Source organism: Pseudomonas sp. MIL19, from assembly GCF_028680365.1.
GTDB classification, from domain to species: domain Bacteria; phylum Pseudomonadota; class Gammaproteobacteria; order Pseudomonadales; family Pseudomonadaceae; genus Aquipseudomonas; species Aquipseudomonas spirodelae.
The window spans coordinates 57,672-115,342 of sequence record NZ_JAPPVG010000002.1 but is presented as its reverse complement, the minus strand read 5'-3'; the positions used below and the strand labels follow the sequence as shown (position 1 = coordinate 115,342).

At 59.1% G+C, this 57,671-nt stretch carries 44 protein-coding genes (2 of these 44 cut by a window edge); 24 read left to right on the top strand and 20 right to left on the bottom strand.

The genetic code is table 11. From position 1 onward, the window contains the following. The 6 genes from N1078_RS02320 to N1078_RS02295 all read left to right on the top strand — a co-directional run. A protein-coding gene (locus N1078_RS02320) for an alanine/glycine:cation symporter family protein (protein ID WP_274086594.1) crosses the window boundary here: on the top strand, positions 1–804 show its 3' portion. It extends 540 nt beyond the left edge of the window; only the last 804 of its 1,344 coding nucleotides appear in the window; its start codon lies off the left edge, out of view; it ends in the stop codon at positions 802–804. Positions 805–947: 143 nt separating this feature from the next. After that, on the top strand, positions 948–1,448 hold the full coding sequence (gene tpx / locus N1078_RS02315) for a thiol peroxidase (protein WP_274086593.1): 501 nt from the start codon (positions 948–950) through the stop codon (positions 1,446–1,448). Between the two features lie 224 nt (positions 1,449–1,672). Then, positions 1,673–2,902, top strand: coding sequence for an MdtA/MuxA family multidrug efflux RND transporter periplasmic adaptor subunit (locus N1078_RS02310; RefSeq protein ID WP_274086592.1), 1,230 nt, complete (start codon positions 1,673–1,675; stop codon positions 2,900–2,902). Further along, positions 2,899–5,997 carry an MdtB/MuxB family multidrug efflux RND transporter permease subunit gene (locus N1078_RS02305; RefSeq protein ID WP_274086591.1) on the top strand — a complete coding sequence of 1,033 codons (3,099 nt, stop codon included), beginning with the start codon at positions 2,899–2,901 and terminating at the stop codon, positions 5,995–5,997. The genes N1078_RS02310 and N1078_RS02305 overlap by 4 nt, the downstream gene beginning before the upstream one ends. After that, positions 5,994–9,101, top strand: a complete 3,108-nt coding sequence (locus N1078_RS02300) for an efflux RND transporter permease subunit (RefSeq protein WP_274086590.1) — start codon at positions 5,994–5,996, stop codon at positions 9,099–9,101. Before N1078_RS02305 ends, N1078_RS02300 begins: the two co-directional genes overlap by 4 nt. Beyond that, positions 9,098–10,597 (top strand): efflux transporter outer membrane subunit, encoded by a 1,500-nt coding sequence (locus tag N1078_RS02295; RefSeq protein WP_274086589.1) that lies wholly within the window; start codon positions 9,098–9,100, stop codon positions 10,595–10,597. The genes N1078_RS02300 and N1078_RS02295 overlap by 4 nt, the downstream gene beginning before the upstream one ends. On the opposite strand, the gene N1078_RS02290 is transcribed toward N1078_RS02295, so the two are convergent. Further along, positions 10,545–11,396: a LysR family transcriptional regulator gene (locus N1078_RS02290; protein ID WP_274086588.1), complete on the bottom strand. Its 852-nt coding sequence runs from the start codon at positions 11,394–11,396 to the stop codon at positions 10,545–10,547. The genes N1078_RS02295 and N1078_RS02290 overlap by 53 nt on opposite strands. 106 nt (positions 11,397–11,502) lie before the next feature. Here N1078_RS02290 and N1078_RS02285 point away from each other — a divergent pair, with 106 nt between their 5' ends. Together N1078_RS02285 and N1078_RS02280 are read left to right on the top strand one after the other, a co-directional pair. Next, complete coding sequence (locus N1078_RS02285; RefSeq protein WP_274086587.1) at positions 11,503–11,961, top strand: nucleoside deaminase; 459 nt, start codon at positions 11,503–11,505, stop codon at positions 11,959–11,961. Beyond that, on the top strand, positions 11,954–13,186 hold the full coding sequence (locus N1078_RS02280; RefSeq protein ID WP_274086586.1) for a CynX/NimT family MFS transporter: 1,233 nt from the start codon (positions 11,954–11,956) through the stop codon (positions 13,184–13,186). Before N1078_RS02285 ends, N1078_RS02280 begins: the two co-directional genes overlap by 8 nt. A 35-nt stretch (positions 13,187–13,221) precedes the next feature. Here the strand turns inward: N1078_RS02280 and N1078_RS02275 are convergent, their stop codons facing one another. Beyond that, positions 13,222–13,722, bottom strand: a complete 501-nt coding sequence (locus N1078_RS02275; protein ID WP_274086585.1) for a disulfide bond formation protein B — start codon at positions 13,720–13,722, stop codon at positions 13,222–13,224. Between the two features lie 182 nt (positions 13,723–13,904). Next, positions 13,905–14,093, bottom strand: coding sequence for a hypothetical protein (locus tag N1078_RS02270; protein ID WP_274086584.1), 189 nt, complete (start codon positions 14,091–14,093; stop codon positions 13,905–13,907). Positions 14,094–14,326: 233 nt separating this feature from the next. Here N1078_RS02270 and katG point away from each other — a divergent pair, with 233 nt between their 5' ends. Next, positions 14,327–16,537: a catalase/peroxidase HPI gene (gene katG / locus N1078_RS02265; RefSeq protein WP_274086583.1), complete on the top strand. Its 2,211-nt coding sequence runs from the start codon at positions 14,327–14,329 to the stop codon at positions 16,535–16,537. A gap of 98 nt (positions 16,538–16,635) precedes the next feature. Here the strand turns inward: katG and N1078_RS02260 are convergent, their stop codons facing one another. From N1078_RS02260 to N1078_RS02245, 4 genes are read right to left on the bottom strand one after another with little or no spacing between them, the layout of a single operon-like run. Continuing rightward, the gene (locus N1078_RS02260) at positions 16,636–17,562 is read right to left on the bottom strand and encodes a PleD family two-component system response regulator (RefSeq protein ID WP_274086582.1); all 927 of its coding nucleotides are present in this window, start codon (positions 17,560–17,562) and stop codon (positions 16,636–16,638) included. Position 17,563: 1 nt separating this feature from the next. After that, the gene (locus N1078_RS02255; RefSeq protein WP_274086581.1) at positions 17,564–17,860 is read right to left on the bottom strand and encodes a hypothetical protein; all 297 of its coding nucleotides are present in this window, start codon (positions 17,858–17,860) and stop codon (positions 17,564–17,566) included. A gap of 59 nt (positions 17,861–17,919) precedes the next feature. Further along, positions 17,920–22,434 carry a PAS domain S-box protein gene (locus tag N1078_RS02250; RefSeq protein WP_274086580.1) on the bottom strand — a complete coding sequence of 1,505 codons (4,515 nt, stop codon included), beginning with the start codon at positions 22,432–22,434 and terminating at the stop codon, positions 17,920–17,922. Positions 22,435–22,488: 54 nt separating this feature from the next. Continuing rightward, positions 22,489–24,198 (bottom strand): putative bifunctional diguanylate cyclase/phosphodiesterase, encoded by a 1,710-nt coding sequence (locus N1078_RS02245; RefSeq protein WP_274086579.1) that lies wholly within the window; start codon positions 24,196–24,198, stop codon positions 22,489–22,491. Positions 24,199–24,437: 239 nt separating this feature from the next. Here N1078_RS02245 and N1078_RS02240 point away from each other — a divergent pair, with 239 nt between their 5' ends. The 3 genes from N1078_RS02240 to N1078_RS02230 all read left to right on the top strand — a co-directional run bounded on the left by N1078_RS02240 (position 24,438) and on the right by N1078_RS02230 (position 28,268). Next, positions 24,438–25,367, top strand: coding sequence for an esterase/lipase family protein (locus tag N1078_RS02240; protein WP_274086578.1), 930 nt, complete (start codon positions 24,438–24,440; stop codon positions 25,365–25,367). Between the two features lie 264 nt (positions 25,368–25,631). Next, positions 25,632–26,486: a lipase secretion chaperone gene (locus tag N1078_RS02235; RefSeq protein ID WP_274086577.1), complete on the top strand. Its 855-nt coding sequence runs from the start codon at positions 25,632–25,634 to the stop codon at positions 26,484–26,486. A 3-nt stretch (positions 26,487–26,489) separates the two neighbouring features. Continuing rightward, positions 26,490–28,268 (top strand): hybrid sensor histidine kinase/response regulator, encoded by a 1,779-nt coding sequence (locus tag N1078_RS02230; RefSeq protein WP_274086576.1) that lies wholly within the window; start codon positions 26,490–26,492, stop codon positions 28,266–28,268. Here the strand turns inward: N1078_RS02230 and N1078_RS02225 are convergent. From N1078_RS02225 to N1078_RS02210, 4 genes are all read right to left on the bottom strand, one after another. Then, positions 28,237–28,854 (bottom strand): response regulator transcription factor, encoded by a 618-nt coding sequence (locus N1078_RS02225; protein ID WP_274086575.1) that lies wholly within the window; start codon positions 28,852–28,854, stop codon positions 28,237–28,239. The genes N1078_RS02230 and N1078_RS02225 overlap by 32 nt on opposite strands. A gap of 68 nt (positions 28,855–28,922) precedes the next feature. Next, the gene (locus tag N1078_RS02220) at positions 28,923–30,191 is read right to left on the bottom strand and encodes an OmpP1/FadL family transporter (RefSeq protein ID WP_274086574.1); all 1,269 of its coding nucleotides are present in this window, start codon (positions 30,189–30,191) and stop codon (positions 28,923–28,925) included. Between the two features lie 164 nt (positions 30,192–30,355). After that, entirely contained in the window at positions 30,356–30,835 is a 480-nt protein-coding gene (locus N1078_RS02215) for a hypothetical protein (RefSeq protein WP_274086573.1), read from the bottom strand. A 230-nt stretch (positions 30,836–31,065) separates the two neighbouring features. Continuing rightward, positions 31,066–31,920: a sulfurtransferase gene (locus tag N1078_RS02210; protein ID WP_274086572.1), complete on the bottom strand. Its 855-nt coding sequence runs from the start codon at positions 31,918–31,920 to the stop codon at positions 31,066–31,068. A gap of 162 nt (positions 31,921–32,082) precedes the next feature. On the opposite strand from N1078_RS02210, the gene N1078_RS02205 reads away from it, so the two are divergent. After that, positions 32,083–32,766, top strand: coding sequence for a spermidine synthase (locus tag N1078_RS02205; protein ID WP_274086571.1), 684 nt, complete (start codon positions 32,083–32,085; stop codon positions 32,764–32,766). Between the two features lie 66 nt (positions 32,767–32,832). Here N1078_RS02205 and N1078_RS02200 read toward each other — a convergent pair whose 3' ends face one another. Next, a complete protein-coding gene (locus tag N1078_RS02200) occupies positions 32,833–33,894 on the bottom strand; it encodes an SMP-30/gluconolactonase/LRE family protein (RefSeq protein WP_274086570.1) in 1,062 nt (353 codons plus the stop codon). A 140-nt stretch (positions 33,895–34,034) separates the two neighbouring features. On the opposite strand from N1078_RS02200, the gene rnd reads away from it, so the two are divergent. From rnd to N1078_RS02175, 5 genes are all read left to right on the top strand, one after another. Continuing rightward, positions 34,035–35,168, top strand: coding sequence for a ribonuclease D (gene rnd, locus N1078_RS02195; protein ID WP_274086569.1), 1,134 nt, complete (start codon positions 34,035–34,037; stop codon positions 35,166–35,168). Continuing rightward, on the top strand, positions 35,165–35,458 hold the full coding sequence (locus N1078_RS02190; protein WP_090253148.1) for a YcgL domain-containing protein: 294 nt from the start codon (positions 35,165–35,167) through the stop codon (positions 35,456–35,458). Before rnd ends, N1078_RS02190 begins: the two co-directional genes overlap by 4 nt. A gap of 5 nt (positions 35,459–35,463) precedes the next feature. Beyond that, on the top strand, positions 35,464–36,420 hold the full coding sequence (locus N1078_RS02185; RefSeq protein ID WP_274086568.1) for a D-2-hydroxyacid dehydrogenase: 957 nt from the start codon (positions 35,464–35,466) through the stop codon (positions 36,418–36,420). A gap of 87 nt (positions 36,421–36,507) precedes the next feature. Then, positions 36,508–36,957 (top strand): YcgN family cysteine cluster protein, encoded by a 450-nt coding sequence (locus tag N1078_RS02180; RefSeq protein WP_274086567.1) that lies wholly within the window; start codon positions 36,508–36,510, stop codon positions 36,955–36,957. Positions 36,958–37,020: 63 nt separating this feature from the next. Next, entirely contained in the window at positions 37,021–38,247 is a 1,227-nt protein-coding gene (locus N1078_RS02175; RefSeq protein ID WP_274086566.1) for a hypothetical protein, read from the top strand. Here N1078_RS02175 and N1078_RS02170 read toward each other — a convergent pair whose 3' ends face one another. Together N1078_RS02170 and N1078_RS02165 are read right to left on the bottom strand one after the other, a co-directional pair. Beyond that, the gene (locus N1078_RS02170) at positions 38,248–38,718 is read right to left on the bottom strand and encodes an RNA methyltransferase (RefSeq protein WP_090241884.1); all 471 of its coding nucleotides are present in this window, start codon (positions 38,716–38,718) and stop codon (positions 38,248–38,250) included. A 75-nt stretch (positions 38,719–38,793) separates the two neighbouring features. Further along, positions 38,794–39,165 (bottom strand): YajD family HNH nuclease, encoded by a 372-nt coding sequence (locus N1078_RS02165; protein WP_090241885.1) that lies wholly within the window; start codon positions 39,163–39,165, stop codon positions 38,794–38,796. A 125-nt stretch (positions 39,166–39,290) separates the two neighbouring features. Between N1078_RS02165 and N1078_RS02160 the strand changes: the two genes are divergently transcribed. Next, positions 39,291–39,593, top strand: coding sequence for a hypothetical protein (locus tag N1078_RS02160; RefSeq protein ID WP_274086565.1), 303 nt, complete (start codon positions 39,291–39,293; stop codon positions 39,591–39,593). A 34-nt stretch (positions 39,594–39,627) separates the two neighbouring features. Here the strand turns inward: N1078_RS02160 and N1078_RS02155 are convergent, their stop codons facing one another. Next, on the bottom strand, positions 39,628–41,658 hold the full coding sequence (locus N1078_RS02155) for a S9 family peptidase (RefSeq protein WP_274086564.1): 2,031 nt from the start codon (positions 41,656–41,658) through the stop codon (positions 39,628–39,630). 153 nt (positions 41,659–41,811) lie between these two features. Between N1078_RS02155 and N1078_RS02150 the strand changes: the two genes are divergently transcribed. From N1078_RS02150 to N1078_RS02140, 3 genes are all read left to right on the top strand, one after another. Next, the gene (locus N1078_RS02150; protein ID WP_274086733.1) at positions 41,812–42,285 is read left to right on the top strand and encodes an MFS transporter; all 474 of its coding nucleotides are present in this window, start codon (positions 41,812–41,814) and stop codon (positions 42,283–42,285) included. A 193-nt stretch (positions 42,286–42,478) separates the two neighbouring features. Beyond that, positions 42,479–43,255: a class II glutamine amidotransferase gene (locus tag N1078_RS02145; RefSeq protein ID WP_274086563.1), complete on the top strand. Its 777-nt coding sequence runs from the start codon at positions 42,479–42,481 to the stop codon at positions 43,253–43,255. Between the two features lie 42 nt (positions 43,256–43,297). Then, on the top strand, positions 43,298–43,822 hold the full coding sequence (locus tag N1078_RS02140; protein ID WP_274086562.1) for a DUF2937 family protein: 525 nt from the start codon (positions 43,298–43,300) through the stop codon (positions 43,820–43,822). A 5-nt stretch (positions 43,823–43,827) separates the two neighbouring features. On the opposite strand, the gene N1078_RS02135 is transcribed toward N1078_RS02140, so the two are convergent. The 3 genes from N1078_RS02135 to N1078_RS02125 are packed head-to-tail and all read right to left on the bottom strand — an operon-like array spanning position 43,828 to position 48,262. Further along, positions 43,828–45,168 (bottom strand): TolC family outer membrane protein, encoded by a 1,341-nt coding sequence (locus N1078_RS02135; RefSeq protein ID WP_274086561.1) that lies wholly within the window; start codon positions 45,166–45,168, stop codon positions 43,828–43,830. Between the two features lies 1 nt (position 45,169). Further along, on the bottom strand, positions 45,170–46,516 hold the full coding sequence (locus tag N1078_RS02130) for an HlyD family type I secretion periplasmic adaptor subunit (RefSeq protein WP_274086560.1): 1,347 nt from the start codon (positions 46,514–46,516) through the stop codon (positions 45,170–45,172). Between the two features lie 6 nt (positions 46,517–46,522). Further along, positions 46,523–48,262 (bottom strand): type I secretion system permease/ATPase, encoded by a 1,740-nt coding sequence (locus tag N1078_RS02125; RefSeq protein WP_274086559.1) that lies wholly within the window; start codon positions 48,260–48,262, stop codon positions 46,523–46,525. Positions 48,263–48,909: 647 nt separating this feature from the next. Between N1078_RS02125 and N1078_RS02120 the strand changes: the two genes are divergently transcribed. Continuing rightward, entirely contained in the window at positions 48,910–54,861 is a 5,952-nt protein-coding gene (locus N1078_RS02120; RefSeq protein WP_274086558.1) for a peroxidase family protein, read from the top strand. A 97-nt stretch (positions 54,862–54,958) separates the two neighbouring features. Here N1078_RS02120 and N1078_RS02115 read toward each other — a convergent pair whose 3' ends face one another. Both N1078_RS02115 and N1078_RS02110 read right to left on the bottom strand, forming a co-directional pair. After that, a complete protein-coding gene (locus tag N1078_RS02115) occupies positions 54,959–56,137 on the bottom strand; it encodes a vWA domain-containing protein (RefSeq protein WP_274086557.1) in 1,179 nt (392 codons plus the stop codon). Between the two features lie 250 nt (positions 56,138–56,387). Continuing rightward, positions 56,388–57,233 carry an AAA family ATPase gene (locus N1078_RS02110; protein WP_274086556.1) on the bottom strand — a complete coding sequence of 282 codons (846 nt, stop codon included), beginning with the start codon at positions 57,231–57,233 and terminating at the stop codon, positions 56,388–56,390. 215 nt (positions 57,234–57,448) lie between these two features. On the opposite strand from N1078_RS02110, the gene cysK reads away from it, so the two are divergent. After that, positions 57,449–57,671, top strand: partial view of a cysteine synthase A gene (gene cysK / locus N1078_RS02105; RefSeq protein ID WP_274086555.1) — the beginning only. The gene runs 752 nt beyond the window's last position; only the first 223 of its 975 coding nucleotides appear in the window; it begins with the start codon at positions 57,449–57,451; its stop codon lies off the right edge, out of view.

Below are 57,671 nucleotides of genomic sequence, written 5' to 3'. Positions count from 1 at the left end.
ACCTTCAACGTACCGTTGTGGGCCACCGGTTTGGTCACCATGGTCTTTGTTGGCCTGGTGATCCTTGGCGGTATCAAGCGCATCGGTAAGGTCGCTGCGACCCTGGTGCCGTTTATGTGCGTGGCCTACATCATTGCCGCGTTCGTGGTGCTTGTGGTGAACGCCTCTGAGATTCCAGCAGCCTTCGAAATGATCTTCACCTATGCCTTTAGCCCAGCCGCTGCCACCGGTGGTTTTGCCGGTGCAGCAGTTATGGCGGCGATTCGCTTCGGTGTGGCACGCGGTATCTTCTCCAACGAAGCGGGCCTGGGTACTGCTGGTATCGCGCAGGCGGCCGGTACCACCAACAGCCCGGTGCGTTCGGGGATGATCGGCATGCTCGGGACCTTTATCGACACCATCATCATCTGCTCGATGACCGGTCTGGCGATCATCACCTCCGGTGTATGGACCAGCGGTGAAAGCGGTGCGGCACTCTCGGCGGCGGCCTTTGAATCGGCCATGCCGGGCGTCGGTGGCTACATTCTGACCATTGCTCTGGTGGTGTTTGCCTTTACCACCATTCTCGGTTGGAGCTACTTCGGCGAGAAGTGCTGGGAATACATGGTTGGCACCAAGTCGATCATGCCGTTTCGCATTCTCTGGGTGCTGGCGGTGCCGTTCGGTGCGATTGCCCAGCTGGATTTCGCCTGGTTGGTGGCCGATACCCTCAACGGCCTGATGGCGATTCCTAACCTGTTGTCGCTGATACTGCTGAGCCCGATCGTGGTCAAACTGACCAAGGATTATTTCGCTAAAAATTGATGTGCCGTATGACTGAGCAGGGTAGTCTGACTTTCTGGTCAGTTCTCCCTGCCCGTCTTCAAGAGGGCGCGGGCTTGCCATTTGGTGGGTTCGCGCCCTTACTTGTTAACCGTCTCCAATTTCGCTGAAAAAGGATTGTTCCAATGGCACAAGTCACCCTTAAAGGTTCCCCGGTTGAAGTCGCTGGTCAACTGCCACAGGTGGGCCAGCAAGCCCCCGCTTTCAGCCTGGTCGCCGGCGACCTGAGCGATGTGAGCCTGGCCAGTCTGGCCGGTAAGCGCAAAGTGCTGAATATTTTCCCAAGCGTCGATACCCCGACCTGCGCCACGTCCGTGCGTACGTTCAACGCCAATGCCAGCAAGCTGGCCAACACCGTGGTGTTGTGCATCTCCACCGACCTGCCGTTCGCCCAGGCGCGTTTCTGCGGTGCTGAAGGTCTGGAAAACGTGATCAACCTGTCGACCATGCGCGGCGCTGAGTTCCTCAAGGACTACGGCGTGGCCATTGCCAGCGGTCCACTGGTGGGCGTTGCTGCCCGTGCGGTCGTAGTGCTGGATGAAAACGACAAAGTGCTGCACAGCGAGCTGGTTGCTGAAATTGCTGACGAGCCGAACTACGAAGCTGCAATGGCTGTACTCAAGTAAGCGCACACTTCGCATCATCGACGGCCTGCTTTGCAGGCCGTTTTTATTTATGGCTTGTTATCCCGGCGGGTCGTTGCGATGCGAGGCTGAACGCCAATCCGACGATTTTCTATTCGGATCAGATATTTAGTTACGTAAGAGAAAGGTAAATAGGCGGTAAAGAACCTTTGCACGGGAGCTGATAGTCAATATCGTTCAGGCTCCCCAAGGAAGTGATCGTCGCCATGCCTGATACACAGCTCAGCAACCGTACCCGTAACCTGTCGCGCCAATGGCTGATTGGCCTGCTTGCGCTCGCCGCGCTGAGCCTGCTGCTCTGGTGGTTTTGGCCCAGTGCAGAACAAGGCCCGGAAATGGGCCGTGGCCGTTTTGGCGATATGGGCCCGGTACCGGTGCGCGTGGCCAGTGTGAGCCAGGGTGATTTCCCGGTTGAGCTCAAAGCCCTGGGCACGGTCACGGCCTATAACACGGTGAATGTGCGCGGCCGGGTAGATGGCCAATTGGTCAAACTGCTGTTTAAGGATGGTCAGCAGGTCAAGGCGGGTGAGCTGCTCGCGGTGATTGACCCGCGGCCCTATGAAATCGCCCTGCAGCAGGCGCAGGGCGCACTGCAAGAGCGCCAGGCGCAGCTGCGTAATGCCGAGCTGGACCTTAAGCGCTACCGCGGGCTATACGCCGAAGACTCAATAGCCAAGCAGGCGCTCGACACCCAGGAAGCGCTGGTTAACCAGTACCGCGGCAACCTCAAGAGCTTGCAGGCGGATGTCGCCACCGCGCGGCTTAACCTCGATTTCACTCAGGTGCGCGCACCGATCAGCGGCCGCCTGGGTATGCGTCAGGCGGATGTCGGTAACTTGGTTGGTTCCGGCGATACCCTGCCATTGGTAGTCATCACCCAGACCCTGCCCATTGCCGTGATGTTCACCCTGCCGGAAGCCGAACTGCCAGCGGTGGTGCAACAAATGCGTACCGGCAATACCTTGGCTGTCGAGGCCTGGGATCGCAGTGAAAAACTCAAACTGGCCGAAGGCGAGCTGGAAAGCCTCGACAACCTTATCGACACCGCCACCGGCACGATCAAACTCAAGGCGCGCTTCGCCAATGCCGAAGAGCAGCTCTTCCCCAATCAATTCGTCAACGTTCGCTTGCGGGTGAAAACCCTGCAAAACGTCACGCTGATGCCCGCCGCCGCGCTGCAGTTCGGCGCCAGTGGCACCTTCGCCTATGTTGTGGACGAAGAAGACAAGGTGCAGCTGACGCCAATCAGCGTCGGCCCCAGCGATGGTCAACTCAGCGTGGTGGAGCAGGGCCTCAAACCGGGCGATCGCCTGGTGCTGGAAGGCACTGACCGCCTGCGCTCCGGCAACAAGGTCGAGGTAATCGGCGATAAACCGGTTACTGCCCAGAAGGACGTGGCTACGCCTGAGCGCATGGGAGCGCCGCGCGCCCAATGAACGCCTCTCGCCTGTTTATCCTGCGCCCGGTCGCCACCACGCTGATCATGCTGGCGATATTCCTCAGCGGCCTGATCGCTTACCGGATGCTGCCTGTCTCGGCGCTGCCGGAAGTGGATTACCCGACCATTCGGGTGCTGACCCTGTATCCAGGCGCCAGCCCCGATGTGATGACCAGTGCGGTCACCGCGCCGCTTGAGCGCCAGTTCGGCCAGATGGCCGGGCTAAAGCAGATGTCCTCGACCAGCTCCGGCGGCGCCTCGGTGATCAGCCTGCGCTTCAACCTGGAGGTGAAGCTGGATGTCGCTGAGCAGGACGTGCAGGCCGCGATCAACGGCGCGAGTAACCTGCTGCCCAGCGATCTGCCGGCGCCGCCGGTGTACAACAAGGTCAACCCGGCTGACACCCCGGTGCTGACCCTGGCCATCAGCTCGAAAACCCTGCCGCTGCCGCAGGTGTTTGACCTGGTCGACACCCGCCTGGCGCAAAAGCTTGCGCAAACCAGCGGCGTTGGTCTGGTCACCTTGGCGGGTGGGCAGCGACCGGCGGTGCGCCTGCGGGTCAACCCTGAGGCCTTGGCGTCCTACGGTTTGAACCTCAGCGATGTGCGCACGCTGATCACCGCCAGTAACGTCAACCAGCCCAAAGGCAACTTCGACGGGCCGACCCGGGTGTCGCAACTGGATGCCAACGACCAGCTGAAATCTGTCGATGAATACCGCGAGCTGATACTGGGCTACAAGGACGGCGCCACGCTGCGCCTGAAAGACGTCGCAGACATCATCGATGGCGCCGAGAACCAGCGCCTAGCCGCCTGGGCCAATCGCAACGAGGCCGTATTGGTTAACGTGCAGCGCCAGCCCGGCGCCAACGTGATTGATGTGGTTGACCGTATCCAAACGCTGCTGCCCCACCTGACCCAGGGCTTGCCGGCCAGTGTTGAGGTCAGCGTGCTGACCGACCGCACCGAGACCATCCGCGCCGCAGTCAAGGGCGTGCAGCATGAACTGCTGCTGGCCATCGCCCTGGTGGTGCTGGTGACCTTTCTGTTTCTGCGCAAGCTCTCGGCCACGCTGATTCCGTCCATTGTCGTGCCGCTGTCGCTGATTGGCACCTTCGGCGTGATGTACCTAGCGGGTTTCACCATCAACAACCTGACGCTGATGGCCCTGACCATCGCCACCGGCTTTGTGGTGGACGATGCCATCGTCATGCTGGAGAACATCGCCCGCCATCTGGAGGAGGGCGAAACGCCGCTGAATGCCGCGTTAAAAGGCGCCAAGCAAATCGGCTTTACCCTGGTGTCGCTGACCATCTCGCTGATTGCAGTGCTGATTCCACTGCTGTTTATGGCCGATGTGGTCGGGCGGCTGTTCCGTGAGTTCGCCATCACCCTGGCGGTGGCCATCCTGATCTCGCTGGTGATTTCCCTGACCCTGACGCCGATGATGTGCGCGCGCTTGCTTAAGGCCGAAAAGCCTGAGGAAGAAGGGCGCTTCTACCGTGCGGCCGGCGCCGTGATTGACCGCATGATCGCGCAATATGGCGTGTGGCTAACCTGGGTGCTCAAGCATCAACCGCTGACGCTTTTAGTCGCCATTGGCACGATGGCGTTGACCGTGCTGTTGTACCTGGCAGTGCCGAAGGGCTTCTTTCCGGTGCAGGACACGGGCGTTATCCAGGGCATTTCCGAGGCGCCGCAGTCGATTTCCTTCAAGGCCATGAGCGAGCGCCAACAGCGCCTGGCCGAGGTGGTTTTGCAGGATCCGGCCGTCGCCAGCCTGTCGTCCTACATCGGCGTAGATGGCGATAACCCCACGCTCAATAGCGGCCGCCTGTTAATCAACCTGACGCCACGGGCCGAGCGCGATGTCAGCGCCAGTCAGATCATCGAACGCCTGCGCCCCGAGTTGGCGCGGATTCCCGGTATCGAGCTGTATCTGCAGCCGGTGCAAGACCTGTCCATCGAGGATCGGGTCAGTCGCACGCAGTTCCAGTTCAGCATGGAGTCGCCGGATATCAGCCTGCTCGAAGAGTGGGTGCCCAAGCTGGTCAGCGCGCTGCGTGAGCAGCCGGAGCTGACTGACGTGGCCAGCGACCTGCAAAACCGTGGCCTGCAGATGTTTCTGCAGATCGATCGCGACATGGCCGGGCGCCTCGGGGTGAGTGTGGCGGACATCGATAACGCCCTGTACGACGCTTTCGGCCAGCGGCAGATCTCGACCATCTACACCCAGGCCAGCCAGTACCGCGTGGTGCTGGAAAGCGAAAACGCCGGCAGCATCGGCCCGGCGGCGCTGCGGCAGATTCACGTCAAGGCTGCTGATGGCCAACAGGTCGCTTTGTCGAGCCTGGCCCAGGTCGAGGAACGTGCGGCCAGCCTGCTGATCAACCATATCGGTCAATTCCCCGCGGCCACCCTGTCATTCAACCTGGCGAGTGGCGTATCGCTGGGTGAGGCGGTGGCGGTGATTGAGCGCATCAAGCAGGAGATCGGCATTCCAGCGGCGGTGCAGACGCGCTTTCAGGGCGCCGCCGAAGCCTTCCGCGCCTCGCTGTCGAGCACCTTGCTGCTGATTCTCGCGGCCATCATCACCATGTACATCGTGCTCGGTGTGCTCTACGAGAGCTATATCCACCCGATCACCATTCTCTCCACCTTGCCCTCGGCGGGAGTCGGCGCGCTGCTGGCGTTGCTGATCAGCGGTAACGAGCTGGGGTTGATTGCGATTATTGGCATCATCTTGCTGATCGGCATCGTCAAGAAGAACGCGATCATGATGATCGACTTCGCCCTCGACGCCGAACGCAACCAGGGCATGCAGCCGGAAGCGGCGATTTACCAGGCGGCGTTGCTGCGTTTCCGGCCGATTCTGATGACCACTCTGGCGGCGCTGTTTGGCGCGATCCCGCTGATGCTGGCGACCGGCTCCGGGGCGGAGCTGCGCCAGCCGCTGGGCTTGGTGATGGTCGGTGGGTTAATGCTGAGCCAGGTACTGACGCTGTTCACCACGCCAGTGATCTACCTGTATTTTGATCGGCTTTCGCGGCGTATCAGTGGTCGCAGCGCGGCCGGGCTTGTGGTCAGCCGATGAACCTTTCTGCGCCCTTTATCCGCCGGCCAGTCGCCACCTTGCTGCTGAGCCTGGCAATTCTGCTGCTCGGCGGCGTCAGCTTCGGCCTGCTGTCGGTAGCGCCGTTGCCGCAGATGGATTTCCCGACCATCACCGTGCAGGCCAGCCTGCCGGGCGCTAGCCCGCAAATCATGGCCTCCAGTGTGGCCACACCGTTGGAACGCTCACTCGGCACCATCGCCGGCATCAGCCAGATGAACAGCCGCAGCAGCCAGGGCAGCACGCGGATCATGATCCAGTTCGATCTGGATCGCGATATCAACGCCGCCGCCCGTGAGGTGCAGGCCGCCATCAACGCCTCGCGCGAGCTGTTGCCCAGCGGTATGCGCAGCATGCCCACCTACGCCAAGGTCAACCCGTCGCAAGCACCGATCATGGTGCTGTCGCTGTCCAGCGATGTACTCGATAAGGGCCAACTGTATGACGTGGCCTCGACCATCCTGGCGCAGAAACTCGCGCAGGTAACCGGCGTGGGTGAAGTGCAAATCGGCGGCAGCTCCTTGCCCGCCGTGCGCGTGGCCCTGGAGCCACGCCTGCTCGATCACTACGGCATTGCCCTGGATGAAGTACGCCAGAGCATCAGCGCGGCCAACGCCAAACGGCCGAAAGGTGCAGTGGAGGATGCCGAGCGGCACTGGCAGGTGCAGGCCAGTGATCAGCTGGAAAAAGCCGCCGATTACCTGCCGCTGATTATTCGCTACCAGGACGGCGCCGCGGTGCGCCTGGGCGATGTGGCGACCGTTACCGATGGCGTAGAGAACCGCTATAACAGCGGCTTTTTCAACGATGAGCAGGCGGTGCTGCTGGTGATTAACCGGCAGACCGGCGCCAATATCATTGAAACCATCGCCGGCATCCGCGAGCAGTTACCGGCGCTGCAAGCGGTGATCCCCGCCAGTATCACCTTGCAGGTGGCCATGGATCGCTCGCCGGTGATCACCGCGACCCTGCATGAGGCCGAGCAAACCCTGCTGATCGCCGTGGTGCTGGTGATTCTGGTGGTGTTCGCCTTCCTCGGGCGTTGGCGCGCCGCACTCATTCCCGCCCTGGCTGTGCCGGTGTCATTGGTCGGCACCTTTGCTGTGATGTACCTGCTGGATTTCTCCCTGAATAACCTGTCGCTGATGGCGCTGATCATCGCCACCGGGTTGGTGGTGGACGATGCCATCGTCGTGCTGGAGAACATCTCGCGGCATATCGAAGCTGGTGAAACGCCCATGGCTGCAGCCTTCAAGGGCTCACGCGAAGTGGGCTTTACCTTGCTGGCGATGAACCTCTCCTTGGTCGCGGTGTTTATCTCGATCCTGTTTATGGGCGGCATCGTCGAGCGTTTGTTCCGCGAGTTTTCCATCACCTTGGCGGTAGCTATCGTGATTTCCCTGTTGGTGTCGCTGACCCTGACGCCGATGCTCTGCGCACGCTGGCTCAAGGCCGAAACCGCCGAACACCAGCCCAGCGCCATGCAGCGTTTGGGTGGAGCCGTGCAGGCGCGCGTGTTGGCGTTCTACCAACGCAGCCTGGACTGGGCGCTGCGCCACTCGCTGCTGATGCTGTTCAGCCTGCTGGCGACCATTGCGCTGAACATCTTCCTGTTTGTCAGCGTGCCAAAAACCTTTATGCCGCAGCAGGACACTGGCCAGCTGATCGGCTTTATTCGTGGCGATGACGGCCTGTCATTCCAAGTCATGCAGCCGAAAATGGAAATCTACCGCCGCGCCGTGCTGGCAGACCCGGCGGTGGACAGCGTGGCCGGCTTTATTGGCGGCAGCGGCGGGATTAATAACGCCTTTATGATCGTGCGCCTCAAACCCATCGCAGAGCGCAAGATCGGCGCCCAGGCGGTGATCAATCGTCTGCGCAAAGAGGTGCCGAAAGTGCCGGGTGGGCGGTTGTTCCTGATGCCCGACCAAGATTTGCAGATCGGTGGCCGGGAAGGGCGCAGCTCGGAAAACGAGTTCATGCTGATGTCCGGTGATCTGGATGAGTTACGCAAGTGGCTGCCGCCCGTGCGCGAGGCGCTGCGTGCCTTGCCAGAGCTGACCGACATTGACGCCACGGAGGTTGAAGGCACGCAGCAGATTCGTCTGGTGGTCGAGCGCGATGTGGCCAAGCGCCTGGGCGTGGACATGAACATGATCACCGCCGTACTCAACAATGCGTTTAGCCAGCGGCAGATTTCGACCATCTATGACAGCCTCAATCAGTACAGCGTGGTCATGGAGATCAATCCGCAGTTTGCCCAGTCCCCGGAAACCCTCGAGCAGATTCAGCTGATTACCGCCGACGGTGCGCGGGTGCCGCTGTCCAGTTTCGCCCGCTGGGAGCGCAGCCTGGAAGAAGACCGGGTGAGCCACCAAGGGCAGTTTGCCGTGGAAAACATTGGCTTTTCCCTGGCCGAAGGCGTCAGCCTGGATCAAGCCAGCCAGGCCATTGAACGTGCCATCGCGCGCATCGGGTTACCCACTGACGTACAAGGCGTGCTCGGCGGCACTGGCGGGGCCTTCCAGCAGACCCAGCAAAACCAGCCGTGGATGATTCTGCTGGCCTTGGTGGTGGTGTATATCGTCCTCGGCGTGCTCTACGAGAGCTATGTGCACCCGCTGACCATCCTCTCCACCTTGCCCTCGGCCGGGGTGGGCGCACTGCTGGCGTTGCAGCTGATGAGCATCGAGTTCAGCCTGATTTCGCTGCTCGGGTTATTCCTGCTGATCGGCATCGTTAAGAAGAATGCGATTCTGATGATCGACCTGGCCCTGCAGCTGGAGCGCCAGCAGCACCTGAGCCCGGCGGAGTCGATTCGCCAGGCCTGCCTGCTGCGTTTTCGCCCAATCATGATGACCACCCTGGCGGCGATCCTTGGCGCACTGCCGCTGATGCTCAGCAGCGCCGAAGGCTCGGAAATGCGCCAGCCGCTGGGCATCACCATCGTTGGTGGCTTGGTACTGAGCCAACTGCTGACCCTGTACACCACGCCGGTGATTTACCTGTATTTCGACCGCCTGCGCCACCGGGTTAACCGCTGGCGCGGTGTGCGCACTGACGCTGCTTTGGAAACCCCGTTATGAATGTGTTGACTGCCTACCGCTTACCCGCCTTGTTGGCATTAAGTTTGGCCCTGAGTGCCTGCGCCATCGGCCCGGACTACCAGCGCCCACAGCTGCAAACCCCGGCGCAGTTCAAACAGATTGAAGGCTGGACCCAGGCCCAGCCCCGCGATGTGCTGGCGCGCGGCAGTTGGTGGCAGCTGTATGGCGATGCCGAGCTGAATGCCCTGGTTGAGCGGCTGAATATTTCTAACCAGAACCTGGCCGCCAGCGAACCGCAGTACCGGCAGGCCCGCGCCCTGGTGCGTGGCGCGCGTGCAGCGTTCTACCCGAGCCTGTCGAGCAGCGCCGGGGCCAGCCGCAGCGGGCAGGGCACTGGCAGCCAGAATGCATCCAGCGGCACCAGTTCGAGCAGCAGCGGTGTATCCACCAACTATGACCTCAGCCTGAATGCGGCCTGGGAGCTGGACATTTGGGGCAAGCTGCGCCGCTCGCTGGAATCCAGTCGCGCCGGTTTTGAAGCCAGCGCTGCCGATCTGGCCGCGCTGAAACTCAGCCTGCAATCGGAGTTGGTGCAGAATTACCTGCAACTGCGTGTGCTGGATGATCAGCAGCGCCTGCTCGATGCCACTGTCGCGGCCTATGCGCGCTCGCTGAAGCTTACGGAGAACCAGTACAACGCCGGCATCGTGCCGAAATCCGATGTCAGCCAGGCGCTGACCCAGTTGAAAAGCACCCAGGCCCAGGCGATTGATCTGCAATGGCAGCGCGCCCAGCTGGAACACGCGATTGCTGTACTGATCGGCGTGCCGCCCAGTGAGCTGAGCATCGTTGTGCGCGAGCAATTGCCGGTGTTGCCAACAATCCCCGTGGCGCTGCCATCGCAACTGCTGGAACGCCGCCCAGATGTGGCCGCCGCCGAACGCCGGGTAATGGCCGCCAACGCCGATATCGGCGTGGCTGAAGCGGCGTGGTACCCGGACCTGACTATTTCCGCCAGCGGCGGCTACCGGGGCAGCAGCTTTGCCGACTGGATAGATTTGCCCAACCGCTTCTGGTCGCTCGGCCCACAACTGGCGCTGACGTTGTTTGATGGTGGCGCGCGCAGCGCCGAACTGGAACGCACGGAGGCGGCTTACGATCAGACCGTGGCGCAATACCGTCAGTCCGTGCTCGATAGCTTCCGCGAAGTGGAGGACTACCTAGTGCAATTGCGTGTGCTGCAGCAGGAAGCCTTAGTGCAGCAAGAAGCGCTGGACGCCGCCCGTGAATCCCTGCGCCTGATCGAAAACCAGTACCGCGCTGGCACTGTCGACTTCAACAGCGTGGTTAACGTGCAGGCCACGGCGCTGAATAACGAGCGCAGCAACCTGACGCTGCTAGGCAGCCGCTTAACTGCCAGCGTGCAGCTGATTGCCGCGCTCGGCGGCGGCTGGCAGCAACAGCAGTTGTTGGACGAGCACCCTACGGCTGCGCAGCAGACTGATCCTGGCACAGCTGATACAGACGCTCCTTGAGCAGGCTGCCGGCCTGGCCCAGGTTAGGCCGGGCATACAGCACCAGGTGCATGCCCTCGATAGCCGGCAGGCTGTCGATGATCTGGTGGTCAGCCTGTAGGACGCGGCGTGGCAGCAAACTGATGCCCAGGCCTGCCGCCACCGCTGCACAAACGCTGGCCAGGCTGGTACTGGAATAGCCAATACGCCAGTTACGGGCCTGCATCTCCAGCGTCTGAATCATTTCCTGGCGATACAAACCACCGGGAGCAAAGACCGCCAGCGCTAACGGCTCACGTTCCCAGGCCGGGCGCTGCCGGCTGTCTACCCAACACAACGGCTCCGGCCAGGCGGCTAGGCAATCACTGCCGGGGTTCATTTGCTTGCTCAGGAGCAGGTCAAACTGGCCATCGCGGTATTGCCGCAGCAGCTCCGGGCTGAGCCCGCTGCTGACCTCTAAACGCACACTGGTTTGCGTGTCGGCAAAGTCGGCGAGCAGGGGCATCAGGCGTTCGGCGGCAAAATCCTCCGGAACGCCGAGGCGCAGTACACCCTCACTTTGCTGGTTGCGCAGCACATCGTCGGCCTCATCGTGCAGCGCCAGAATGCGCCGGGCATAGCTGCACAGTTGCTCGCCTTCGGCGGTCATCAGTATCTGCCGGGCGCTGCGATCAAGCAGACGGCAGCCAAGGTTGTCCTCCAGGCGACGTATTTTCTGGCTAACGGTCGACTGGGTGAGGTGCAGGCGTTCAGCCGCGCGGGTGAAATTACCGCAGTCGGCCACGGCAACAAAACTGCGCAAGAGCAGGTGATCAAGCATCAAAGTATTCCTGAGCCAACTGATAGGCATGCTTATATTTAATTTCAGCATACTTTGCCGGCTCGGGATAATCCCCGTTATTGATTAGCCCAACGATGAGTGCGCCATGAGTAGTGATCGCGATTTTCTTGAACAGGCCATCCGCCTCGCCGAAGCCAACGTGGCGCAAGGCGGCCGACCGTTTGGCGCGGTGTTGGTCCGTGAAGGCCAGCAGCTGACCGCAGCCAGTAACCAGATGCACGTGAGCTTTGATCCCTCGGCGCATGCCGAGTTGTTGTGTATCCGTCAGGCCAGTCAGCTGCTGGCCTGCAACCGCCTGGAGGGCTGTGTGATTTATGCCAGCGGCCAACCGTGCCCCATGTGCCTGAGCGCCATGCACCTGTGCGGCATCAGCCGGGTGGTGTTTGCCGCCACCAATGCCGAGGGTGAGCCTTTTGGTTTGTCCACGGCGGGGGTTTATCAGCAGTTGAGCTTGCCGTTGGCGCAACAGCGTCTGCGCATCGAGCATGCCGCACACAGCGCGATGACGCCGCTGTATCAACGCTGGTATGCCGAGCATGCTTAAGCAACTGTCGCGACATGCGGGCCCAGGACTGCGTACCTGCGCTTGGGTGGGGGTGTTGGTGATCTTGGCGCTTAACCTGCGACCGAGCCTGACGTCGATCAGCCCGCTGTTGAATGACATTCGCAGCAGCGTCGGCATGGGTTTTCAGATGGCCGGCCTGCTCACCACCTTGCCGGTGGTGTGCATGGGCTTGGTGGCGCTGCTCAGTGCTCAGGTCGAGGCTCGTCTGGGTGAGGGCAGGGGCATTGCCCTGGGTTTGCTGTGCATTTTGCTGGCCTGTGCGGTTCGCGGGCTCATCGATCACAGCGTGCTGCTGGTGTGCTCGGCCTTGTTGGGCGGCTTGGGTATTGCGCTGATTCAGGTGCTGGTACCGGGCTTGATCAAACGTCGGTTTGTCGGCCGCGTGGCCCTGGCGATGGGCATTTATTCGGCGGCATTGATGAGCGGCGGCGGTCTTGCCGCCTGGTTTAGCCCGCGCCTGGCGAATAATTTTGGCCATTGGCATGCCGGGCTGGCGCTATGGGCGTTACCCGCGTTACTCGCCTTGCTGCTCTGGCTGCAAACACCTTGGCGCGCTGCGCAAAGCCTGTCTGTCGAGCAACGGCTTAGTCGGTTTGTCCGCAATAAGCGCGCCTGGACCCTGGCGTTGTATTTCGGTTTCAGCAACTGCGGCTATATGGCCGTCGTGGCCTGGCTACCGGCCTATTACCAGCACTTGGGCTGGAGCAGTCAGAACAGTGGCGCGCTATTGGCCTGGATGACAGTGTTTCAGGTGCTGGCCGCGCTAGGCATGCCAGCGCTTGCCCAGCGCACGCGTGAGCGCCGTGGTTTGCTGAGCATTAGCCTGATGGCGCAATTACTCGGTTTTGCCGGGCTGCTGCTCGCGCCGCAACAAGCTGCGCTGCTGTGGGTAGCACTGATCGGTTTCGGTTTGGGCGCCTGCTTTGCCTTGAGCCTGATCCTCACCCTTGACCATTTGCAGGAGCCAAGTGCCGCCGGTCAGCTAGCGGCCTTTGTGCAGGGTTTTGGTTTTTTGATCAATGCGCTTGCGCCCGCCGCCGGTGGTTTGCTGCGCGAAATAACGGGCGGTTTTTCCACGACCTGGCTGTTGATGGTGGTGTGCATTGCATTGATGTTGGCGTTGACGCCGCGCTTTAGCCCATCCAGCTACTGGCGTATTACCACCAACGCGCAGCAACCACCCGCGATAGCCGCTTGCGGGTAAGCGGCTGCGGGTCGCCGCTCAGTGCGCAACCGCGATTAGCGGCGAATGGCGCGCCAGGCCGTATACAGGCAAAGTGCCAATAGCAGGGCGACGCCAGCCAAGGTCCAGTAGGTGAACGAGAGGCCGAGAATGCTGTAGTCGTTCTCGCCACACACGCCTGCGCTCATAAAGACGCTGGGCAGCCACTCATGCAGCGGCAAGTAGAAGGCATAGAAGGGGAAGGGCGAGCAGCTGGAGCTTTCCAGTACGCCGATTTCGATCAGCAGCAGATGCGTGTTGTCATACACCGCCATGCCGCTTGCAGCCAGTAGCAGCGGCCATAGCAGTAGGCTCAACCAACGCACGCCAAGGGCCTCGAGCGCCAGAATCAGCAAGCTGATAACCCCACCACAGAGCAGCCATAACCGAATCTGAATGCACAGGGTGCAAGGCTCCCAACCAAGCAGGTGTTGCAGCAGCAGCGCGGCACCAAGCATGGCGAAGCAGGCGAGAGCAATCAGGGTGAGCAGAGGGGTGATTGACGTGGGGCGGGACATCGTAATCTCCGAAGGGAACGGGTGTGTCGGCTAACGCAGAGACGGCGCCGACAGCTCAAATAGTGTGCGCGTGCCCTAGATTGTCTTTCCAGGTACACCGCCAGCAGCGCAAGGATGATCGTCAGCGAATAGGCAAACAAGCCTAGATTGATGCCCAGGGTCATATTTCCCCTTCACCGAGTTCAGCGTTTGAGCAGTGATGAGTGCAACTGGTTAAAACACTGAACGATGCGCGTATGGCTGACATCGCTAAAGGTCTGCTGCGTGAGGCTGACCAGCACGCTGGATTTAACCCGACCAGAACCCAACTGACGGTTCATATAAGCCAGCAGTTCCTCGTCGCTGACGTTGTTGGGAGGCAACTGTTCCATAGATCTACGGCCTTTGGTGGGTGAACGCACAGGCTGCGTGGGCATCTTACATTTCATCCTATTGAGCTGACGCTCGCGACACATCCGCTTGCTGTTTGGTGAGCGCGACTATTCAGCGGGCGATGCCATACTCACTGAGGACTATAACGCTCATACCGAAATCCTATTGGCTCGTTGACTGCCCAGCCACGAAGCTATGTGCATCCGGTAGGTGAATACAACAGGAGTGAATCATGTCAAACGAAGCGAAGTGCCCATTCTCCAGTGGCGCAGGCAAAAATAGCGTATCTGGCGGCGCACCGAAGAACGCCGATTGGTGGCCGAACCAGCTCAACCTGAAAATTTTGCAGCAGCACTCTTCCAAGTCCGACCCTATGGGGGCTGACTTCAACTATGCCGAAGAATTCAAGAGCCTTGATCTGGATGCCGTGATCAAGGACCTGCACGCGTTTATGACCGACTCGCAAGACTGGTGGCCAGCCGACTGGGGTCACTACGGCGGTCTGATGATCCGTATGGCCTGGCACGCTGCTGGCACCTACCGTATTCATGACGGCCGCGGCGGTGCAGGCACCGGCAACCAGCGTTTTGCGCCCCTCAACAGCTGGCCGGATAACGGCAACCTGGACAAGGCGCGTCGCCTGCTCTGGCCGATCAAGCAGAAGTACGGCCGTAAGCTGTCCTGGGCCGACCTGTTCGTCCTGGCCGGTAACGTGGCACTGGAGTCCATGGGCCTCAAGACCTTCGGTTTTGCCGGTGGCCGCGCGGATATCTGGGAGCCAGAAGAAGACACCTACTGGGGTGCGGAAAACGAATGGCTCGCTACCAGCGATAAACCCAACAGCCGTTACACCGGTGATCGCAACCTGGAAAACCCATTGGCGGCCGTACAAATGGGTCTGATTTACGTCAATCCTGAAGGGCCGGACGGCAACCCCGACCCACTGGGTTCGGGCCGCGATGTACGCGAAACCTTTGCGCGCATGGCCATGAATGATGAAGAAACCGTGGCACTGGTAGCCGGTGGGCACACCTTCGGTAAAGCCCATGGTGCAGGCGACCCGTCGCTGGTGGGCCCGGAGCCGGAAGCGGCACCGATTGAAGAGCAAGGCTTGGGCTGGATCAACAAATTTGGCACTGGCAAAGGCGTACACACCACCACCAGCGGCATTGAAGGAGCCTGGAAGCCTAACCCTACTACTTGGGATAACGGCTATTTCGACATGCTGTTCGGTTATGAGTGGCAGCTAACCAAGAGCCCGGCTGGTGCGCATCAATGGACGCCGATCAACTGCAAGCCTGAGCACCTGATTCCTGATGCCCATGATCCTGCGCTAAAGCATCCGCCGATGATGACCACCGCTGACATGTCGCTGCGTATGGACCCGGTCTACGAGAAAATCTCGCGGCACTACCATCAGAACCCGCAAGCGTTCGCTGATGCTTTCGCCCGCGCCTGGTTCAAGCTGACTCACCGTGACATGGGGCCACGTGCGCGTTACCTCGGCCCACTGGTGCCACAGGAAGAGTTGATATGGCAGGACCCCGTGCCGGCTGTTGAGCACGCCCTGGTTGATGCGCAAGATATTGCTGGCCTCAAGGCCAAGGTACTGGCGTCCGGCCTGTCGATTGCACAGTTGGTCAACACTGCTTGGGCTTCGGCTTCCACCTTCCGTGGCAGCGACAAGCGCGGTGGTGCCAATGGTGCGCGTATTCGCCTCGCACCGCAGAAGGACTGGGACGTTAACCAGCCCGCTGAGCTGGCTAAGGTACTGGCTAAGCTCGAAGCGCTGCAGAAGGACTTCAATGCAACGGCAACCGGCGGCAAGCAAATCTCCCTGGCTGACCTGATCGTCCTGGGTGGTGCGGCAGCGGTTGAAGCGGCGGCGAAGAAGGCCGGTATTGAAGTTGATGTGCCGTTTACCCCAGGCCGTACAGATGCCACGCAGGAACAGACCGATGTCGAGTCCTTCGATGCGTTGGAGCCCAAGGCCGATGGCTTCCGTAACTATGCGAGCAAGGGCTACGAAAGCGTTGCTGCCGAGATGCTGATCGACAAGGCGCAACTGCTGGACCTTACCGCACCAGAGATGACCGTGTTGATTGGTGGCCTGCGCGCACTAAATGCCAACGTGGGGCAATCCTCGCATGGGGTGTTGAGCAAGCGTCCAGAAACCCTGAGCAATGACTTCTTCGTCAATCTGCTCGACATGGCGACCAAATGGCAGCCGTCCGCCACCGCCGGCGTGCTGGAAGGTCGAGATCGCAATACCGGTGACTTGAAATGGACCGGCAGCCAGGTGGATCTGGTATTCGGCTCTAACTCGCAGTTGCGCGCTCTGGCTGAGGTCTATGCCACCCGCGACGCACAGGCGAAGTTCGTCAACGACTTCATCGCCGCCTGGGACAAGGTGATGAACCTGGATCGTTTCGAACTGGCTTGATCATCACGCATAAGCCCGCAAGGGTGTAAAAACAAAGCCGCGGCCTGATCATTCAGGCCGCGGCTTTTTAGTGAGCGTCAGATGAGCGCCCACGCTGTTCAAGCAGCCAGGCTAAATATCTGATTACGCCCATTTTGCTTGGCCTGATAAAGCTGCTGATCAGCCAGGGCAATCAGCTCACTGGGCTCTCTGTCGATGCGGGGTTGCAGGCTCGCCACACCAATGGAAAGTGAGACCCACTTACTCACTTCAGAGCCGGGGTGGGCGACGGCTAGCTGGCTGATGCGGGCCTGGATTTTATCGGCCAATATCAGCGCACCTTGCAGATTTGTCTCCGGCAGAATGCAGGCGAACTCTTCGCCGCCAAAGCGCGCGGCCATGTCATACGGGCGATTAACGGATTGCGCGATGGCTTTGGCAACCTGGCGCAGGCACTCATCGCCCTGCACATGACCGAAGTGATCGTTATAGCGTTTGAAATAGTCGATATCGATCATCATCAAGGACAGCGTCCTGCCTTCTCGGCAGGCCTGACTCCAGGCTTGCGCCAGTCGCACATCAAAGGCCCGGCGGTTTGGAATACCGGTCAGGCCATCCACACGCGCCAGCCCCTTGAGGTAGTCGTTTTGCAACTTGAGGGTGAGGTGGGTTTTAACCCGCGCCCGGACGATCGCCGAGTTCAGCGGCTTGCTGATGTAATCAACGGCACCCAGCTCCAGGCCTAAGGCTTCATCGTCTTCTTCGCGCTTGGCGGTGATGAAAATAACCGGGATGGCGGCTGTTGCCGGGTCCATTTTCAGGCGTCGACAGACTTCAAGTCCGTCCATGCCGTCCATCATGATGTCGAGCAAAATCAGGTCAGGCTGCAAGGTTTTACTGACTGCGATGGCCTGCGCGCCGTGAGTGGCCATGTGCAGGTCGCAGTCAGCGCGAAACAGCTCATTGATGATACGGATGTTGATCGGCTTATCGTCCACCACGAGTAATTTAGGTCGACCCTGGTAATGCTCTATCCAGAAACCCATATCAATTCTCTTGAGCGAGGTTAAGAAGCTCATCACCCAGCACGCTTGCGCTGGGGAAATCTAAGCAGTCGACTGCCTGGCAAAACTGGGCGAAATGGCTCTGCCACTGCCTCGGGATGTTATGCACCATCGCTTCAGTCTGTTCAATAGCCTGCAGGTTACCGGCTGCCAGCAAGGTAAGAACATTGCGTAGCGAGTGCTGCCAATCGTTTGTGGGTCGCGACGTTACAGGGCTTATTTGGGCTTCAGCAGGTGCGAGAAAGGCTGAGTTAAGTTCGACAAGGCTCTGCTCAAGCATGCCTGCCAACGCCTCGCGCCAGTTGTGGCGGGCCAGAAGTTCGCCGGCAGCGGCGGGCTCTAGCCGTTTGATTTGCTGCTCAAGGTCGGCCGCCTGTGCTGCCAATTGCCTGGCGCCATGGTGCCGGCACTGCCCTTGAGCATATGCAGCTGCGCCAAGACTGCTTTTACGTCGCCTTGGCTGGCGTGTGAGTTCAGTTGCTGCAGTTGCTTACGCATTTCAGGTTCGAAGTTGCTCAGCATGCGTTGTAGCAATTTGAGATTGCCGCCAAAGCGACGCAGTACCGCTTCGCTATTCTCAGTAGCCGCGCCTGAGTGGGGCTCGCTCGCGTCGTTTTCCGGCGCAGTGGTTCCCGTCCAGTGCTGCAGGGTCGCCACCAGTTTATCTAGATCAATGGGTTTGCCGATGTGGTCACTCATCCCCGCCGCGAGGCACACTTCACGGTCCGCCACTGACGCATTGGCGGTCATGGCGATGATGGGCAAGTCAGCAAAGCGGGCGTCTTGGCGAATCAGCCGGGTGGCTTCAAGCCCATCGATGCCAGGCATCTGGATATCCATCAGCACCGCATCGAAAACGTTTGGCGTCGCGACAACAGTGTCCACACCTTCTTGGCCGCCTTCTGCCAGGAGCACTTGCGCGCCTTCGCCCATCAACAGTTCCTGGGCGACTTGGCGGTTTAAGTAGTTGTCCTCAACCACCAATAGACGCAGGCCTTCTAGGTGTTTTGAGACGTTATAAGCTGGGGTGATACGCCTCACCGAGGTACCACTGATTACCCGTGCCACGGCATCGGCCAGTTGTTTGGGGGTTACCGGTTTGGTCAAAAACGCGGCAAACGGTGCATCGGCGTCCTGCTCGCTGTCTGCCAAGGCTTCGCGGCCGTGTGCGGTCACCATGATTACCAGTGGCAGGCGCGCATCACCGGCTGAGTCGCGAATTAGCCTGGCGGCGTTAAGACCGTCCATGCCGGGCATTATCAGGTCCATCAATATCAGGTCGAAGGGTTGTCCTTTAGCGTGCGCTGCCGTTACACAGGCCATGGCCTCGGTCGCGTCTTGAGCCGCTTCAGCAGACCAATCAAGGTCGCTGCTCATTTGCACGAGGAGCTCGCGCGCCACAGGGTTATCGTCGACCACCAGAATGTGCAGCTTTTTGCCGACCACAGCGCACGCCGCTTTAATTGGGGTTTGCTGCGCGTCGATAGCGAACTCAAGGTCGAACCAGAAGCGACTGCCTTCGCTGACGCGGCTCTCTACCTGCAGTTCGCCGCCCATCAAGTTGATCAACCGCTTACTGATTGCCAGGCCCAAACCGGTGCCGCCATAGCGCCGGCTGATGGAGGCTTCGGCCTGGGAAAAACCGTCGAAAATACGCTTGAGTTGTTCATCCGTGATGCCGATGCCCGTATCTGTGACCGCAATGCGCACCTTAACCTGCGTCTCGCTGCGCTCAAGCTGGCGCAGGCTGACAATCACGTTACCCTGCGCGGTGAATTTGAGTGCGTTACCCGAGAGATTGACCAGAATCTGCTGCAGGCGCTGACTGTCGCCAATCAAGACCGCGGGTAATGCAGGGTCGAGGTCAAACATCACCTCCACTGTTTTCTGCACCTGGTTACCGCTGAGCACCACCGCGAGGTCACACATCAGTGGTTCCAGCTGAATCGGATGCAGATCAAGTTGCAGCTTGCCGGCTTCGATTTTCGAATAATCAAGGATGTCGTTAAGTAGCCCCAGCAGCGATTGGGAGGCGCCGTAGGCTTTCTGAATGTAATCGAGCTGGCGCTGATTAAGCTCGGTGGCCTGCACCAGGTGCAGCATGCCCAGTACTGCGTTCAGCGGCGTGCGGATCTCGTGGCTCATATTGGCTAGAAAAGCGCTTTTGGCTGCACTAGCGGAGTCGGCCTGCTCTTTGGCAAAACGTAACGATGATTCCACTTGGCGCTGAGCGGTGATATCGCGATTGATCCCGGTGACTTTGAGCGGATTGCCCTCGGCGTCCATCTCTATTTGTGCGCCGGCTTGAATGATGCGGGTCGTGCCATCGGGCCGCACAATACGAAAAATTGGATCGTAAATGCTTTTGCCAGCAACCGCCGCTTCGAGCTTAGCCGCCGCTATAGGCGCATCGTCTGGGTGTACCCGAGCGAGCCAGTGCTCATAGGTAAGGCCTGTTTCGCTTAGGCTCAGTGGCTGTTGATAGAACTCATACATGCGTTCATTCCACTGCAAGCTGTTGTCGGTCAGGCACCATGACCAGATGCCCAACTCTGCCACGTCGGCGGCCATTAACAGTTGATCGCGGGTGGACAGGAGCTCTTGGCGCAGTTGCACCTGCTGACTCAGGTCGGTGATCACACAGACCAGCAACTGCTTGCCGGCGTGCATCAACCCGACAGACAGTTGCACCGGAAATTCGCTGCCATCCGATCGCCGCCCCATGAGTTCGGCAGACACTTGGGCCGGGTCACGCTCGCCTGCGGCGGCGTGCTCAATCAGCCGGAGTAACGGGCCTTGTGAAGCCGGGCTGAGCAAGGCCGGCAGAAAGTGCGTGTCCGTGGCGTCCTCTAGGCCAAATGCCTGTTTGGCCGCGGGGTTTAGGGTATGGATTCGTCCGCTGCTATCCAACGTCACCACCGGGTTGGGCGCGGTGTCCAAAACAGCTCGGGTAATTTCCAAGCTTGCTGCCAGTTCCGCTTCTGCCGCTTTGCGTTGGGTGATGTCAATGCCGATACCAAGGTAGCCAACCAGCTCGCCGTTAATTCCATGCATGGCGGTGACCATCAAGGTCACGGTGAGGTGCGAGTTATCCTTTCGCACGTAGGTCCATTCGCAAACCTCAGCGCCATCCAACTCGGCACGGTGGACAAAGGTGCGGAAACCCTCAATGGCTTGGCCATAGCGCTGACTGAGTTCAGCGCTACGCTGGCGCACTTCTTCGGGTAGGTGAATAACGGCAGGGGTTTGTAGACCGATCATCTCTTCTGCGCTATAGCCCAGAAGGCGTTCTGCGCCTTGGTTAAACAGGGTGATCAGCCCTTGGGTGTCGGTGGCAATAATTGATAGTTCAGAGGCCGAATCCAGCACGGTATTGAGTAGGGTGTTGAGCTTGTTGAGTTCGCCAGTGCGCGCGATTACCTGTTTTTCCAGGCTGGCATTGAGTTCCCTGATTTCAGTCTCAGCAGCCTTCTGTTGGGTGATGTCGCGCACTGTTTTGGAAATACCGATGATCTGGTGCTGCTCATCGAAAATGGGCGCAATGGTCGCGGATACTTCGACCAGGCTGCCGTCCTTGCGGCGACGATAGGTTTCATAGTGCTCGATAGACTCGCCGGCGTTTATGCGCTTGAGAATATTGGTTTCTTCGGCTCGATATTCCTCCGGAACGATCAGTTCAAGCAGGCTTTTGCCGACGGCTTCCTCACTGCTGAAGCCGAAAATATGCTCAGCCCCCTTGTTCCAACTGGTGACAATGCCGTCTAGGGTTTTACCGATAATGCCGTCGCGCGAGCTTTCTACAATGGCTGCTTGCTTGGCCTGTTCCGCAATTACCTGGCGCCGGTGCTGACGGTTTGCACCGAAAGCCGCGCTCAATGCGGCGAGCAAAACGCTGAGCAACGCCCCAATACCGAGTACCAGTTGCGGAGAGGTTTGGTTAAGGCCTTGAATAAATACGGGGTGGGCAATCAGTTGGATTTCCCAGCGGCGGCCAAACACCTCTCTCTCTAAGGTGCTGCTCAGGCCTTCAGCGTGCAGGTTGTGTTGATGCGTCTCTTCATAGAACAGAACCGGTTTTGCAGGATCGGTAACATCGCGTAAACGCAGGTCTACATCTTTGGTGCTGAACGGCAAGCCGCTGAGCACTTGTTCTGTGAGCAGGGCGGCGTAGCTCCAACCGAAGCCTTGTTGCAGCCGCTCGGCTTCTGTTTCAGGGGTCGTGCTGGTGCGGTAGATCGGCAGAAGAATAAGAAAAGACTGCAACGGCTTGCCGCTGGCCTGGACCAAGGTGATAGGCCCAGACAGTTGAACGGTGCCGGTTTTTAAGGCGTTAAACGCCGCTTCGCGGCGGTTCTGTTCGGACGCGATATCCAGACCGATAGCCGCGAGGTTGCGCGCTTCAGGTTCCATATATTGGATGACATAGCGCTCACCGCTATGGGGCGCTAATTGGCGAATATTGAAGTCGGGCTTGTCGTCGTTGCGTGCTTGCTGCACAAACGTGGCTTCATCAGCCGGACGCACCCTGCGAATAAAGCCAAAACCCAGCGCCCCTGTGAATTCTTGGTCGATATCGCGTGTCTGGCTATACGCGGAAAATAGCCTGCGGCTGATGCCATGTTCACCCAAGGTCACAATCGCGCCGCGGGCACCGCGCAAACCATATTGATAGAGGCGCACCCGCCGGGCTACCGCATCGGCTTTCTCTTCGGTGGCTTGCTGTAAGGCGGTCTGGGCCTGACGTTGATTGCTATTGTGCAGCCATAAGGCAGCCAGCACGCTCAGTGCAAGACCGATAGCCAAAGGGATGACAACACTGAATGTGCTCGTGTGGCGGGCGCTGGTTTTCTTCAAGGAAAGCATGCCTTTATTGTTAGGTACTAGGGCGCTTAGCCGCGGCGGACTCGATTAGCGGTGTGCCTGAAGGTATTCACACAGCCCTTGAAATGGCATTGGTCGGCTATAAAGGAAGCCTTGCATGACTGAGCAGCCCAGGGCCAGTAGTTTGTTTGACTGCTCCTCAAGCTCCACACCTTCGGCAATCAGCGCCAGGCCGAGCGCTTGGCCCATTCGCACAATGGCCTCGATAATTGCAGCGTCGCTACTATCGGTCAGCATGTCGCGAACAAAACCCTGGTCGATCTTCAGCACATCGAGCGGCAGGCTCTTCAAGTAGGTCAGGCTTGAGTAGCCGGTACCGAAGTCATCGATAGCAATATGCACGCCCATGGCCTTGAGTTCGTTGAGCACATCGCTGGCCATCTTAATATCCAGCGCCAGGACGCTTTCGGTGATTTCCAGTTCCAGCATCGATGGGGGCAGGGCGGTCTGTTCCAGGGCATTTTTGACCATGCTCAGAAACCCCTCTTCGCGGAACTGGATCGCTGAGATATTCACGCTCACGGGGACGGTTAAGCCCATGTTCAGCAGTTGTTTGGCGTCATTACAGGCCTGTATCAGCACATAGCGGCCGATCGGGATGATCAATCCGGTTTCTTCAGCCAAGGGAATGAACTCTGCTGGTGAGACCAGCGTGGCATCACTCATACGCCAGCGGATCAGCGCCTCCATGCCGCAAATACGGCGGTTAAGTGCATCATATTTGGCCTGATAGAACACCTCGAAAACCCCTTGCTCCAAGGCATTACGCATATGCCCTTCAAGCAGGTGACGTGCGCGCGAGATGTTCTCAAGACCTTGCGAGAAAAAACGCTGGCGATTACGGCCAAGCTTTTTCGCCTGATACATGGCGGTATCGGCATGACGGTAGAGCGATGCAAAGTCTTGGCTGTCATCCGGGAAAACACTCACACCGGCGCTGGCCGTGATGTCATAGCGTTTTTCATGGATGTGCATTGGGCTGGCGATGGCATCTAAAACCCGCGCTACAAAATCGCTGATGGCATCGAGACGGGTGACTTCGGAGAGCAGAATCAGAAACTCATCACCTCCACGTCGGCTTACCGTATCAATGCCCCGTGAGAACTGAGTTAAGCGCCGCGCCACCTCAGACAAAACCGCATCGCCGACGGCATGATCAACCGAATCATTGATGCTTCTGAAGTTGTCCAAATCCAGCATCAGCAAGACCACCATGCTCTGGTTGCGTTTGGCCTTTTGCAACGCTTGCTCGGCACGGTCCTGCAGGAGGTTAAGGTTAGGTAGCCCGGTCAGTTCATCGTAATAAGCCAGGCGTTTAGCCTGTTGGCGTAAGTTCAGGTGGGCGCGAACATGAACGCGAACGACCGGGAGATTCAGTGGTTTTTGTATGAAATCTATGCCGCCGAGTTCCATTGCTTTTATTTCATTGGCCGCCTGCGTTTGTGCGGTTACAAACAAAATAGCGGCATCACACAGCCGCGGATCCGCCTTGATCGTGCGGCATAACTCAAAGCCGCTCATGCCGGGCATTTGGATATCCAGCAAGATCAGGTCAGGGCGGCAGCGTCTTGCAAGCTCAATGGCCATGTGGCCATTACTGGCGATATGAACAGTGCCCAAGTCCTGCACCGCCTGGCTCAGTAGCAACAGGTCTCTGGGTTGGTCATCGACGATTAAAATCGTCGACAGGGCCGTGGGCGTCGTTTCAATCATTTGCCGGAGCTCCAGAAAATCCATTTCTGCCTGAAAGACTAGTAGATGAATCAGGGGTCGTTAGCCTCGGCGCTTCTCGATCCTATACGGCAGGCGGTTGCGCATTGGTATTCCGCCCATGCCGCACTGTAGGTACAGAGTAAATGCGAGTGCCGACTCCTCACCCATCTGGGCGATAGCCCAGCACGGTTAGCTTTCTTAGAGTGGTAGATACGCCGGATGTAATACCCCGGCCTGCCAACAAGAAAAATAAGGAGGCACCCATGCGTCGCATTATTACAACTGCTTTAGCTACCGCCGCTCTGGTCGGCGCGGTTGAGGCCCAGGCGGCTGGTTACACCCAAACCAAATATCCGATTGTGCTGGTGCACGGCGTAACGGGTTTTGACACCATCGGCGGCCTGATCAATTACTTCCATACCATCCCCTGGAACCTCGAGCGCGATGGCGCCAAGGTCTATGTCGCCAGCGTCTCTGCACTCAATGACAGCGAGCAGCGCGGTGCGGCACTGGCGCAGCAAATCGTGCCGTGGGCCGCTGCCAACGGCGGTAAGGTCAATTTGATCGGCCACAGCCAGGGTTCGCCCACTTCACGGGTGGCGGCCTCTCTACGGCCAGATCTGGTGGCGTCGGTAACTTCGGTCAATGGCGTGAATAAAGGCTCTAAAGTGGCCGATGTGTTACGCGGAATTATTCCCCCCAATAGCGCCATTGAAGGCGGCGCGAATGGCCTGGCCAACGCCATCGGTGGGGTGATCAATCTGCTTTCTGGCAGCAACAATCCGCAAAATGGCTTGGCTGCGCTGAAGACGCTGACCACGTCGGGCACTGCGGCGCTGAACAGCCGTCACCCCTGGGGCGTGAACAACAGCAGTTATTGCGCCAAATCGACTGAAGTACAGAATGTACGTGGCTACAACATTCGGTATTTCTCCTGGACCGGCAATACGTCGTACACCAACGTCTTCGATGCGGTCGATCCGTTCCTGGCGATTACCGGCCTGGCCTTTGGCAGCGAGAAGAATGATGGTCTGGTCGGTGTTTGCTCCACCTACCTGGGGCAAGTGATTGGCGACGGCTACAACATGAACCACGTGGATGCGATCAACCATCTATTGGGTATTCGTGGCTGGACCGAGCCTGTTTCGCTGTACCGTCAACACGCCAATCGCCTGAAAAACAAAGGCGTCTGACCGTCTTACCCGCGGGCTGCGCAATGCAGCTCGCGTTCTGGAGGTCTTATGGCCCTGTCGTTGCGCTCAACTGCTGCACTTTTAACACTGGCCGGCTGCATTGCCGGCCTTACGCTTTACTGGCGCTGGCCCGCTGCTGAATTATCGGCAGCGCCGGTGCCATTAACTGCGGTCGCGGCGCCGCTCTCCACCATACCGAGCCTTGTGTCGCAAACGATCAAACCGCCCCCGCCCGTTATTAACGCACCTACAGGCTTGCCGGGTTTGCAGGGCACCGACGTCGACGGCGAACTCAAAGCGGACAGTGCGGGCAACCTGCAACTGAGCCTGGCGCTGCGCGATTATCTGGATTACTTCCTCAGTGCTGCTGATCAGGCCGGGTTGGAAACTGTAGTGGAGGCGATGCTGGCCGATGCGCGCAGACGCTTGCCCGAGCCGGCGCTGGGGCAGTTTATGGGCTTGCTGGGCGACTATATGGATTACAAGCGTGCCAGCCTGGCGTTGCTGCAGCAGCCGTTGAGTACCGCTCAGCAAAGCACCCCGGATGACCAGTTGGTGGCATTGCAAGGGGCCTTCGAACAGCTGGCGCAGTTGCGGCGCGCCCAATTTTCCAGTGCTGCGACAGAAGCCTTGTTCGGTGCCGAGGAAGCCTATGGCCGTTATACCTTGGACAATCTGGCGCTGATGGCTCGCGATGATCTAAGCGAGCACGCCAAGGCTTTGGCTCAGGAGCGCTTGCGCGCTCAGCTACCTGAAGCCATGCGTGCCAGTGAGGCGCGTCAAGCTCAGGCGCAGGAATTGCGTGCTCAGACAGAGACGCTCTGGCAGCAGGGCGCAAGCGAAGAGCAGGTGCGCCACTTCCTCGCATTGACCTATGATCCGCCCACGGTCGAGCTCCTGCTCGCAGAGCAGCGCAACGAGCGCGCCTGGCAACAACGTTATGCCACGTATCAGCAGGAACTGGCGAGTTTGCAGGGCACGGGCCTCAGTGCTGCAGATCAGCAGCAAGAACAGCAACGTTTGCGCCAGCGGCTATTCAGCGCAGCAGATCAGCACCGAGTGGAAACCTATGACGCCATCGCCGCCAAACGCCAGGCCAATCAACAGCCCGGGTTGTAACCCATGAACCTCGCGCGTCATGAAGCCCTGTTGTTGGCGCAGCAACGCCGGGGTTACCGCCGACTGAGGTTTAGCGGGGCGCTGGAAGAGGAGTTTGTCGAGCACCGAGTGCAGCGCATTCGCCGCCGTCTGCTGCTGATCACCAGCACGGCAGTGATCTTTCAGCTGGTCTACACCGCTCTCGATCTGTTGCTGCTGAGCCCAGCAATCAGCCTTACCTTGCTGCCTGTGCGGTTGCTCGGTATGTGCGGCGCAGTGCTGGCCTTCATCTACTGCCGTCGCCCACAAAGCCCGCCGCGCCGGTCGTTGCTGGCCTATGTAGGCGCTTATGCGCTGAACGGTGCCTGCGTCGCAGCGATCATTCATGTGTGCTGGAGCCAGGGCATCGCCATGCCTTATGACGGGCTGTTTCTGGTGCTGCTATTTGGCTACGTGCTGCTGGGGGTGTCATTCCGTGCTGTGAGCCTGGCTTCCTGGGGGCTATGTGGTTTTTTCCTATTGCTGGGCTATGCCGTGACGGGCGGTAGCGTGGCGCTGGGTTATCAGGGGATGTTTCTGCTGTGCGCCAACGTGATTGGCAGTGTGGGAGCCTATATGCAGGAGCACGGTCAGCGCGGGGCCTGGCTCAATCTACGCTTACTGGACCTGGCATGGCAGCGTGCCGAAGCCGACGATGCGCGCAAGCTGCGGCTGTTGGCGGCCGCCAGTCATGATCTGCGCCAGCCGCTGAACGCGATGGGCTTGTTTGCCCAGCACCTGCTGGAGCAGAACCAGGACCCCAGCGTGCATCGCATCAGCAGTCGCCTGGCGGTGGCCGTGGAGCAGCTCAGCAGGCTATTGCAGTCGCTATTCGACTACACCCGCTTGACCTTGCCCGGCGGCGTTCAGCCCAAGCCGGAGGTGTTTGCCTTACGCCCTCTGCTGGCGCGGTTGAGCGATGAAAGCCGTGCAGAGGCCGGCGCCTTGGGTATCGAGTTACAAATGCAATGCCCCGAGCTATGGGTGCGCAGTGATCCGCTGTTGCTTGAGCGGGTGCTGCGTAACCTGCTGAGCAATGCGTTGCGCCATGCCCAGGCGCGGCATGTGTGGTTGCATGCGCGCGTGGAGCAGGGCGAGGTGCTGTTGGAAATTGGTGACGATGGCCAGGGCCTGAGTGCAGAAGAGCAGAGCCAGATCTTTGAGGAGTTTCGCCAACTGGATAACCCCGGTCGCCATGCCGAGCGCGGGCTGGGTTTGGGCTTGGCCATCGTCCAGCAGCTGGCGCAGTTATTGGGGCATGACCTGCAATTGCACTCAAGCCCAGGCGCGGGCGCGCAATTTATCGTGCAACTGCCGCAGGCAGAAGCGGGGCCATTGCAGGCCCCCGCATCACCCATCAATGCGTTGAAGGGGCACGTGTTGTTGCTGGAAGACGACGCGGCTGGGCGTCAGGCGCTGGCCGGGTTGCTGCAACGCTGGGGCTGTGAAGTGTGGGCGTGCGCCGATCTGGCTGATGCCTTGAACTGCTTGCCGCAGGCGCAGCCTCAGGTATTGATCAGCGACTATCGGTTGGCGGCCACCGAGGATGGGTTGCGCGCCATCGAGCGTTTGCGTGAGGAGGCTGGGCGAATGCTGCCGGCCTTGTTGATTACCGCAGATGTTGGCGCTGATCTGCAGGAGCGCTGCACCCGAGCCCATGTCACCTTACTTGCTAAGCCCTTGTTGCCGGCCCGTTTGCGCCAGGCCCTGGCGGTGCTGTTGCCTGCGGATGCTAGAGCCAGCCCCGCTGTCGCGCCGCACTGACGCAGGCGGTTCGGGTGTGCACCGTGAGTTCCTGGAACAGTGTTTTCAGGTGAGTTTTCACCGTGTCTTCGGAGACGCCTAGCTGGCGGCTAATGGACTTGTTTGGCAAGCCTTCGGCCAACAGTTGGAGAATTTCCAGCTGCCGCGGCGTGAGCTGTGGTTTTTCGCCCGACTGCGTGACTGGCAGGGTTTCGCCCAGAAGCACGCGGGTGACGGCTTGTCGCAACTCATCACTGTTGGCACTTTTTGAGATAAACCCCAGCGCGCCTGCCGCAAGCGCAGCTTGAGCATCGAGGCTGGAATCGCTGGCGCTGAGAATCGCTACCGGGGTCATGCGCCCCTGTTGTTGCCAGCGTTGGAGTAACTCCAAACCCGGCAAATCGGGCAGGCGTAAGTCCAGCAGAATCAGGTCGAAGGTGGTGTGTTGCAAGCAGGCTTCGGCGGCTGAAGCGGATTCGGCAGTGTGAATCTGTAGATCGGCGCAGAGCGGGGCGAGGGCCAAGCTGAGGCCATCGAGGAAGATCTGGTGGTCATCCACCAACAACAGGCTGAGCTGTTCGGGCAAGGCAGTGCAGAGTGCAGTCATAGGGCTGTCTCAGGCGGCTTTTTATTCTTGTGATCGCCGCGTGAGTGTAACCCAAACCGCTGGTTGAATTAGAAGCGGTACGTCACTTGGGTGCCCAGGCCGTGGGCGCTGTTCTTATAGGTGGAGCGGTAGTTACCCTTGCTGGCGCTGGTGTGATTGATCTGGGTGTCTTCTTCTATAAGGTAGGAATAGGCCACGTCGATGGTCACATCATCATTCGGGCTCCAGGCGGTACCCAGGCTAAATACCTTACGGTCGCCGGTCGGAATACGTGGCGAACGGTTGGTATTGTTGGTTGGCGACTGGTCGACAGCAAAGCCTGCTCGCAGGGTCCATTGGCGATTCAGCTTATAGGCCGCGCCTACAGCATGAGACCAGGTGTCGTGCCAGTTTTGTTCCTCGACGATGCTGCTGATATTACCTTTCAGGGCCCCGACGACGCCTTTGTTATCGGCACGAATTTCTTCCAGACGGCTCCAGCGTGTCCAGGTGCTACCGGCATAAATAGTCCAGTCAGCATCCAGCTCATGGGTCACAGAAAAGTCCAGCGATTCCGGCGTGGTCAACTCCAGTGTTGCATCGTAGCTGCCGGCTGATGTGGCAATAACGCCGGAGCCAGAAACCGTGGTGTCGCCCTTCAAGCGGTAATCCACCTTGGAGTGGTAGGTCATGCCGAGGCGCGTTTGTGGGGTGATTTCAAACAACACGCCGAAGTTGAAGCCCAGCGCCGTGTCATCGCCTTTGATTTCGACCTTGCCATCATCGCCCCGGCCTGGGCTAGCAGGATTCGCCAGGTATGAAGTCAGCTCACCATCAATACGGTTGATGGTCGGGCCAAAACCCACCGACAGTTGTTCATTGAAGCGATAGCTCAGGGTCGGCTGCAGGGTTATCACCCGTACTTCGCTGCGGTCGCCGTAATAACGCCCCTGGAAGTTGCGCTCATAATCGGTCACCAGACCGAATGGCACATACATACCCAGGCCGAAGCTCCAGTTGTCGTTCAGCGGCTTGACGTAGTAGCCCATGGGCGCGCCGATAAACGGCACCATGTCGCCGTCATTGCTGCCTGGGAAGCTGCCGCTGGCGTTATCGATATCGGTTTTCGCGTAGATCAGCGCAAGACCGCCACTGACTTGTTCGCGCTTGATGCGTGCCATACCGGCCGGGTTGCCGAACACGGTGCTGGCGTCATCGGCAGAGGAGGAACGGCCGGCGAAGGCGGTGCCCATGCTGCTGATACTTTGTTCGTTGATGGCAAAGCCGCCGGCAACGCTATGGCTGGCGGCAGTTGCAAGGGCAAGAAACAGGCTGGTCTTGACGACTCTTTTGGACACGGAGGAATCCTAGGTTTTAGCGGGACGCGGAAATTAACAACTTTCCCTGACCCTTTCCAGCCTTTGAGGTTCCCGAGATCGAGCAGAACTATGCGTTCAATTAGCCGCTATCGTCGGCTAACTAGAGGCGGATTGTAGGACAACTGCTGTGGCGTGCTCAGGCTTTAGGCCACCTGACTGAGGCTGCCGATGCAGCGTTGCCAGGCGGCGATAAAGTCTTTATTGCGGCCGTGGGGTTTGAACACCCGGCGCCAGACTTGCGCCATGCCGAGCAGGTCGTCGGCTGCAGGCAGTTCGCGCTGTTCGGCCTCGATCAGCATCCAGGCAATGGCTGTGGCGTAGCGCAGGTTAACGGTCAGTTCCAGGTGCGGTGCGCTCAAAAAGGCATGTTGGCTGGCGAGGCCGCGTACCTGGCTGGCGAGTTCCGGGTCCAACGCCAAGTGTTTATCCCAGAGCTGCTGGTGGCGTTGTGCGGTGATGCGATAAAGGCCATGGCCGTGTTTGTCATCAAGGACCGAGCCGAGTTCTGATTGGCTGGCTGCGGCGCCGAGCAACAAGGCTTCGGCGGCGATGGAGTGGCGGCCCAAGTAGAGTAGGGTAGGGCGGATGATGTATTGGCTGATCTCGCAGGCGGCAATTCCCATAAAGCCCTCGATAGCAAATTACCGATGGGGCTGGGGCGCTGGCAGCTTTTGCTTGTTTTGAAAAAGGCCCCACCGGAAGCGGGGTTAGCCGCTTAAGTTGAAGTCTAGTGTGAGGTTGTCGTTGTAAAAGACTGTTTTTAAATTGTTATCGGCTTTAGCTCGTTATCAATATTCCAGTTAATGCTAAGCAATGGCTGGCGCTGCCTCGGGGCACGGCCAGCCACAGGGCTTTAGTCGCCGGTAGCTACCGGGCGAGCAGGGTCGGTGATCCACTCACTCCAAGAGCCGGCATACAGAGGGGCCAGTGGATAGCCGGCTAAACACAAGGCGAACAGGTTATGGCAAGCGGTTACGCCTGAGCCGCAGTAGGCTACCAGGTCGTTGGCCGGGCGCTCGTTGAGGAGCGTGGCAAAGCGTTGGCGCAGTTGCGCTGCGCTGAGGAAGTGGCCGTCGCTGTCGAGGTTGTCAGTGAACACCGCACACTGCGCGCCAGGAATATGCCCGGCGACTGGGTCGATTGGCTCCACTTCGCCTTTGAAGCGCGGCAGGCCGCGGGCATCCAGCAGGGTCAGTTGGCTATCGCCCAAACGCTGTTGCAGCTGCGCCGCGCTGACCAGCAGGCTGTTATCGGCGCTGCCGTTGAATGTACCGGGCACTGGCGTCGGCAGGTCCTGAGTCAACGCCCCGCCAGCCTCGCGCCAGGCTTTTAGGCCGCCGTCGAGCAGGTACACACCGTCACGTTTCCCCAGCCAGGCCAGCAGCCACCAAGCCCGCGCAGCAAATGCGCCGGGGCCGTCGTCATACAGCACTACCTCGCTGTGTGTATTCAGCCCCCATTCGCGCAGGCGTTGCAGCAGCTGTGCAGGTTCTGGCAGCGGATGGCGACCGGTGATGCCTTTATGGATCGGCCCGGACAGGTCGCGCTCCAAATCGGCGAACTGCGCACCGGGAATATGCCCTTCGGCGTAACTGCGCTGGCCGTAGGCCAGGTCATCCAGCGCAAAGCGGCAATCGAGAATCAGCAGATCGGGTTCAGCGAGGCGTTGTTGCAGCTGGGCGGCGCTGACCAGTTGGGCGAGGGGCATCTCAGTCATCCTATGGGCAAAGGGGCTGCGCGCATCATAACCTCGGGTTTTAGCGGTCAAGATGGCCTGTGCAGAAGAATTTCTCTCAATAGACGCTGCATCGTGGCCCTTTTATGTGCATGCTGCCTGCCCGTTTTGCTCTGACCTAGGTTGCCGCACCCCATGAAACGCTTTGTCTTGCTCGATACCGCCCCTATTCCTGATGGCTCTGGCGCACTGTGCCTGTTCGAGTATGGCGAGGACTTTGTGATCAAGATTGCCGGCGGCGATGGCGGTCAGCTGATGAACACGCGCATGCATGGCTCCGAAGATGCGCTGGCGGCGATTCCCTGCAAAAAGGTCGCGGGCCGGCCGGATTCGCGGGTGCTGATTGGCGGCCTGGGCATGGGCTTTACCCTGGCAGCGGCGTTGCAGAACCTGGGCAAGACTGCTGAGGTGGAAGTGGCCGAACTGGTGCCTGGCGTGGTGGAGTGGAACCGCGGCCCGTTGGGCGCCAAGGCCGGTTACCCGATACTCGATCCGCGTACGCGGGTGATTCAGGACGATGTGGCCAATTGCCTGAAAAACGCCGATCAGCGTTATGACGCGATCATGCTGGACGTCGACAACGGCCCAGAAGGGCTGACCCAAAAGCGTAATAGCTGGCTGTATTCGGCCCAGGGCCTGCAGCGCTGCTACCAGGCACTGCGTCCCAAGGGCGTGTTGGCGGTGTGGTCGGCGAGTGCCGACCGGGTATTCAGCGACAAGGTGCGCAAGGCGGGTTTCAAGGTGGAAGAAGTGCAGGTCTATGCCCACGGTAATAAGGGCACGCGACACACCATCTGGATCGCAGAAAAGAGCAAATAGGCAAGTCCCGAACATTAAAAAGCCCGCGCAGCTAAGCAGCTGCGCGGGCTTTTTTGTGCGGAAGGTTTAGCGGATTCTCAGCTTGCCGATGCGGTCATTATCCAGGCTACCGAAGTACAGGTACTCACCCACCGGCTTGACCGAGGTGATCATGCGCAAATGCGTGCCGCTGGTGTCGTGCAGGCTCTGGGTGATTTCCCCTTGTTCGTTGAGGGCGATAGCAAAGCCGTAAGGCACGGCCTTGGGCCAAAGCGCACGTGGCAACTTGGCCATCTGCGTTTTCAGCCATGGATAACGGTGCAGGAAGTCAGCGTCGGCCTTACGCGGAGTTGGTAGGGCCACCCAGAAGGTGCCGCTGCGGTCGCCCTGCAGGTTGTCCGGCAGGCCGGGCAGGTTGTCGATAAAGATATCGTGGGTTCCGGCCTTGTCGCCGCTCAGCCAGTAACGGGTGATGCGGTAGCGGTAGGTTTCGTTGACCAGCACGAAGTCTTCATCAGCCGACAGCGCCACGCCGTTGGCGAAATACAGATCCTTGAGCAGCACCTGGGTTTCGCCGTTGGCTGGGTTGTAGCTGAGCAGGCGGCCATGGGGGCGGGCTTCGAGCAGGTCGAGTAGGTAATCTGGCTGTTCAAAACGCGCGGAAGCATCGCTGAAATAAATAGTGCCGTCGCGGGCAATATCCAAGTCATCGGTGAACTTGAAGGGCACGCCTTCGGCCTCTGTTGTCAGCACGGTGATCTTGCCCTGGCCATCGATACTGAGCAGACCCTTATAGGCGTCAGCCACGATCAGGTTGCCGCTGGCGTCAAAGTCCATGCCCAGGGGCCGGCCTTGGGTGTTGGCGAAGGTTTCCACGCGGCCATCAAGCGTGATCCGCACGATGCGGCCGTCATGCAAGCCGCTGTAGACCCGGCCCAGAGTATCCACTGCAGTGTCTTCCGGGCCATGCACCTGGCCGCGGCCGAGCAGCTCGGCTTTCATCAACGTGTCGTTGGGCTCCAGTACGCCGGTCATCGCCGGAGGGGCCGGCGCCTCCCAGGCCAACGGGTCAATCGGGCTGGGCGTGATAACGAGGTAGATCGCCACGGCCGCGATCAGGGCCACAAGCAGGCCAAGCAGTTTCTTCATTGTTGTTATTCCCTGTAGTGAAGGTGCTCACATGCACGTGCCGGGCAGAATAACGCTTATGCGCTTTACCGCGCATCGTGAATGCCCGGCTATGGGGTGTGGCGATATATACTGCGCCGCATTCTTGATGGGAGAGCCGTGTGGCGATTGATATTCAGTGGATTGGTGATGACGCCAGCCTGGCGCAGCATTGTGCAACCTGGCGTACGCTGGCGTTTGTGGCGGTTGATACCGAGTTTATGCGGGTCGACACCTTTTACCCGATTGCCGGTTTGCTGCAGGTTAGCGAAGGCGAGCGGGCCTACCTAATTGATCCACTGCTGATCAGCGACTGGACCCCCTTTGCCGATTTGCTGCAAGACCCAGCGGTGGTCAAGGTGCTGCACGCCTGCAGTGAAGACCTGGAAGTCTTCCTGCGCCTGACGGGCAGCCTGCCGGCGCCCTTGTTCGATACCCAGCTGGCGGCCGGTTACCTCAACCTCGGCTTCTCCATGGGCTATTCGCGCCTGGTACAGGCCGTGCTGAATATTGATCTGCCCAAAGGTGAGACCCGCTCCGACTGGTTACAGCGGCCGTTATCGGCCAACCAGGTGAGCTATGCGGCCGAAGACGTGGTGCACTTGGCTGAGGTGTATACCCGGCTCAAGGATCAGTTGTCCGCCGAGAAATATGCCTGGGTACTGGAAGACGGCGCTGAACTCGTCGCCAACCTCACCCGTGAGGTCGATCCCGAGTTGGCTTACCGCGAAGCCAAATTGGCCTGGAAACTCTCACGCCAACAGTTGGCCGTGCTTAAAGCGCTGTGTACATGGCGCGAAGTCCAGGCGCGCCAGCGCAACCAGCCGCGTAACCGCATCCTCCGTGAGCATTCGCTGTGGCCATTGGCCCGTACTCAGCCGGATAACCTGGTGGCCTTGGCGCGGATTGAGGACATGCACCCGAAAACCGTACGCCAGGACGGTGAATTTATTCTGCAATTGATCAAGCAGGCTGCGGCCACGCCAGCCGCAGAATTGCCCGAGGCGTTGCCTGAGCCGTTGCCGCTGGAAGTCTCGTCACTGCTGAAGAAGCTGCGGGCTATCGGTCAGCGCGAAGGTGAGCGCCTCAACATTGCTCCCGAACTGATGCTGCGCAAGAAAACCCTCGAAGCCTTGTTAAAAACCGGCTATCCCAATGGGCCCTACCAGTTGCCGGAGTCGCTGCGCGGCTGGCGGCGTGAATTGATGGGCCAGGCGTTGCTGGATTGCCTGGCTGCAAACGGAGAGTCCGCGTGAAACGTATTTGCTCAATCTATAAAAGCCCACGTAAGAACGAGATGTACCTCTACGTGCTGCGCAGTGATGGTCTTAAGCGCGTACCAGAAAACCTGCTGCTGGCGTTTGGCCCGCCGGCCCTTGCATTTGAAATGGTGCTGACACCCGAGCGCGTCCTGGCCCGCGAAGACATCCACAAGGTGCTGGCCAACCTCGACGAGCAGGGCTATCACCTGCAAATGCCACCGCCGGAAGACGAGTACATCGAGCACCTGCCGGATGAACTGCTGCGCCGTAACGACCCGATGTAAACGCCATGCATGCGACTGCGAAGGCCCCACAGCGTGTATTGATTGCTGAAGCGCAGCACGCGCTGTATGCCGAGCTGCTGCGCGAGCATGCCCCCGAGCTTGAATTGCGTGGCAGTGATCGGCCGGACGCGCTGGCCGAATATGCCGCCGGCGGTGCCGTCTGGCTGGGCCAGCCGGACCTGCTGGTACCGTTACTGCGTCAGGGGTTTCAGCCGCAGTGGCTGCAATCAACCTGGGCCGGTATCACACCGCTGTTGGCCAGGGGCTTGCCGACAAATTATCCGCTGACCCGCGCCGTGGGCATTTTCGGTCAGGTGATGGCCGAGTATGTGCTCTGTCACGTGCTGGCCCATGAGCGCCAGCTGTTGACCCGGCTGGCAGCGCAGGTCGAGCAGCGTTGGGACAATCGCCAACCGCACAGCCTTAATGGGCGCCGCGCCTTGATTATCGGCACGGGTGATATTGGCCTGAGCGTGGCGCAGTTTCTTACGCCATTCGGTATCGAGCTGTGTGGCATCGCCAGCCAGTCACGGCAATTACCGCCGTTTCGTCAGGTGGCCGGGCTCGATGAGCTGTCGCAACTGGCGGGCGAGGCCGACTACTTGATCAATCTGCTACCGGACACCCCGGCTACCCGCGATATCTATAACGGGGCGTTTTTTGCCTGCTGCAAACCCACTGCGCTGTTTATCAATGCCGGACGTGGCGTCGCGGTGGTCGATGCCGATCTGGTCGCAGCGCTGCACCAGGGCCAACTGGCCGGCGCAGTGATTGATGTCTGCCGTGAGGAGCCGCTGCCCGCAGGTCATCCGTTCTGGGAGGCGCCGTGTCTGTTGCTGACCGGGCACAGCTCGGCACCCACTGATCCGCGCCTGCTGGTGCAGTTGTTTGTCGACAACCTGGCGCGCTGGCAGGGCGGTAACGCGCTACGCGGGCAGGTGGATTTTACCCGCGGTTATTAACCCACCCTCCATTCGGCATACCGCCCTTGGCCGCTGCTGGCCAAGCGGCTAGACTGCCGGCCTTTTCGCTCTTCACGTACCCTCGCCATGGCCGCCAAAGTCGAACCCTTCTGGAAACGTAAAACCCTCGAACAGCTGAATCAGGACGAGTGGGAATCGCTGTGCGATGGCTGCGGCCTGTGTTGCCTGCAAAAGCTTGAGGATGAGGACGATGGCAGCGTGTATTACACGCGCATCGCCTGCAAACTGCTCGACCTAAACACCTGTCGCTGCACCGACTACAGCAATCGACGCAAATTCGTCGCCGACTGCATCCAGCTCACCCCGGCCCAGGCTGACCAATTTCAGTGGCTGCCGCCCACCTGCGCCTATCGCTTGGTGAGCGAAGGTAAGGACCTGCTGCTGTGGCATCACTTGGTCTGCGGTGACACCGAACAGGTGCACAAACAGAAAATTTCTCAGGCCGGACGCATGCTCAGCGAAAACAGCGTGGCCGAAGAAGACTGGGAAGACCACATGATCTTCCGCTCGGGCTGAACCGCACGTCAGTAACACTGCCTAAGCTCATCTGCGCCAATGAACAGCCTCTGGAGGCCTGCCATGTTGATTCGCCGTGTGTTGTTGTCTGTCGTCTTACTCAGCCTGAGCACACCGTTGTGGGCGAAGAAGGTCGACTTGGATTATCGCGTGCGCTTTCTGCCGGAGACCGAGCAGGCTGAAGTCAGCCTGACCCTGGCCGACGGCGCACCGGTGCTTAGCCTGGCGTTCAATTTGGGTCAGCAGGGCGTCTACAGCGACTTCAAGGCCGACGGCCAATGGACCCAAGACAAGCCCGAACTCGGCACCTGGCAGCCGGCCAAAGGTAAATCGACCCTGACCTACCGCGTGCGCGTCAACCACGAACGCAGCCCAGGCCGCTTCGATGCACGGATGACCAAAGACTGGGCCTTACTGCGTGGTGACGATCTGGTGCCGGCAGTAACGCTGCGCCAGGAAGACAAAACCGAATTGGTCTCGCGCCTGCTATTCGAACTGCCCACGGGCTGGAAAAGCGTTGAAACGGGCTGGCCACGTATCGGTAAGAACAAGTTCCGGGTGGATAATCCGCAGCGCAAGTTCGACCGGCCGACGGGCTGGATCGTCGCCGGTAAAGTGGGTACGCGCCGCGCCAAACTGGGTGAGACCGATGTAGCAATTGCCGCCCCCGTGGGTGAGGGCATGCGCCGTATGGACGTGATGACCCTGCTGACCTTTGTCTGGCCACACGCTCAGGACGTGTTCCCGCGTGATCCCGGCAAGCTGTTGATTGTCGGGGCTGGCGATCCGATGTGGCGCGGCGGTCTGTCGGCCGCCAATTCGTATTACATGCACAGCGATCGTCCGCTGGTCAGCGAGAACGGCACCAGCTCCCTGGTGCATGAACTTGTGCATGTGTTCAGCCGTATTCGCGCCCGCGATCGCAGTGACTGGATCACCGAAGGCATCGCCGAGTACTACGCCATCGAGCTGATGCGCCGCGCGGGCGGCTTGAGCGAGGAGCGCTATCAGAAAATTCGCGAACAGCTGATTGGCTGGAGCAAGCCGGTAAAAAGCCTGCGTACCGACAACTCCAGCGGTCCGGTCACCGCCCGCGCCGTTCTGTTGCTGCAGGAGCTGGATCGAGAAATCCGCCAGGCCACTAAAGACAGCACCCAGCCGCGCTCGTTAGATGACGTCACCCGCGGCCTGATGCGTCTGGATAAAGCCACTACCAAAGACTTTATCGAAATCAGCGAAAACGTTATGGGCGGCGCCTCCGAAGTGCTGGACAGCAAGCTGTTGCGCTAACTACTTGAGGCCCAATCCGGATTTGGTGTTGAGGCCCTTGGCCATGCGGTCGTAGAGCACCACATTGACGGTGGCCGCGAGGTTCATGCAGCCCTGGGTGGGGATGTAGATCACGTCCTCACACCAATCGAGGACTTCCTTGCTCAGCGAGCCGTCTTCGGGGCCGAAGATGTAGATGGCGCGGTCGGGGTGGGTGTACTGCGGCAATGGGCGTGCACCTTCGACCAGTTCCACTGCGACCGGTGTGCAGCCAATCGGAATGATTTGCTGCAGGTCTTCAACGCCGATCAGCGGAATATCCATATAGATGCGCTGGGTGTCGGTGACAAAGTCGCGGGCACGCGCATAGCGTTTGCCGCTGTAAAACACTGAGGCCGCGCTATAACAGCCTGCTGCACGCATGACCGAACCGACGTTCTCTGGGGATTTTGGGTTGAACAACCCGATGCAGCTGTATCGTTTGTTTGCCACGTGTCCGGCCTTTTCTGTGCCTTGCGGCAACCAAAATTAAAGGCCGGGGATTATACGGGCTGGTCAGGCTGGGGCCTATTCTTTGCTCTTCAACCGTGCCGCCAGGTCAGCAAAGGGGTTGTGCGTGGCCTGAGCCGTCTTCGGCGTGCTGAGCGAGCCTTCACTGAAGTACTGCTGATCGGTGTAGCGCGAATGCTCATTGTCATGGCAGAACAGGCACAGCAGCTCCCAGTTGGAACCGTCCTGCGGGTTGTTGTCATGGTTGTGGTCGCGGTGGTGTACGGTCAACTCGCTCAGGCGCTTACCGGCGAACTCACGGGCACAGCGGCCGCAGACGTGTGGGTACATTTTTAACGCTTTGTCGCGGTAGCCTTCCTCACGCGAGCGCTGGGCATCAGCAAGGATGCGGTCAAGCTTGGCGGTGGCGGGTGATTTATCGCTGCTCATTGGGAGTCTCGTGAATTGTGCCTGTGTGCGCAGTCTAGCCTTGCCGGCGATCAGTGAGAACTGCCAGTTCGGCACTTAAGCGCTTGCGCGTGGCCTAAGTGAATACCTGCTCATGGAGATGCCATATGCGCCCGATCATTTTGCTCGTTGCCCTGACTACCCTGACCAGTACGCCGTTGTTGGCTCAGCAACCTATTGGCAATCCGCTTCCAGAACCGGCGACAGGGGCGCCCGGTACGGCCACACCGCAACCTTATGGCATGCCCGCTGCGCCACGGCCACTGCCGAGCGCGCCGGCTAACAGTGTGCCGCTGCTTAAGCAGCCATCCTTGTTAGAGCCTTCGCAGAACCGCAGCGATCAAGACCTGCAGCTGTTGCGTGAGCAACGCGAGCGCAATGCACAACCGCTGAAAAAGCCTGCCGAGTGACCGTTCCTTGGCTGTGCGAGCACTTTTCACGGCCTCAGTGCAGGCCTAGGACCTTGAAGATAAAGGCGTACTCCAGGGCGACATCCTTGAGCGCCTGATAGCGCCCGCTCATGCCGCCATGGCCGGCGTCCAGATCAGTCTTCAAAAGCAACAGGTGGCTGTCAGTCTTGTGCGCCCGCAGCTTGGCCACCCATTTGGCAGCTTCCCAATACTGCACGCGGCTGTCGTTGTAGCCGGCCACGGCGAGGACCGCCGGATAAGCCTGAGCCTGGATATTCTCGTAGGGCGCATAACGTTTGATTCGCTCGAATACTTCAGGCTCGCTCGGGTCGCCCCATTCGTCGTATTCGGTGACGGTCAGCGGCAGATCGGGGTTCTGCATGGTGTTGAGCACATCGACAAACGGCACCTCGGCGATGGCCGCAGCGAACAGTTCCGGGCGCTGGTTAAGCACGGCACCGATCAACAGGCCGCCGGCGCTGCCGCCGCTGATAACCAGTTGTTCGGCCTGGGTGTAACCGCTGTTGATCAGGTGTTCGGCGCAGGCAATAAAGTCGCTGAATGAATTGTGCTTGTGTTGCAGCTTGCCGGCGCGGTACCAGGCTTCGCCCAGTTCGCCGCCGCCGCGCACATGAGCAATGGCAAAGACAAAGCCACGTTCGAGCAGCGACAGGCGCGCGTGGGAAAACCACGGGTCGAGGCTTTCGCCGTATGCGCCGTAGCCATACAAGTAGAGCGGGGCGCTGCTGCCCAGTACCTCGCGCTTGGCCACCAGGCTGATCGGCACCTGAGTACCGTCTGCCGCTGTCGCCCACACGCGCTGGCTGACATAGCTGTCAGCATCAAACGGGCCGAGTACCGGGGTTTGCTTGAGCACCTGCTGCGCGCCGCTGGCCAGTTCCAGCTGACGCACTTGCGCCGGACGGTTGAGTGCTTCATAGCGCAGGCGAATCACCGGGCTGTCGAACTCCAGGCTGTCCTGCACATACAGGCTGTAAGCCGCGTCGGGTAACTGCACGCGGTAGGCCGTTTGCCCTTGCGGTTGTACCTCGATGATCGGCAGACCGTTTTCGCGCAGGCTAAGTACCAGCGCGCGCTGATTGAGGCTGACGCCTTCGAGCATCACCTGCGGATCATGCGCGCGCAGCAGGTGCCAGTGCTGGCGAGCCGGGTTTGTTGCGGGGGCGCTGAACAGGGCGAAGTTGATCCCGTTTTGGTTGCTGCGAATCAGCCAACACCACTGACCATCGAGCATGCCGTGGTCGATGTCGTATTCATGGCCGTCTTCGCGCGGGGCTACGCAGCTGAAGCTGCCTTGCGGTGTGGCGGCATCCAACACCCAAGTTTCGCTGGTGGTTTTGCTGCCCAGCTGCAATATCAACTGGCGTTCCGCACTGCTGCGGTAGCAACTGAGGAAGAAGCGCCCATCAGGCTCATTGAACACCAGCTCGGCCGCGTCAGTACCTAGTGTGTGGCGATAGAGTTTGTGCGGGCGGTGGGTGTCGTCCAGCTCGCCGAAGAACAGGGTCTGGTTGTCATTGGCCCAGGTCATACTGCCGTCGCAGTCGGTGAACGGCAGCTCGATCACGCTGTCGTCGGCCAGTTCCTTGACGAACAGCTGGTAGGTTTCCTCACCGCTGGTGTCCAGGCTGTAGGCCAGGCGCTGATGATCAGGGCTGATGCTAAATGCCCCTAACGAGATAAACCCGCCCTCGGCCAGCGCATTGGGGTCGAGCAGCAATTGCTCGCTGTGTTCATCGACGTTCAGCGTGCCGTTAGCCGGTTTGCGGCAGCGATAATGCCGTGGGTATTCGTCCCCAGCGGTGGTGCGCTGGTAATACAGGTACGGGCCCCAAGGCGACGGTAAGCTGAGATCCGTTTCACGGATGCGTCCCTTGATCTCCTCAAACAGTGCTTCACGCAGGGGTAGCTGCGCGCTGAGCTGCGCCTCTAAATAAGCGTTTTCAGCCTTGAGGTAATCAAGCACCTCGTCACTGTCGCGGTTTTCCAGCCAGCGATAAGGGTCGGCGGCGTTATCGGCGCGGGCCACAGGGGCGTGGTGCATGGGGTAACTCCATAGGCTAACAGCCACAGCGGGGACGCCGAAGCAGGCAAAAGCCGTTATCATAAGCGCCACTTCGCCCGTCGGCTGCTGAAATCTGCGCGCTTCTGTATCTGCCAGTCAGCAGCCCCATTAATGCCAGAGAATTTGCGTTTTATGACTGAAAACGACTACCTGCTTGCCTGGGGTGCCTATCTAGTTGCAGCACTCGGCTGTCTGTTGGTGTGGTTTCGTCTGACCGGCTGGATGTGGCGCTACCTGCGCGAGCCGCTGCGCGTGTTGGTTCTGGTGTTGTTGTTCAGCCCGACCATTGTTGACCCTGGCAAAGAACAGTTCGCCCCAGCGATCGCCATCACCGCCATGGACCTGCTGCTGGATGTGGGTAACAACGCCTGGCGTGCGGTGGCCGATCTGAGCATGTACGGCTTGATCGCGTTTGTCCTGTACCTGCTGTTTGTGGCCATTCGCTGGCCTGTGGAACGCTGGTGGCAGGCGCGTAAAGGCCCCGCGCCGATTGCCGATGACGAACCGACCCTGCGCGAGATGATGGCGCGCGATGCCGATACCCCAGAAGACACCTGCTACGATGCCCGCGGCGACCGCCGTATGCGTGTAGAACCCCGTCTGTAAGCAAGGGCCGTCGGCTTTGCAAGCCAGCAGTCCTAATGCTCATATGCCCCGTCTCTGTGCAGCCGGCCCAAGGGCTATTACGCGAGCGCGTCCATTGTTGTGGCGCACTCTGATGGGTTTTTATCATTGGTGCCTAAGCGCCCGGAGGCCAGATTGCGGCTAGATGCTCAACGACTGAGCGAGGCATTGCGCCATGTGTGAATTGCTGGGCATGAGTGCCAATGTGCCGACCGATATCGTCTTCAGCTTCACTGGCCTGATGCAGCGCGGCGGCCGTACCGGGCCGCACCGTGATGGTTGGGGCATCGGCTTCTTTGAAGGGCGGGGCCTGCGCCTGTTCCAAGACCCGCGGGCGAGCAGCGAGTCTGAAGTGGCGCAGTTGGTGCAACGCTACCCGATCAAGAGTGAAGTGGTGATCGGCCATATCCGGCAGGCCAATGTCGGCCGCGTCTGCCTGGCTAACACTCATCCTTTTATGCGCGAAATGTGGGGCCGCAATTGGTGCTTTGCGCACAACGGCCAGCTGGCCGATTTTGCCCCGCGCCTGGATATCTATCAGCCGATTGGTGATACCGACAGCGAAGCAGCCTTTTGTGACCTGCTCAACCGCCTGCGCCACGCTTTTCCTGAGCCGGTTACGGAAGAGGCGTTGCTGCCTATCCTCGTCAAGGCCTGTGCCGGTTATCGCCAGCAGGGGGTGTTCAACTGCTTGCTCAGCGATGGTGATTGGCTGTTCAGCTTTTGTTCGACCAAGTTGGCACATATCACTCGGCGTGCACCGTTTGGCCCGGCTTATTTGAAAGATGCTGATATGCAGGTGGATTTTCAATCGGAAACCACGCCCAATGATGTGGTCAGCGTACTGGCCACTGAGCCTTTGACCAATAACGAGAGCTGGACGTTGTACCAGCCGGGCGAGTGGCGTTTGTGGCGCGGCGGTGAATGTGTTGCGCAGGGCGTGGCTGGCTGAGCAAATGCAGGTTTAGGACGGGTTTACTGGGGGAGGGGAGCAATGTTCAGAAGTTATCTGCGGTTAGCCCTGTTTGCACTGGGGCTACTGGTCGGGGTCCAGGTACCGGGCTTTATCGATGACTACAGTAAGCGCGTCGATGCCCATCGCATCGAGGCGGAGCAGGGGCTTAAGGGGTTTCGGCAAACTGCTGAGCGGTTCTTTAAAGGCGATTTGGTCGCTTTGGTCGGCCATTACCAGGCCAGCGCTGATCCAGTCATGCGTAGCGATGCGCAGAGCCTCGGTACGTTGGTCGAACGCTCGGCATTTCTTGAGCGCGAAGCCAAGGCCATGCAGGGGGCTTGGTACGCCCAGGTCTGGCACCTGACCACAGCTGCAGACCATGAGTTAATGAAAGAAACCCTCGACGCCTACCGCTACCAAGTGCTGCTGGCGCCCGAAGCCATTGCCTGGGGCATCGCCTGCGCCATGCTACTGGCCTGGCTGCTGGAAAGCCTGGCGCTGCTGATCGGTATGCTGCTTGGCGTAGGCCGCAGCCAGAAGGTGCAGCAGCGGCATTGGCGTTGATATGCCTAGAAGCTGATGACCAGTTCTGGGCCCAGGTAAGCGTTGGCTTGATTGATATCGTCATCACCGAGCAGGCCAACGGCCGCCGCTAGTTGCAGGCGTGCCAGCAGGTAACGCAATTTGGCCTCGAGCAAGTCACGTCGGGCGATGAATACTTGCTCCTCGGCGTTGAGAATGTCGACGTTGGTGCTGGAGCCCGCGAGAAAGCCCTTCTTGGCTGAGTCTTGTGCACGCTTACTCGACGCTACGGCCGTTTCCAGTGCTTTGATGCGGGCCTGACCGCTTTGCACGCCGCGGAACTCGCGGGTGATCGAGGAGAAGACCTCCTCGCGCGCGGCATTCACTTCCTCGCTGGCTTGTTCACGGCTGGCCACTGCCTGGCGCACGCGGGCGCTGACGCCACCGCCGGCAAACAGCGGCATGTTGAACTCCAGCCCAGCGGATGCATAACGGTTTTGTTGGTTGATGGTGGACAGTGAGTCGCTCTCACTGTTGGTGTAGCCCAGCACTAGGTCGAGGGTCGGCCAGTGGCCGCTTTTAGCTCGATTAACCTCTTCTTCCGCCACGCTATGGTTAAAATTACGCGCTTTCAGGGCGGGGTTATGGACCTGCGCTTTGTCTAACCAAGCTTGTAAATTGCCGGGGTGCAACAGTGTCGTAGTGAACCTGTCGTGCAGGGTCGCGACCTGTTGCGGCGTTTCACCGATCATCTCTTGCAGCAGGCGCAGGGCAACGACTAAGCGGTCCTGCGCTTCAATCAACTCGGCCATGGCCAAATCGCGGCGCGCCGTGGCTTGGTCAACATCGGTGATGGTGCCGTCGCCCAGATCGAAGCGCCGCTGTGAGGCGCTGACTTGTTGCTCGAAGGCCTTGAGCTTGGCGTTAGCTAAATCAATGGTTTCCCGCGCGAGCAACACGTCAAAGTAGCGATTGGCTAGGCGCACCGCGACATTTTGCGCCTTGGCATCAAACACCGCCTCGCTGTAGTCAGCGCGGTATTTACCCTGGCGGTACTCAGCCATTTTCTGCCGATTGAACAACGGTTGCCGTAACTGCACAGCAAGGTTTTGCGAGTCGTAATCCAGATCGTTGCTCACGGAGTTGCCGACTATGTTGTCCTGTTCTTGGGTGCCATTAATTTTACTTTTATTGGCGCTGGCATTGATCCGCGGTAATAGGCCTGCTCGTCCCAGCGCGCGGTTTTCCAGGCCTGCATCACGTTCATAAACGGCAGCGCGGTAGGTAGGGCCTTGGAGTTGCATGATTGACCAGGCCTCTTGCAAGTCCAGGGCAACAGCGGGAAGGCTAGCGAGTCCAGCGAGGCACAGAAGCAGTCTGGCGGTCATGTTATTGCTCCTTGAAGGCACCATCAATGCGGTCAAACATCGGTTTCATCAGGTAGCTCATCAGGTTGCGCTCGCCGGTCTTGATGGTGACGGTGGCCGGCATTCCAGGGCGGATCATGCTGTTGCCGAGCTTATCCATGCCTGCGCTCGTCACCTCAACCTGCGCCAGGTAATAAGGTTGTTTGTTGGTTTCGTCGATCAAACGATCTGCCGAAATGGTCATTACCCGGCCGGGAATACTGGGTGTTTGCGCATGGTTGAAAGCGGGGAAGGTGATGTCCACCGGCAGGCCAGGGATCATTTTGTCGATCGCTTGCACCGGAATCATGGCATCCACCTGCAGCGGTTCGCCGGCGGGCACCACATCCATAACGGTTTGGCCGGCCTGAATGACGCCGCCAACCGTTGAGACATTCAAGCCCAGCACCACGCCGTCGATGGGTGAGCGGATCACTGTATTGGTGACTTCGTAATCCAGTGCGCGCAGCCGATCAGCCAGGGCCGTGGCCTCTTTTTGAGTGTCGCTGAGTTGCGATTGCACTTCCTTCTGATAGTCCTGCTCAAGTTGCAAAATTCGCAGCTTAAGTTCGGCAATCTGGTTACGAGTACGGCCTATGTCGGCAATATTTTGCGACAGCGCCGCATTCAAATCGGCGCCGTTGCGCTCCAGTTCCAACAAGCGATTGCGCGTCACATAGCCCTCTGCCGCCAGGCTTCGAACGCCTACCATCTCCTGTTTTAAAAAGTTCACCTGGGCGCTACGCGAGCCTTGAATCTGCCGCAGGCCTTTGAGTTGCTCTTCGGCGCCGAGGATATTTTCGCGCAAAATACCGGCTTCACCGAGCAGAGCCGCGCGACGGGTATTGAATAGGCGTTGCTGCAGTGTCATGGCCGAAATCAGACGTGGGTCGTCGGCAAAGCGGGTGACCAGTTGCGGGTCAAAGCTGACGGAGCTGGCACCGTCACGTTCGGCCTGCAAACGGTTTTCGACGCTACGCAGCACCACATATTGAGAGCTGACCACGCCTTGCTCGGCGATTGCACGGGTTGAGTCGAGCTCAATCAGTGCTTGACCGCTTTTTACGTGGTCACCTTCACGAACCAGAATGGCTCGTATCGAACCGCCGGTGAGGTGTTGGATCGTTTTGCGGGCATCGGTCACATTGACTGTGGCAGTGGCCACCACACCCGCATCCAGCGGTGCCAGGCTGGCCCACAACAGAAACCCACCAAAACCGGCAAATACTAACCAGAGGCCCCAGCGGCTGTGACGGCGATCGTCAATGTCGATCACCTGTTCAGGGTTCGCCAGAATGAGGCCCTTATGCTCGTGTTCAAGGTTGGACATGACGTATCACTCCTTGCTCTTGACGGACGCCAGAGTGGGAGCGGTGCCCTGGCTATGCGCGACATTGGCCTGACGCAGGCTGGCGAAGACTTCGTCACGGCTGCCGAATATCTGCACGGCGCCCTCATGCAGCATCAATAGCTTGTCCACCATGTTCAGTACGGCGGGCCGATGAGAGATCAGTACCAGGGTTTTGCCACGGCGTTTGAGGTCTTGCAGCGCCATCACCAGGGCTGCTTCGCCGACGTCATCCAAGCTGGCGTTGGGCTCATCAAGGACAACCAGTGCAGGGTCGCCGTAGAGCGCGCGGGCCAGGCCTATACGCTGTTTTTGCCCTCCCGAAAGCGAGCCACCATCGGTGCTGAGGTAGGTGTCGTAACCTTGCGGCAAATGCAAAATCATCTCGTGCACGCCGGCTTGCTTGGCGGCGAGAATCACCGCTTCGCTGTCGATCTCGCCAAAACGCGCAATATTTTCGGCGATGCTGCCTTCGAACAGCTCCACATCCTGTGGCAGGTAGCCGAGCCAGGGGCCGAGCTCCTCTTTATTCCAGAGAAAAATGTCTGCGCCATCAAGGCGTACCTTGCCGGCATAGGCAGGCCAGACGCCGACTAACAAGCGTGCGAGGGTCGATTTGCCGGCAGCCGAGGGGCCGATCACGCCGAGTGCCTCTCCTGGCTGCAGGTTAAAACTTACACCGCGCAGAGTCGCATTAGGTGAGCCTGGGGGGCTGGCAAATACCCCGTTTAGGCTGAGCATGCCGGTCGGTTTGGGCAGCGACATCGAGATCGGTCGGGCAGGGAAGTCATTCAACAGCGTGTTGAGCCGCGCCCAGGCGCTGCGGCTGGAGAGTACTTGCTTCCAGGCAGCAATGACTTGTTCTACCGGGGCGAGTGCGCGCCCGGAAAGAATGGAGCAGGCGATCATCATGCCAGGCGTGATCACGCCTTGAATGGCCAGCAGCGCGCCAGCCCCAAGAATCAGCGATTGCAGGGTGACACGGACAAAGCGCGTCGCCCCGTTTATATAGGCCGCCCGGTCAGAGGCGAGGGTTTGCATTTCAAGAATTCGCAAGTGATTGCCGAACCAGCGCTTGCGGATGGCTGGAAGCATGCCCATGGCTTCAATGACTTCTGAATTGCGCAGGTTGTTGTTGGCAAAACTGCCCGACATCAAGGAGGCCTTATTGGCTTCGCCTAGAGGCTTGCGGGTGGTGACTTCGGTTAGGTAGGCAAGTGCAAACAGTAGTAGTGAGCCAATCAGGGTAATAAGCCCGAGTAGCGGGTGAACCAGGTAAATCACCAGCAGGTAGATGGGGGTCCAGGGGGCATCGAAGAACGCGAACAAACCATTGCCCGTGAGAAACTGCCGCACCATTGCCAAGTCTTGCAGGGCTTGTGCTGGGTTACCGCCGCTGCGCCTGAGGTTACGTTCAAAGGCTGCTGTGAAAACACGTCTGTTGAGCATCATGTCGAGCCGGTTACCGACCCGAATCAATACGCTCGAACGCACCACCTCAAGCAAGGCCATCAACACGTAAAGACCCAGCACCAGCAAGGTGAGCATCAAAAGAGTGGTGACGTTGCTGCTCACCAGGGCGCGGTCGTAAACCTGCAACATGTAAACCGCAGGGGTCAGCATCAATACATTGATCACCCCGCTGAAGGCAGCCAGTACGTAGAACGTTCGACGCAAGCGAAACAACACGTCGGCCAATTCAGTACGCTGGGACGGCAACATGTCCATATAGATTCTCCAATGCGCCGCAGTGTTGAGCAGGCTGACGGTAAGGAGCGTCGATCTGCTGTTTACTCTGGCCGGTAGATATCGCATGTGAAACAGCGCCCATGAACGCCGCTGATAAAAGCGACTTTCACGCTAGGTATAGATGGGGATTAGCAGTTTCTGCAAGGCCGTGGATTGAATGTTTAGTCGCCCTATATATTTATTTCAATTTGTTATTTGTTATTTGAACCAGTCACTTATGATTACTAAAGGATTTTTTATTTTAGATAGACGGTATGTTGACAGTTGTTCGTGCTGCGCCTTAAGTCTAACTGTGGGCAGGGCCTGAAGCAGGCGACGAGACCGTAGAGTCTGCGGCTTCAGGGTATGGAACAGTCAATGCTAGGGAACGAATAATCATGGTCGTTTCACTTCACCTCGTTAGCCGCGTTGCAACGCAAGGGCACTTCCTGCTTGCACGCACATTCCACGGACCACCCGGGTTCGCTGGGTAACGTCAAGCCACAGGCTTGTGCATTGCCCCAAGGCGGCGTAACCGCCAAAAAATGAATGTTTAATCAATCGCTTAAACACGCGTTCGTCGTGTCGCGAGGGGGACTTTTGGTCTTTATCAGGTATGGGGGAATACTTCATTTGGAGCGTTCATCATGTCTAGCAGCCAATATGATTTCACCGTCACCCAGCAGGACCTCGAGTTCATCCTTAAGCAAATTAAGATATCTGAGGCCAGTACCAACCCGTTGACCGGAGCGGTAGAAAACCTGCCCGAACTGGTTGGCAGCCCCTTGTTGCCATATGGCTTGCGCACGGTGGACGGCTCTTGGAACAGTCTGTTACCTGGGCAAGAGGCCTTGGGCGCTGCCGATAACATCATGCCGCGCCTGGTTGAGGCCAGCTTGCGTGAAGCCGATCTCTCGCCTATCCAGTTCGGACCCCAGGTACAGACGTCTTACACACAAACCAGTGGCTTCGTATTCGACTCCCAGCCGCGGATTGCCAGTAACTTAATTGTTGATCAAAGCGCCAATAACCCAGCCGCCGTGGCGGCAGCTTTGCAATTGGCGGGGCATGCAGATCCTTATGGCGAGGCCAGTGTTATCGCCACCTTTAATGCGCCGGTGCAAGCGGCCAACGTGCTGATTCAGGCCGCGCAAGCGAGCATCATCGCAGCAGGTAACGACCCCACTCTGTTGGCGGCAGCGCAACAACAGTTAGCTGATGCCAAGGCCGTGCATGCAGCGGCCTTTACGGCGTTGAGAGAGGAAATGGAGAGTGCCGGCCTGACCGTGTCAGACAACGGCACCATCGGCATCGAAAACCAATCTCCGGACATCGGGTTATCGCCAGCCTTCAACGGTTGGATGACGTTATTCGGCCAGTTTTTTGACCATGGTCTGGACCTGGTAACCAAGGGTGGTAATGGCACCGTGTTTGTTCCGCTGCTACCCGATGACCCGCTGTATGTAGAGGGCAGCCAGACCAACTTCATGGTACTGACCCGCGCCACTCAAGTGGATGGCCCTGGTGCTGACGGCATTATGGGAACCGCCGACGACACCACCCATGAAAGCATCAATACCACCACGCCGTTTGTCGACCAGAACCAAACCTATACCTCGCACCCTTCACATCAGGTCTTCCTGCGTGAATACGTCATGGTCGACGGTAAGCCCATGGCCACAGGGCACTTGCTGAGTGGCGCGCACGGCGCAGGCAACTGGGGTGAGGTCAAGGCTCAGGCCAGCTCGATGCTGGGCATTCAACTGGTGGACATGGATGTACACAACGTGCCTTTGCTGGCCACCGATGCTTATGGTGCGTTCCTGCGCGGCCCCAACGGTTTTGTGCAAATCGTTACGGTCAGTGGGTTGATCGAAGGCGATCCGAGTGCCAATGGTGGGCAGGGCTTGTTGCTGCCTCCCGATACGATCCGCACCAATCATGCCTTCCTGGATGACATCGCACACGGTGCGGCCCCTGGCTTTGCCGACCTGGATAACAACCCACTCACTGCGCCTACTGAGTTGCTGGCGGACTCCGATACGGCCGTGGGTTCAACTCCCAACCCCGATTTCGATCCAACCTTGCCGGTTGGGCCGAACAATATGCCGATCCTGCCTCAGGAGGTCGGCACCTATGATGACGAACTGTTGGATCGGCACTTCATCACTGGTGACGGTCGAGGTAACGAAAATATCGGCCTGACGGCTGTGCATACCATCTTTCACTCTGAACACAATCGGTTGGTCGAGGCATACAAACAGACCATTCTGGACAGCGCAGACCTGAACTTCATCAATGAATGGTTGTTGACCGATTTGGCTGACTTGAGCGCAGTACCGACGACTCCGGAAGGTATTGCAGCGCTGAATTGGGATGGTGAGCGTTTGTTCCAGGCGGGTCGGTTTGTCACCGAAATGCAGTACCAACACCTGGTTTTCGAAGAGTTTGCCCGTGCCGTACAGCCGGCAATCAACCCCTTCGTATTTTCCAACTCGCCTGACATCGATCCGGCCATCGTGGCTGAATTCGCCCATGTGGTTTATCGCTTTGGCCACTCGATGCTCACCGAGTCGGTAGACCGCCTGGATATCAATATGCAGTCGGACGATATCGGGTTAATTGCCGCCTTCCTCAACCCATTGGCCTTTGATGGGGATGGCGCGATAAGTGTGGAAGCCGCTGCCGGGGCTATTGTGCGCGGTATGACACGTCAGGCGGGCAACGAGATTGACGAGTTTGTCACCAGTGCGCTGCGTAACAATGTGCTGGGCCTGCCGCTCGACCTGGCCACGCTAAATATGGCCCGTGCCCGCGATACCGGGATGCCGAGCTTTAATGAGGCGCGCGCGCAGTTTTATGCCAATACCGGCGACAGCCAATTGGCGCCCTTCACCAGTTGGGCTGGCATGGCCCCCGAGCTGAAGAACCCTGCATCCATCATCAACTTCATTGCCGCCTACGGCACGCACACCAGTATCACCAGTGCCACGACCTTAGAGGGTAAGCGCGATGCGGCCATGGCATTGGTCTTTGGGGTTGCCGGCCCAGGCGGAACGGTGCCGACTGACCGTCTGGACTTCCTCAATAGCACCGGCGCCTGGACTGCGGAGAATTCCGGGTTGAATGATGTGGACTTCTGGATTGGGGGCCTGGCTGAGCGCAAAAATGAGTTTGGCGGCATGCTCGGCGCGACCTTCAATTACGTGTTTGAAAGCCAGATGGAAAGCTTGCAGAACGGTGACCGCTTCTACTACCTCAGCCGGGTGCAAGGCACCAACATGCTCAACGAGCTTGAGGCCAATACCTTCTCCAAGTTGATCATGCGCAACACCGACCTGGGTGATGAGGCTTCCTCGCACCTACCGAGCCTGATATTCCACACCCCGGATCTGATCCTGGAGATGGATATCAGTAAGCAGATTGGCGCTGACCCCGTTGAGTCGAATCCAATTCTGCAGATCCTCCATCCCAAGGTTATTCGTGTTGCACCTGGCCTCGATGTGGATGGTGACGGTAAGGCGGATGGCGGTTATTTGCGCTTTACCGGCGGTGAGCATGTGGTGCTCGGAGGTACAGCGGGCAATGACACCATTATTGGCGGTAATGGCATCGACACGATCTGGGGCGGTGCCGGTAATGACCGCTTGGATGGTGGCAATGAGGCCGACCAAGTACACGGTGGCGATGGTGACGACATTATTACCGACCTGGGTACGCCAGTTGGCGGCGCCGACTTCCTGCACGGCGACGCTGGCAATGATGTGATCTCGTCGGGTATGGGCAATGACTTGGTGTTTGGCGGTTCCGGCAAGGACTTTGTGATCACCGGCAATGATGCCACTGAGGTATTTGGTGGGCTGGGCGACGACTTCATCCTCGGCGGCAACGATTCGGACTTCCTGCTGGGTAACGAGGGCGATGACTGGATTGAGGGCGGTGAAGGCTTTGATACCCTGGCTGGGGAAAACTCGGAGCTGTTCTTCAATAGCCCGATCATTGGCCACGATGTGCTCAATGGGCAGGGCAACGATACCGACTACGACGGTGAGTCGGGCGATGACATCATGTTCCAGGGCCCCGGTATTCAGCGCAGCAACGGCATGGCCGGGTTTGACTGGGCCGTGCATAAGGGCGACCCCAACGGGGCCGACTCGGACCTGGGTATCCCGATCTTCGTCAACCAGCAGAATCTTATTCTGCGCGACCGCTTTGACTTGGTTGAAGGCCTCTCGGGATGGAACTTCAACGACACCTTGACCGGCCGCGAAGTCGTGACTGGGGCCGCGGGCGCCGATGGCGGTGGTGCGGCGATATTTGATGCCAACAGCCCGCTTGAAAGCTTCGCTAACCTGCTGCAGCAGTCCAGCGTGGACCGTATCAATGGTCTTGATTTGCTGGTCAGCCACCTGGGCCGTGAAACCTTTACCTGGAACGGTAAGGAACACACCGTAGTCGTGATGGACGAAGCGTCTGTGGTGCGCGATGACAACGGCATCGTGACCTTTGTCAGCGACAACCCTTCCGACATCCTGTTGGGCGGCGGTGGCAGCGACACCCTGCAGGGTAAAGCCGGGAATGACATTCTCGATGGTGATGCTTGGCTAAATGTGCGCATCAGTGTGTTGAATGCAGTCCCAACGGCCGGCAACCCTGATCCGGGTGAGTGGTTCAGCGTCGACAGCATGAATGAAATCAAGGCGCGCATGCTCACTGGTGAGATCAACCCCGGTCAGTTGCAGATCGTGCGGGAGATTCTCTACAGCAACAGTCCGGACGACATAGACACTGCGGTGTTTAGCGGGGCCTTTGCCAACTTCGATGTGATTGACAACTTCGACGGCAGTTTCCAAGTGGTGGATAACACCGGCGCCGAAGGCACCGATTGGTTGCGCAATATCGAGCAGGTGCAGTTTGCTGACCACACCCTGTGGTTGGTTGATCGCCCAGCCACTGGCAATGTCACCATTAGCAGCCTGACCCCGGCCGAGGATCAGCTGTTGACCGTCAGTAACACCATCAGTGACCCCAATGGCTTGCTGGATGCGACCATTACCTACACCTGGCAGGCTGATATAGATGGCGTGTGGACGGATGTCGGCAGTGGGGACAGCTTCCAGCCTGGCGATAACGAAGTGGGCTTGGCGCTCCGGGTGGTGGCCTCGTATGTCGATGACGGCGGTTACCCAGGCTCGGTTATTTCCGAGGTTACGGCGACGGTGACTAACGTCAACGATGCACCCACCGGTTTACCGCTGCTCAGCAGTGATACGCCTATTGTCGGGCAGTTGTTGAGTGCCTCGACCATTGGCCTGGCCGATGCCGACGGCTTGGACGGCGTGACCTTTGCCTTTCAATGGCAGTCCGGTGACGGCATCACGTTCAGCGATATCGCCGGTGCCGATGGCGAGACCTTCACCGTGACTGCGGCGCAGGCGAGCCAGCAGATACGGGTAGTGGTGTCGTATACCGATAACCGCGGCACGTTTGAATCCGTCACCTCGGCGGCTACGGCGCTGGTTGCCAGCGCCGTGATCATCGGTACCAACGCTGCCGAAACCCTTACAGGCACCGCGTTTGATGATCAGATATTCGCCCTCGGCGGTAATGACGTACTCAACGGTTTGGACGGTAATGACATGCTGGATGGTGGCGCCGGCAGTGACACACTGGATGGTGGGCTTGGCGCCGATGTAATGCTCGGCGGCACTGGCAACGACACCTACATTGTCGATGATATCGGCGATGTGGTGACTGAGCTGGCCGGGGCGGGCACCGATACCGTGCTGACCTCACTGCTGAGCTACGCGCTCGACGCTAACGTAGAGCGGCTGACCTATACCGGCATGGATAACTTTGCCGGTACCGGTAATGCCTTGAATAACATCCTGACAGGCGGCAATGGCAATGACAGCCTGGATGGTGGCGCTGGCGCTGATCGGCTGGTGGGTGGCTTTGGTGACGACAGCTACTTTGTCGATAACGCCAATGACCTCGTCATCGAAGGGGTTGGCGGGGGAACGGATACCGTCTACTCCACCAGTGACCTGCATAACCTGCGGGCTAACGTGGAGAACCTGGTGCATACCGGTAGCAATGCCACGCTGGTCAACGGCAATGGTCTGGATAACGTAATCCAAGGCGGCATCGGTAACGATACGCTGAATGGCGGTGGCGGCAACGACACCCTGCTGGGGGGCGATGGCAACGACAGCCTTAACGGTGGCAGCGGTGCGGATGTGCTTGCCGGCGGCATGGGCAACGACCTGCTTAATGGTGGAGGGGGCAATGATGTCCTGACGGGGGGTGAAGGCGACGACATCCTGAATGTCAGCCAGGGCAACGACATCCTGGTGTTCGGGGCGAACTTTGGCAACGATACCGTCACGGGCTTCGATGCCAATCCGGTCAATGGCCAGGACTTGTTGAATATTGCTTACTTCAACCTGACAGCGGCGACCTTTAATAGCCGGGTGAGCATCACTGACATTGGTAACGACACTCTGGTGTCAATCAATGGCGCTGATGGTGGGACTATCACCCTGGCTGGGGTCGCCAATGCCAATGCGGTGACAATCGCCGACTTCCAGTTGGCGTGAATGCTGCGATGACGGCCTGCCAGGGACGGCAGGTTTAATACTCGTTACTAAAAAAGCCCCAGTCGAGTGTCGGCTGGGGCTTTTCGTGTGCGCGGCATTATTTAGATAAGAATCTCATGCCTTCTTCCAGCCCGCTCAAGGTCAGCGGATACATCTGATCTTCCAATAGCTCGCGCATGATATTGGTCGAAGCGGTGTAGCCCCAGGTGTCCTTGGGGTAGGGGTTGATCCAGATAAGTTTCTTGTACTTCTCCATAAAGCGCTTGATCCAGACGTAACCCGGCTCCTCGTTCCAGTGCTCGACGCTACCGCCGGCCTGGGTGATCTCGTAGGGCGCCATGGCCGCGTCGCCGACAAACACTACTTTGTAGTCCGCGCCGTACTTGTGCAGCAGATCCTGGGTGGAGAAGCGCTCGGAGGTGCGGCGCAGGTTGTTCTTCCACACCGACTCATACACGCAGTTATGGAAGTAGAAGTACTCCATGTGCTTGAACTCGGTCTTGCAGGCGCTGAACAGCTCTTCGCAGACCTTGACGTGGGCATCCATCGAGCCTCCGATGTCGAACAGAATCAGCAATTTCACTGCGTTACGCCGCTCCGGACGCATCTGGATATTCAGCAGGCCGCCGTCTTTGGCTGTGTGGTCGATGGTGCCGCTGAGATCAAGCTCGTCCTCGGCCCCCTGGCGAGCGAACTTGCGCAGGCGACGCAGGGCTAACTTGATATTGCGCGTGCCCAGTTCGACCTGATCATCGAGGTTTTTGTACTCGCGCTGATCCCAGACCTTCACCGCTTTGCCTTGGCGCTTGCCCGCATCACCGACGCGGATGCCTTCCGGGTTGAAGCCGCCGGAACCGAACGGGCTGGTGCCACCAGTGCCGATCCACTTGTTGCCGCCTTCGTGGCGTTCCTTCTGCTCTTCGAGGCGCTTCTTGAACTCCTCGATCAGCTTGTCCAGGCCGCCGAGGGACTCGATCTTGGCGCGCTCCTCATCGGTCAGCGAGCGTTCGAATTCCTTGCGCAGCCACTCATCGGGGATCAGTGCCTCGATGTGCTGATTAAGGTTTTCCAGACCCTTGAAGTAGGCCCCGAACGCGCGGTCGAACTTGTCGAAATGACGCTCGTCCTTGACCAGAATGGTGCGCGCGAGGAAGTAGAACTCGTCCATATCGGCGAACACCACGTTGTGTTTCAACGCGTTGATCAGGTCTAGCAGCTCACGCACCGACACCGGCACCTTGGCGGCGCGCATTTCATTGAATAGGTTGAGCAGCATGGCTGCATCCTCGTGAATTCATTGGTTCCAGGGCTGAGCCTGTTGTGGTCAGGTCCCTTTGTCACTCGGTGCAAGGGCTTGCGAGCTAGAGCCAGGCAAGGCGGAATCAGGTGAGGAAGCGGAGTTTACGTCTGTAAGCATTACTCGCTTCGCTCGCCCCTTCGGGGCCGCCCTTTGGGCGTTCAGTGGCAAGCCACTGTCCGAACCGGATTCCAACGCAGCATGGCCGACGCGCAGCAGCCCGAATGGGTTAACGCGAAGCGCGGCGGCTCATAAACGCCAGGCGCTCCAGCAACTGCACATCCTGCTCGTTCTTCACCAGCGCACCGGCCAGTGGCGGGATGGCCTTGGTCGGATCGCGCTCACGCAGCACCGCTTCGCCGATATTGTCGGCCATCAGCAGCTTGAGCCAATCGACCAGTTCGCTGGTGGACGGCTTCTTCTTCAAGCCCGGCACCTTGCGCACGTCGAAGAACACGTCCAGCGCTTCGGCGACCAGGTCTTTTTTGATGTTGGGGTAGTGCACATCGACGATCTTCTGCAGGGTCGCGCGATCCGGGAAGGCGATGTAGTGGAAGAAGCAGCGGCGCAGGAAGGCGTCCGGCAGTTCTTTTTCGTTGTTCGAGGTGATGATGATGATCGGACGCTTTTTCGCCTTGATCGTCTCGTCAGTCTCGTAAACGTAGAACTCCATCTTGTCGAGTTCTTGCAGCAGGTCGTTGGGGAACTCGATGTCGGCCTTGTCGATTTCGTCGATCAGCAGAATCACCCGATCCTCCGACTCAAAGGCCTCCCAGAGCTTGCCCTTCTTGATGTAGTTGCGTACGTCATGGACTTTGTCCGAATCCAGCTGCGAGTCACGCAGGCGGCTGACCGCGTCGTACTCGTACAGGCCCTGGTGGGCTTTGGTGGTGGATTTGATGTGCCAGGTGATCAGGCGTGCGCCGAAGGATTCCGCCAATTGTTCGGCCAGCATGGTTTTACCGGTGCCAGGCTCACCCTTGACCAGCAACGGGCGCTCCAGGGTGATGGCGGCATTGACCGCGAGCTTGAGGTCGTCGGTGGCGACGTAAGACTGGGTGCCTTCGAACTTCATCGGTAAATCCTCGAACGGTAACGCGCAAGGCCGTGCCTGCGGGTTCAGTATGTGAAAAGCCGACTATAACGCGCGGGCCTGGCGACTGTGAACGTAGACGGGCCATTCAGTCACTGAATGGCGGGTCACGCTGCGTTTGTTGCTGCGCTGGACGGGTGCGAGCCAGCGTTTTAGTCTGGGTGCCTTTCGGCAACCTGCATAACAAGGACTTCGTCATGAGCCGCATCTTCGCTGACAACGCACAAGCTATTGGTAACACCCCGTTGGTTCGAATCAATCGCCTGGGCCCGGCTGGAGTGACCATTCTGGCCAAGATCGAGGGGCGTAACCCGGCGTATTCCGTGAAATGCCGGATCGGCGCCAGCATGATCTGGGATGCCGAAGAGCGTGGCGTGCTCAAGCCTGGCATGACCATTGTTGAACCCACCTCCGGCAACA

What these genes read in the sequence shown, in the direction of transcription:
- tpx (WP_274086593.1), top strand. Translation starts at nt 948, where the DNA reads ATGGCACAAGTCACCCTTAAAGGTTCCCCGGTTGAAGTCGCTGGTCAA.
- N1078_RS02310 (WP_274086592.1), top strand. Translation starts at nt 1,673, where the DNA reads ATGCCTGATACACAGCTCAGCAACCGTACCCGTAACCTGTCGCGCCAA.
- N1078_RS02305 (WP_274086591.1), top strand. Translation starts at nt 2,899, where the DNA reads ATGAACGCCTCTCGCCTGTTTATCCTGCGCCCGGTCGCCACCACGCTG.
- N1078_RS02300 (WP_274086590.1), top strand. Translation starts at nt 5,994, where the DNA reads ATGAACCTTTCTGCGCCCTTTATCCGCCGGCCAGTCGCCACCTTGCTG.
- N1078_RS02295 (WP_274086589.1), top strand. Translation starts at nt 9,098, where the DNA reads ATGAATGTGTTGACTGCCTACCGCTTACCCGCCTTGTTGGCATTAAGT.
- N1078_RS02290 (WP_274086588.1), bottom strand. Translation starts at nt 11,396, where the DNA reads ATGCTTGATCACCTGCTCTTGCGCAGTTTTGTTGCCGTGGCCGACTGC.
- N1078_RS02285 (WP_274086587.1), top strand. Translation starts at nt 11,503, where the DNA reads ATGAGTAGTGATCGCGATTTTCTTGAACAGGCCATCCGCCTCGCCGAA.
- N1078_RS02280 (WP_274086586.1), top strand. Translation starts at nt 11,954, where the DNA reads ATGCTTAAGCAACTGTCGCGACATGCGGGCCCAGGACTGCGTACCTGC.
- N1078_RS02275 (WP_274086585.1), bottom strand. Translation starts at nt 13,722, where the DNA reads ATGTCCCGCCCCACGTCAATCACCCCTCTGCTCACCCTGATTGCTCTC.
- N1078_RS02270 (WP_274086584.1), bottom strand. Translation starts at nt 14,093, where the DNA reads ATGGAACAGTTGCCTCCCAACAACGTCAGCGACGAGGAACTGCTGGCT.
- katG (WP_274086583.1), top strand. Translation starts at nt 14,327, where the DNA reads ATGTCAAACGAAGCGAAGTGCCCATTCTCCAGTGGCGCAGGCAAAAAT.
- N1078_RS02260 (WP_274086582.1), bottom strand. Translation starts at nt 17,562, where the DNA reads ATGGGTTTCTGGATAGAGCATTACCAGGGTCGACCTAAATTACTCGTG.
- N1078_RS02255 (WP_274086581.1), bottom strand. Translation starts at nt 17,860, where the DNA reads ATGCTTGAGCAGAGCCTTGTCGAACTTAACTCAGCCTTTCTCGCACCT.
- N1078_RS02245 (WP_274086579.1), bottom strand. Translation starts at nt 24,198, where the DNA reads ATGGATTTTCTGGAGCTCCGGCAAATGATTGAAACGACGCCCACGGCC.
- N1078_RS02240 (WP_274086578.1), top strand. Translation starts at nt 24,438, where the DNA reads ATGCGTCGCATTATTACAACTGCTTTAGCTACCGCCGCTCTGGTCGGC.
- N1078_RS02230 (WP_274086576.1), top strand. Translation starts at nt 26,490, where the DNA reads ATGAACCTCGCGCGTCATGAAGCCCTGTTGTTGGCGCAGCAACGCCGG.
- N1078_RS02225 (WP_274086575.1), bottom strand. Translation starts at nt 28,854, where the DNA reads ATGACTGCACTCTGCACTGCCTTGCCCGAACAGCTCAGCCTGTTGTTG.
- N1078_RS02215 (WP_274086573.1), bottom strand. Translation starts at nt 30,835, where the DNA reads ATGGGAATTGCCGCCTGCGAGATCAGCCAATACATCATCCGCCCTACC.
- N1078_RS02210 (WP_274086572.1), bottom strand. Translation starts at nt 31,920, where the DNA reads ATGCCCCTCGCCCAACTGGTCAGCGCCGCCCAGCTGCAACAACGCCTC.
- N1078_RS02205 (WP_274086571.1), top strand. Translation starts at nt 32,083, where the DNA reads ATGAAACGCTTTGTCTTGCTCGATACCGCCCCTATTCCTGATGGCTCT.
- N1078_RS02200 (WP_274086570.1), bottom strand. Translation starts at nt 33,894, where the DNA reads ATGAAGAAACTGCTTGGCCTGCTTGTGGCCCTGATCGCGGCCGTGGCG.
- N1078_RS02185 (WP_274086568.1), top strand. Translation starts at nt 35,464, where the DNA reads ATGCATGCGACTGCGAAGGCCCCACAGCGTGTATTGATTGCTGAAGCG.
- N1078_RS02180 (WP_274086567.1), top strand. Translation starts at nt 36,508, where the DNA reads ATGGCCGCCAAAGTCGAACCCTTCTGGAAACGTAAAACCCTCGAACAG.
- N1078_RS02175 (WP_274086566.1), top strand. Translation starts at nt 37,021, where the DNA reads ATGTTGATTCGCCGTGTGTTGTTGTCTGTCGTCTTACTCAGCCTGAGC.
- N1078_RS02165 (WP_090241885.1), bottom strand. Translation starts at nt 39,165, where the DNA reads ATGAGCAGCGATAAATCACCCGCCACCGCCAAGCTTGACCGCATCCTT.
- N1078_RS02160 (WP_274086565.1), top strand. Translation starts at nt 39,291, where the DNA reads ATGCGCCCGATCATTTTGCTCGTTGCCCTGACTACCCTGACCAGTACG.
- N1078_RS02155 (WP_274086564.1), bottom strand. Translation starts at nt 41,658, where the DNA reads ATGCACCACGCCCCTGTGGCCCGCGCCGATAACGCCGCCGACCCTTAT.
- N1078_RS02150 (WP_274086733.1), top strand. Translation starts at nt 41,812, where the DNA reads ATGACTGAAAACGACTACCTGCTTGCCTGGGGTGCCTATCTAGTTGCA.
- N1078_RS02145 (WP_274086563.1), top strand. Translation starts at nt 42,479, where the DNA reads ATGTGTGAATTGCTGGGCATGAGTGCCAATGTGCCGACCGATATCGTC.
- N1078_RS02140 (WP_274086562.1), top strand. Translation starts at nt 43,298, where the DNA reads ATGTTCAGAAGTTATCTGCGGTTAGCCCTGTTTGCACTGGGGCTACTG.
- N1078_RS02135 (WP_274086561.1), bottom strand. Translation starts at nt 45,168, where the DNA reads ATGACCGCCAGACTGCTTCTGTGCCTCGCTGGACTCGCTAGCCTTCCC.
- N1078_RS02130 (WP_274086560.1), bottom strand. Translation starts at nt 46,516, where the DNA reads ATGTCCAACCTTGAACACGAGCATAAGGGCCTCATTCTGGCGAACCCT.
- N1078_RS02125 (WP_274086559.1), bottom strand. Translation starts at nt 48,262, where the DNA reads ATGGACATGTTGCCGTCCCAGCGTACTGAATTGGCCGACGTGTTGTTT.
- N1078_RS02120 (WP_274086558.1), top strand. Translation starts at nt 48,910, where the DNA reads ATGTCTAGCAGCCAATATGATTTCACCGTCACCCAGCAGGACCTCGAG.
- N1078_RS02115 (WP_274086557.1), bottom strand. Translation starts at nt 56,137, where the DNA reads ATGCTGCTCAACCTATTCAATGAAATGCGCGCCGCCAAGGTGCCGGTG.
- N1078_RS02110 (WP_274086556.1), bottom strand. Translation starts at nt 57,233, where the DNA reads ATGAAGTTCGAAGGCACCCAGTCTTACGTCGCCACCGACGACCTCAAG.